The sequence below is a fragment of the Saccharopolyspora rectivirgula DSM 43747 genome (genome assembly GCF_000497205.1).
GTDB lineage: Bacteria > Actinomycetota > Actinomycetes > Mycobacteriales > Pseudonocardiaceae > Saccharopolyspora > Saccharopolyspora rectivirgula.
The window spans coordinates 1-57053 of sequence record NZ_AYJW01000013.1 but is presented as its reverse complement, the minus strand read 5'-3'; the positions used below and the strand labels follow the sequence as shown (position 1 = coordinate 57053).

Sequence of the window (57053 nt, the reverse complement as noted above, 5' to 3'; positions counted from 1 at the left end):
GGCCTATTTCGCCCTCTACAACCAGCTCTACATGACGCTTCCGCTGGAAGCGCAGCGGGTCTTCGGCCACAGTTCGGCCATCTCGGCCGTTTTCGTCATCTCCACGGTGATCGGAATCGCCGGTCAGGTGCGGATCACCCGCTGGTGCCGCGCGCGGTGGGAGCCGGGCCGGTGCGTGGGGATCGGGCTGGCGGCCATGGGCGCGTCATTCGTGCCAGTGATGATCACTGGCCCGTTGCTGCCCACCTCCCACCAGCCGGGGATCACCACCGCGCTGGCCTGCCTGCCGGTGGTGCTGAGCACGATCCTGTTCACCGTGGGGATGGCGATCACCAACCCGTTCGCCATGGAACTGCTCCCGGTGGTCGGCGACGAGAAGCTGACCGGAACCTACTACGGCTTCTACTACCTGGTGTCGAGCTTGGCGGCCGCCGGGGTGAGCTGGCTGGTCGGTGCGCTGCTCGACCACGCCCAGCACCCAGCGCTGCGGTGGTTGCCGTGGTCGGCGCTGCTGGCGGTGGGGCTGCTCGGCGCACTGGGCTGCGCGCTGCTGCACCGCCGCGGAGTGCTCACCAGCCGATCCGAGGACGACGCGAAGAGCGGAGTGGAGGCAGCGCGATGACGACCCACCGCGGACTGAGCCGTCGGAGCCTGCTCGCCGCGGTGGGCGGCCTGGCGGCTCTTCCGATGCTGTCCTCGTGCGGCTCCGCCACCGGCAGCACCGCACGATTGCGCACCGCTTTCCCGGTGTCGGGCGCCCGCGAATCCCTCGATCCGCACACCAGCTCGCTGTTCGTGGACCAAGCCCGGGCCAAAGCGCTGTTCGACACGCTCGTGGCCTACGCCGACGACATGAGCGTCGTCCCGCGCCTGGCCGAGTCGTGGGAAGCGGACCCGACCGGAACCCGCTGGAGGGTGCGGTTGCGCACCGCCCGGTTCCACGACGGCAGTCCGGTGACCGCCGAGGACGTGCTGTACAGCTACCGGCGGATCGCCGACCCCGCCACCGCCTCCCCGGCGCGCTGGCAGTTCACCGACATCGACTTCGCCGCCAGTCGGGCGCGTTCGGAACGGGAACTGGAGCTGGTGCTGCACCGGCCCAACTTCGAGTTCCCGGTGGCGTGGGGAGCGCCGGCCACCGAGATCGTGCCTGCGGGGACCACCGACTTCAGCGCCCCGGTGGGCAGCGGACCGTTCCGCTTCGTCTCCTTCTCGCCCGGGGCTCCAGCGGTGCTGCGGCGGTTCGACGACTACTGGGGCGGGCCCGCCGGGATCGAAGAGCTGGAGTTCGTCCCCATCAACGACGAATCCGCCCGGGTGGCGGCGTTGCTCTCCGGGCAGGTGCACTACGCCCACGACGTGAGCGCGAACTCGGCGCAGACGTTGCAGCGGGAGAGCCGCGTCCGGGTGTTGACCGCCGAAGGCGGAACCATGCAGGCGCTGGCGCTCAAAGTGGACCGTCCGCCGTTCCGCGACCCCCGAGTGCTGCGCGCTGTGCAGCTCGGGATCGACCGCGAGCAGCTGGTCGAGGTGGTGCTGGCAGGACAGGGCGTGGTCGGGAACGACCTGTTCGGCAACGGGCTGGAGCACTACCCGCGGGACCTCCCGCCCCGCCGGCGGGACCCCGAGCAGGCCAGGGACCTGCTGCGGCAAGCCGGTGTCGAGGGGCTTTTCTTCGAACTGCTGACGTCCGCCGCGGACCCGTACTTCGAACCGGCCTCCGGTCTGCTCGCCCAGCAGCTGAGCGACATCGGCCTGCGCGTGTCACCGCGGGTGCGTTCCGCGGAGACCTACTTCTCCGACATCAACGACGTGGGAGTGGCCGCGCACACCCGCACGGCGGCTTTGCCCGTGGTGTCCTTCCTGCGGCAGCGGCTGCGCAGCGACACGGCCAGCGGCAACTACACCCACTACCGCTCCGCGGAGTTCGACGCGCTGCTGGACAAGGCCCTGGCCACGGCCGATCCGCAGCAGCGGGGCAGGTTGCTGGCGGAAGCGCAGCTGTTGGCGCGCGATCGCAGCGGCCTGGTGGTGTGGGGGTTCAGCGATTGGAACGTGGCGGTCAGCAGCGAACTGACCGGGCTGCGCGCAGCACCACCGAACTCGCTGGACTGGGCGCGGTTCGACGGAGTGGGGTTCGCATGACCGCGCGCGCCGTCGTCCTGCGGGTCGGCGCCGCCCTCGTGCAAGTCGCAGTCGCCGCGATCGCCGTGTTCGTCCTGACCGCGCTGCTCCCCGGTGACACCGCCGTGGTGGTGCTCGGCGAACACGCCGATCAGCAGCAACTGGCCGCCCTGCGCGCGCAGTTGGGGCTGGACGACCCGCTCGAACAGCGCTTCCTGAACTGGGTCACCGGGTTGCTGCGCGGTGACCTGGGGGTTTCCCTGCTCACCGGGGCACCGGTCGCCGAGGAGATCGGGCGCGGGTTGGCGACCACCGTCCTGCTCGCTGGCGCCACGCTGCTGGTGCTGCTCCCGGTCGCGTTCGCCACCGGGGTGTACTGCGGTCTGCGGGAGGACTCCCGGGTGGCCTGGGCGGTCAATTCCCTGCTCCTGCTGCTCAACGCGATCCCCGAGTTCGTGCTGGGGCTGCTGCTGATCGGTGCTGTTTCGGTGCGGGCGGGTTGGCTGCCGGCCACCGCGGCGGGCCTGTCCGGCTGGTCGCTGCTGTCCGAGCCGGCCGTCCTGGTGCTCCCGGTGGTCGTGCTGGCGGCGAAGCAGGTGTGCGGATTGGCCCGGCAGGTGCGGATCGGCGTGATCGAGGCGAATTCCGCCGAGTACGCCGACCACGTGCGCCTGCTGGGGCTGTCCGAGCCGGTGGTGGTGTTGCGGCACGTGCTGCCCGGCGGGATCCGCCCGGCGCTGCAGCAGTTGGCGCGCACCGTCGACGGACTGCTGGGCGGGGTGGTCGTGGTCGAGGCGTTGTTCGCCTTCCCCGGGATGGGGAGCGGATTCGTGGAGGCGGTCAAAGCCCGCGACCTCCCCCTGGTGCAGGGGTATGCCCTGTTGTTCGCGGTCACCACGGTGGTGCTCAGCCTGGTCGCCGATCTGCTCACGGCGCGGCTCGTTCCCCAAGCGGAGGCGGCGCGGTGAACTCCCGGTCAGGTGTTGCCCTGGGATCGGTGCTGCTCGGGGGCCCGCTGCTGGTGGCGCTGATCGGGCCGCTCGTCGCCGGATCCACCCGTTCCAGCTATCCGCCGTTGCTCCCACCTTCGGCGCAGCACCCGTTGGGAACCGACGTGCTCGGCCGGGACGTGCTGGCCCTGGTGCTGACCGGGGGTACCTCGGTGGTGGTGCTGGCGGTGGCCGCACTGGTGCTGTCCTACTCGGTGGGGGTGCTGCTGGCGCTCGCCGTGGTGGGGCAGCGGCGGCGCTGGGTGGACGAAGGGTTGCTCCGACTGCTCGACGTGGTGCTGGCGTTGCCGGGACTGCTGGTGCTGCTGGTGCTCGCTGCGGCGGACCGCAACGGCCCGGTTCCCCTCGTGCTGGCCGTTGCCGTGCTGCAGGTCCCGCCGGTGGTGCGGTTGACCCGGAGCGCGGCGCTGGAACCGGCCTGCCGGACCGTGGTGGAGGCGATGCTGCAGCAGGGGGAGCCGTGGTGGCGGGTGCACATCGTGCACACCGGACGCTCGGTGCTCGGGCCGGTCCTGGTGGACGCCGGGCACCGGCTCAACGTGGTGCTGGGGCTGCTGGCTTCGGCGAACTTCCTCGGCATCGGTCTCGCCCCGGACACCAGTGATTGGGCGGTGCACATCGAGCGCAATCGGGAGGCGCTGTTCCTGCAGCCCGCCGCGGTGCTGGTGCCTTGCGCCCTGCTGGCTTCGCTGTGCGTGGGCATCAACCTGGTCGTCGACTCGGCGTTGGCCGGGCGGGAGGTGAAGTGAGCGAACCGGTGCTGGCCGCTCGGGGGCTCAGCGCCCGTGTCGGTGATCGAATCCTGTTGGACCGGGTGGACCTGGCGCTGGCCGCCGGTGAAGTGCTCGCCGTCGTCGGCGCTTCGGGCAGCGGGAAGACGACTCTCGGGCTCGCGCTGCAGGGGGAGCGCCGGGGAAGGGTCCAGCTCGACGGGAGCGTGCGGCTGTTCGGCGAGGAACTGCTGGATTGCCGGGAGGCCCGTCGTCGGGCGGTTCGCGCGGGGCGGATCGCATCCCTGCCGCAGCACCCGGCGGCGGTGCTCAACCCGGCGCGGCGCGTTGGCCGGGTGCTGGGCGAACTGGCCGCGCTGCGGCATCCGCGCGCGGAGCGGAAGGCGGCGGTGCGGCGTGCGCTGCACCGGGCGCGGCTGGACGCGGACCCGGCGCTGTTGAACCGGTACCCGCACCAGCTCTCCGGTGGGCAGCAGCAGCGGTTGGCCCTGGCGCAGGCGCTGGTGACCGAGCCGCGGGTGGTGGTGCTGGACGAGCCGAGCACCGGATTGGACACCGTGACGAAGGAGCAGATCGCGGTCATGCTCGGTGAGCTCGCCGAGTCGGGCACCGGTTTGCTGCTGCTGACCCACGACGCCGCGCTGGTCCGGATGCTGGCGCACGACGTGCGGGTGTTGCGGGACGGGAAGCTGTGCGGGCGCGGAGGCTCCCCGGTGCCCACCGGGGGAGGAGGCCCACCGGTGCCGCCGGCGGAGAGCCGCCGGAACTCAGCGGCGGTGCTGCAGGTGTCCGGGCTCGGTCGGCGCACCCGCACCGGTGCCGTGCTGCTGGACGGCGTTGACCTGCAGCTCCAGCGCGGTCGGTGCCTGGCGGTGGTGGGACCCTCCGGGGCGGGCAAGACCACGCTCGCCCGTTGCGTGGCCGGGCTGTGCCGGCCGACCGCCGGCCGCATCGTGATCGGTGGTGAGCTCATGCCGCCGACGATCGGGCAGCGCAGTCGCCAGCAGCGGAGCAGGGTGCAGTACGTGCACCAGGACGCCCGCTCCTCCTTCGACCCGCGTCGGAAGTTGTTGCGCCAGGTGGCCAGGACGGCGGAGTTGCTGCGGTCGGTGGGCCGGCACCGCGCGGAGGGCGAAGCGAGGGAGGTGCTGGCTCGACTCGGAATACCACCGGGCCAGGTGGAGCTGCGCGCTGGAGAGCTTTCCGGTGGTCAGTTGCAGCGGGCTGCGCTGGCCAGGGCGCTGTTGGCGGAGCCCGAAGTGCTCGTGCTGGACGAGGTCACTTCTTCGCTCGACGCTGCCAGTCGAGCAGAGCTGCTCGCACTGCTGCGGGATTGGAAGTCCTCCGGCGCCGCCGGTGTGGTGTTCATCAGCCACGATCTCGCCTCGGTCACCGAGCTGGCGGATGAAGTGGCGGTGATCGCCAACGGTCGTTGCGTTGAGACGGGTTCGCTGGAGCAACTGCTCACCCGGCCGGTGTCGGCGGTGGGGCGGGAATTGGTCGTCGCGGCACGCGCGTCGGGAGAGCTCGGGCCGAGTCCGGTGGAGCGGAAAGGCGTGGTGAGTCGGTAGGACAATGGTGCTTCCTTTCCGGAACAACCCCGGCAGAAAATGGAGGAATTGCGCATTTCCCCCAATCCGTTCGGTGTGCTCGAACGCTGCTTGCCCGCTGGGCTCGCGCGGCACGAAAATGACCTTCGCGCAGTTCAGCAGGAATTTTCGCGGCGATGACCTGTTCTTTGGCTGAATTTTAAACTGCTCCTGCGGAATCCGCGCCAATCGACTGCAGGTGCGCGCGTGATGAGCGCAATCAATTCAGTTAGCATGACTAACTGCTGGGGATTGTGCTGTCTACATTCCAAGGAGGGGCGTTGACTGAAGCCCGGCCGGATTCGCTGGTGCGAATTCTGGCGTCGTCGCTGTGGTTCCCGGCGTTGTTCCTCGCCGGTTTCCTGTTCTGCTACCTGCTGCCCATGCACGCGCCAACCCCGCACCACGTGCCGGTGGTGGTAGTGGGGGAGCAGGCGGCGGACCAGCTCGATGCTGCTCTGCGCGAGACTTCGCCGAATTCCTTCGAAGTGGATCCCGTCGCCGATGAGCAAGCTGCTCGGGACGCGATCTTGCAGCGTGACGCGGTAGCCGGATACGTGCCCGCCACCGGCGAACTGTTCTACGCGAAAGCCAACGGCATGATGCTGCTGCAAACCTTGCAGCAGACGTTCGCGCCGATCGCCGCCGCCGCGGGAAACCAGCTCGTGCTCACCGACTTGGCTCCCACCGCGCCGGGGGACCCGATGGTCACCGGGCTCTTCTACTGCCTGCTGCCGATGAACATCGCCCCCTACATCGCGGTGATGATGTTGCTGCGCACCGAGCTGAGCAGGCGCCAGAAGCTCCTCACCATCGTCGGTGTCGGGATCGTCGCCGCGGTGGTCTCCTTCCTCGTGGCCTTCGCGCTGGACGTCATCCCCGGCAAGCCGATGTTCATCCTCCTCGGTTTCCTGCTCACCCAGGCGGTGGCGTGGACGACGTTCGGGTTGGTGCCGCTGGTCAAGCAGTTCATCCCCGGGGTGGCCATCGCGGTGTTCGTGATGCTCAGCGTCCCCTCCTCGGGCGGAGCGGTGCCGAAAGAACTGGTGCACCCGTTCTTCCAAAGCCTGCACTGGGTCCTGCCGCTGGGACAGGCGGTGGAGGCCATCCGCGGCGTGCTGTACTTCGACAACGTCCACACCGTGCCCGGTGCGTTGGGGCTGCTGGCCTGGTGGGCCCTCGGCGTGCTCCTGGTGGTGGTCGACCACCTGCGCAAGCAGCGTTCCTCCACCCAGGACGAAGCCGGCTCCGGCGAATACGAGGACGTCCCGGAGGAGGACGTGGTCGTCGACCCGTCCCTGCAGGCGCCGGAACAGGATCCGGACCGGACGCTGACCGGCAAAGTGGTGGACTCCCAGGGGAATCCGGTGCGGGGTGCGATCGTCACCGTCACCGACGCCCGCGGCGTCCAGCTCGCCCGGATCATCACGTCGAGAACGGGGGAGTACCGGGTGCACCACCTGCCTCGCCAGTTCGTCACGGTCGTGGCCTCGGCTTCCGGGATGAACCCCGAGGTGAACCGGATAGCTCCGCAGTCCGGAAACAACGACTGCGACTTCGTGCTGCAGCCGGCCGGCCGCACCGGTGCCGCCGTGGCCGGCAGTTGACCGGGTTCGCCGCTGAAGGACCGGTTCTCGGGACGACCCGGCCGCCGGGTCGTCCCGTCACCCGCCGTAGAACAGGTGGCGGAAGAACATCGTCAGCGACTGCACCACCGTGGTGATCGCATCGACCACCAGGCGCCAGCCGGCCCGCACCGTGTCAGCTGCCGCGATCGGGTCGCGGACCAGGAAGAACCCCGCGACGAGGACGACCAGGACTCCTAGCACCACCAGCAGCTTGCGATCCACAGTTCTGCCTCCCACCTCCGAGCTGTGTCGGTGCCGAGGTGACCTTATCCAGCGGTGCCGGCGAAGCACGGCGCGGCACGAGGAAAGCAACGGAAAAGTTCTCGATGTCCATCGGACGGTGCCGAAATGGCGCACCAGCGGTCCGAACGACTACCAAAACCGCGTCGCCTGTGCCAAGCTGCTGCGTCTGAGCGGAATCCGTGGGGAGGCCGTATGACGAGCGCGCAGTTCAACAACATCCTGGTGGACCAGGACGGCCCGATCGTGCGGATCACCATGAACCGCCCGGATCGGCGCAACGCGTTGTCGACGCAGCACCTCGGCGAACTCCGGGAAGCTTTCGAGCTGACCGCCACCACCAAGGCCACCGGGGTCGTCCTGGCCGGTGCGGGACCGGTCTTCTCCGCCGGGCACGATTTCGCGGAGGTCGCGGCCCGGGACCACGCAGAGGTCCGGGAGCTGCTGCAGTCCTGCATCTCCCTCATGCGGTTGATCCAACAAGTGCCGCAAGTGGTCATCGCCCGGGTGCACGGACTGGCCACCGCAGCGGGGTGCCAGCTGGTCGCCTCCTGCGATCTCGCGGTGGCGGCCGAGTCGGCGGCCTTCGCGCTCCCCGGTGGAAAAGGCGGGTGGTTCTGCCACACCCCGGCGGTCCCGGTGGCCCGAGCGATCGGGCGCAAGCGGTTGATGGAAATGGCGCTGACCGGGGATCCGGTGGACGCCCGGACCGCGGAGCACTGGGGCTTGGTCAACCGGGTGGTGCCCGACGACCAGTTGGACACCGCGGTGACCGAGCTGCTGCACCGGGCGACCCGCGGCAGCCGGCAGTCCAAGGCTCTCGGCAAGCAAGTGCTGTACGCCCAGCTCGACCGTCCGGAATCGGACGCCTACACCATTGCGGCGGAGGCCATGGCGGCCGCCTCGCAAACACCGCAGGCGCGGGAGGGGATGGCGGCGTTCCTGGAGAAGCGCCCACCGGTCTGGCCGGAATGACCACCGGGTCCGGTGGGGTCAAGCCCGCACCTCCGACCGGTCGCCCGCCCACAGCGTGTGGAAGACCCCTTCTTGGTCGGTGCGCCGGTAGGTGTGGGCTCCGAAGTAGTCCCGCTGCCCTTGGATCAGTGCCGCGGGGAGGCGATCGGCTCGCAGCGAGTCGTAGTAGGCCAGCGCGGTGGCGAACCCGGGGGCGGGAACACCGTGCTGGATCGCGCTGGTGACCACCGCCCGCCAGTCGTCCTGGGCCGCGGCCAGCTCCTGGGCGAAAGTGGAATCGGCCAGCAGGCTCGGCAGTTCGGGACGAGCCGTGTAGGCCTCCCGAATCCGGTCGAGGAAGGCCGCGCGGATGATGCAACCGCCGCGCCAGATGGCGGCCACCGCGGCCAGGTCGATGTTCCACTCGTATTCCGCACTTCCCGCGGCGATCTCGTGGAAGCCCTGCGTGTAGGAAACCACTTTGGAGGCGTAGAGCGCCTGTTCGACCTGATCGGCGAAGGACTGCGCGGCGGCGCTGTCCAGCGGCCGACTCCGAGGACCGGCCAGTTCCCGGGCCGATTCCCGCAGCCGGGAGTGACCGGACAGGGAGCGGGCGAACACCGCTTCGGCGATGCCCGGGACCGGAACTCCGAGGTCCAGCGCCAGCTGCACGGTCCACCGGCCGGTCCCCTTCTGCTCGGCCTGGTCCAGCACGACGTCCACGAACGGTCGACCGCTGTGGGCGTCGGTGTGCGCCAGCACCTCGGCGGTGATCTCGATGAGGTAGGAGTCCAAGCGTCCGGTGTTCCAGGTGCGGAAGATCTCGGCGATCTCAGCGGGGGAGTACCCGGCGACCTCGCGCAGCAGCTGGTAGGCCTCCCCGATCAGCTGCATGTCGGCGTATTCGATCCCGTTGTGCACCATCTTCACGAAGTGGCCGGCGCCGTCCGGGCCGACGTGGGTGACGCAGGGGGCGCCGTCGGGCGCCTTGGCCGCGATCTTCTCCAACATCGGACCGAGCGCGGCATAGGCCTCCGATGAACCGCCCGGCATGATGCTCGGCCCGTGCAGCGCACCTTCCTCACCACCGGAGATCCCGGTCCCGACGTAGTGGATCCCCTGTTGGCGCAACTGCTCCTCCCGGCGCCGGGTGTCGGCGAAGTGCGCGTTCCCACCGTCGATGAGCATGTCACCCGGTTCCAGCAGCGGCGCGAACTGCTCGATGACCGCATCGGTCGGATCGCCCGCTTTGACCATCATGACCAGCCGCCGCGGTCTTTCCAGGGAAGCGACGAACTCCTCGGGGGTCTCGGCGAAGACGAACTCCCCCTCGGCCTCGAACTCCTCCCGGAAGGCGCGGGTTTTGGCGGGTGTCCGGTTGTGCACCGCAACCGAGTAACCGTTGCGGGCGAAGTTCCGGGCGAGGTTGCTGCCCATGACTGCTAGTCCGGTAACTCCGATCTGGGCGGTGGCCATCTGCTGATCCCTCGTTCTGCTGCGGTGGTGCGCTGACGGACTCGCTGTCCGCACCTCTCCATACTCGCCACCTGCCGTACCGGATGCACTTCGGTCGCACAGGTGAGCGGAACGTCCATCAGCCGAACGAACGGCATGTTTGTGCTCTTGGTGTTGCGGGCACGCTCCGTGTTGAGTTCCCAAGCGAAGGGGCGGGCGATGACCGAAGACATGCAGGGCCGCAAGGTCGCATTCCTGGTAGCGCCCGAGGGAGTGGAACAGGTGGAGTTGACCGACCCGTGGAAGGCGGTCAAGAACTCCGGTGGCTGGTCGGAGCTGGTGTCGATCCGGCCCGGGACCGTCCAAGCGTTCCACCGCTTGGACAAAGCGGACAACTTCGATGTGGACAAAACAGTCCCGCCAACGCGGGCCGCCGACTACGACGCCTTGGTCCTGCCCGGAGGTGTGGTCAACCCCGACCACCTGCGCCAGGTTCCCGAAGCGGTCCAATTCGTGCGGGACTTCTTCCAACAGCGCAAACCCGTTGCCGCGATATGCCATGCCCCGTGGCTCCTGGTGGAAGCCGACGTGGTCAGCGGTCGAACGGTGACGTCGTACCCGAGTCTGGTCACGGATCTCCGCAACGCCGGTGCCATCTGGGCGGATCAGGAAGTCGTGGTGGACCGCGGACTGATCACCAGTCGCGGTCCCGAGGACCTGCCGGCTTTCTGCAGCAAGCTCGTCGCCGAGATGTCCCAGCATCAGCCGGCGTGACAGCGCACTGCTCGCGACAGCCGTCCGGGGCCAGCGGAGCAAGGGAATCGAGGTAGGAGGAGCTATGGAACTTTCGCTGCTGCGCCACGTCTACGACCAGGAAGGTCCATTTGCCACGGTCTACCTCGAAGGACGCTCTCCCTCGGAGGACGCCGGGACCCAGACGAGGCTGCGCTGGCAGGCGCTTCGGGAGCAGTTGCTGTCCGACGGGGCCCCGGAGGACATCGTCCAGGCGATCGAGAACGAGCTCGGGCAGGCGACAGCGGGCGAGGAGCAGGGCAACGGTCGAGTGCTGGTGGCCAACAGCAGCGGAGTGCTGCTCAACGAACCCTTCGACGCGGCGCAAGGCGCCGGGGACAGCGTGCACTACACCGCGCTCCCCGAACTCGGTCCGCACGCCCGGGAACGGGCCAGGGAGATCCGCGAGCTGGTCGTGGTGGCCAGCCAGGAGGGGGCCACCGTGCGCCAGGAGATCGTTCTGCAGCAGCACGAACCGCGCAAGGTGGCTGCCGGTGACGTGCACGGGAGCGCGGTCGAGGGCGTGCACAAACCGCGCGGGCAGGCCCTGTCCCACAAGCAGATCCAACGCCGTGCCGACGAAGCGGTGCTCCGCAACGCCAAGGACGTCGTGCAGCACGTGAGCGAGGCCGTTGACCGCTTCCACCCCGACGTGATCGTGCTGGCCGGCGAGGTGCAAGCCAGATCGGCCGTGCGCGGTCAGCTGCCGCTGGAACTCGCCGACATCACCGTCGAAACCGAGCGCGGAGGTCGGGACAGCAACGCCTCCGACGACTCCCTGACCGAGCAGCTGCTGCAGATAGCGGAGGAGAAGAGCGCCGCGCGAGCCGAGCAAGCGGTCGACAAGTTCAAGAGCGGACTGGCCCACGGCCTGGCGGTGACCGGGAGCCAGTCGGTGCGGCACGCCGCCGAACGCGGTGCGGTCGAGACGCTGCTGCTGGAAGAGGACGCTCCCGCCAGCACCGAGTCCCAGCTGTTGAAGGCCTGCGCCGACACCGACGCGGAGGTCACCCTGGTGCCGAGCGGCACCGAGCTCACCGACGGTGTGGGAGCTCTGCTGCGCTTCCCGATCACGTGAGGGCGCCGGTGCTGGCCGCCGGGCGGCAACTGGTACCCGATCTGATCGGCTGGAAAGCTTGGGGCTGTGAGCAACGGCAGTCAGAAGTCGGAGCGCCGGTCTGCTCGAGCAGTGCGCAAGTGGCGGCGCAGGCTCGCGGACGAGCGGGAGGAAGCGAGGGTCTACCGGGAACTGGCCGCCAAGCGTTCCGGGGAGGAGCGCGAGATCCTGCTCGGGCTGGCCGAAGCGGAGGAACGGCACGCCGCGCACTGGGAGAGCTTGCTCGGGGACCAGGCGGGACCCCACCGCAGAGGGCGGCCGAGGATGCGGGTCCTGTCGTTCCTCGCCCGCCGCTTCGGCTCGGTGTTCGTCCTCGCACTGGCGCAGCGAGCGGAAAGCCGCTCCCCCTACGGCGCGGACACCGATGCCACCCCGGCGATGGCCGCCGACGAGCAGATCCACGAAGAGGTCGTGCGAGCGCTGGCGGCCCGGGGGCGGGCGCGCGTCTCCGGCTCCTTCCGGGCCGCGGTGTTCGGCATCAACGACGGCCTGGTGAGCAACCTCGCGCTCGTGCTCGGGGTGGCAGCTGGCGGTCTGTCTTCCTCGACCGTGCTGCTCACCGGACTGGCGGGGTTGCTCTCCGGAGCGTTGTCGATGGGGGCGGGGGAGTACATCTCCGTCCGGTCCCAGCGGGAGCTGCTCGACGCGTCCACGCCACGCGCGGACGCCAGCAGCGTGGTGCCGCAGCTGGACGTGGACACCAACGAACTGGCCCTGGTCTACCGGGCACGGGGAATGTCCCCGGAACAGGCGAGGGAACGAGCCGCCGCGGTGCTCGCCAACCCGCAGCCGACCGCTCAGCCGGCGCCGGAGAACAATCAGCACGAGGTCGTCGGAACCGGGATGCGGGCTGCGGTGTCGAGCTTCCTGTTCTTCGCGTGCGGTGCGGCCATGCCGGTGCTTCCGTTCGCCGTCGGGCTCACCGGGGTGACCGCGGTCGTCGCGGCCGCGGTGATCGTGGGAGCAGCGCTGCTGTTGACCGGCGCCACCGTCGGGGTGCTCTCCGGAGCGCCACCGCTGGCGCGAGCCCTCCGGCAGCTGGGCATAGGTTATGGTGCGGCGCTGGCCACCTACCTGTTGGGCACGGTTTTCGGTGCGACGGTGGTCTGAACTGCCGCTGCTGCCGGTGAGCAGCTCGGCCGAACGGCGCCGCGAGACCACCGCGCCGCGCGCTGTCAATGGACGAGCTGACCGCGATCAGCTGCTTCGGCCGACAGGTTGTTGCTTCCGCCAGCCGGTCGGGGTGGGGCAGACTCTCTCCGCAACGGCTGGAGGGAAGCGGTATGAGCGAACTTGCCGACCGCACCGCCACCGATTTGGTGGCCGGGTACCGGGCGGGGGAGTTCTCCCCGGTGGAAGTGCTGGATTCGGTTCTGGAACGGGTCGAGTCGTGCGAGCCGAAGCTGTGCGCGACGTACGCGTTGGACCCCGAGGCAGCTCGAACAGCAGCGCGGGACTCGGCGCAGCGCTGGCGGAACGGCACCCCGGCCGGTCCCCTGGACGGTGTTCCGGTGACTCTCAAGGAGAACATCGCGACCCGGGGAGTGCCGGTGCCGCTGGGCACCGCGGCCAGCGAGCTGGTGCCCGCCGAGCAGGACGCTCCGGCAGCAGCCCGGTTGCGGGAGAGCGGGGCGGTGATCTTCGCCAAGACGACCATGCCCGACTACGGGATGCTCTCCTCCGGGGTGTCCAGCTTCCACCCGCTCACCCGCAACCCCTGGGACTTGACCCGAACCCCGGGCGGATCCAGTTCCGGAGCGGGAGCGGCCGCCGCGGCCGGGTACGGGCCGCTGCACTTGGGCAGTGACATCGGGGGATCAATCCGCCTGCCGGCCGGGTGGTGCGGTGTTGTCGGGTTCAAACCCAGCTATGGCCGAATCCCGGTGGATCCGCCGTACTACGGGCGCACCCTCGGCCCGCTGACCCGCGCCGTCGCCGATGCGGCGCTGCTCACCTCCGTGGTGAGCGTGCCGGACGACCGGGACCACACCGCTCTGCCGGCGATCGAATCCGAGTGGCTCGACCTGGACGGGCAACTGCGCGGGAAGCGGTTCGGCCTGCTGCTGGACCAGCAGGTGGGGCTGCCGGTGGACGAGACGGTCAGCGCGGCGGTCAGCGCTGCCGCGAGAACGCTGGAGGCCGCGGGGGCGGTGGTCGAACCGATTCCTCCTTTCCTCACCCGGGACATGTTGGACGGGCTGGACCGGTTCTGGCGCTTCCGGTTCTGGACCGAGATCTCCGCGCTCCCGCCGCAGCGCCGGAGCAAGGTGCTGCCCGAGATCGCCGAGTGGGCCAGCAGCGCGCGCGACATCAGCGCTGCCGAGCTCTACACGGGGTTCAGCCAGATGGACGCGATAGCCAAAGCGGCTGTCGCCGCTGTCCGGGACATCGACTACGTCCTCTCGCCGACGGCTCCCATCCCCGCGTTCCGGGCCGAGCTCGCCTACCCCACGGAGGACCCGCTGCGGCCGCTGGAGCACATCGCCTTCACCCTGCCGTACAACATGTCGGGCCAGCCGGCGCTCTCGATCAACTGCGGCTGGACTCCCGACGGGTTGCCGATCGGGCTGCAGATAGCCGGCAAGCGGTTCGACGACCTCGGAGTGCTGCGGGTCGCTGGCGCCTACGAACGGTTGCGGCTTGCGCAGCGGCCGTGGCCGCAGCCGTGAGCACCGGTGGGTCGGTCAGTTCCCGCAGAGAGCGGCCAGTTGGTCGAGCCCGACGTTCCCGCCGGAGATGACCACTCCGGTGCGGCCGGCGCCGGCCCGGCCGGTCAGGACGGCGGCAAGGCCGGCCGCGCCGCTGGGTTCGACGACGATCTTCAGCCGCTCGAAGGCCAACCGCATCGCCGAGCGGATCTCGTCGTCGGAGACGGTGACGATCTCGTCGACCTGCTCCCGGTTGATCGCAAAGGTCAGCTCACCGGGAACGGGGGCGGTGAGCCCGTCGGCTATGGTCCGGGCGGTCGGGATCCGCACCCGTTCGCCGGCGGCGAACGACCTCCGGGTGTCGTCGGCTGCTTCCGGCTCCACGCCGATCACCCGGGTGGTGGGGCTGAGCGCGGCCACGACGGTGGAGCAGCCGGCGAGCAGTCCGCCTCCGCTGACCGGCACGACCAAGGTGTCCAGCTGGTCGACCTGCTCCAGCAGTTCCAGGGCAGCGGTCCCCTGGCCGGCCATCACCTGGGGGTGGTCGTAGGGCGGGATCAGCGCCATCCCCCGTTGGGTGGCGATTTCCTTTCCGATGGCTTCCCGGTCCTCGGTGTAGCGGTCGTAGGTGACGACCTCCGCCCCGTACCCCGCGGTCGCTTCCCGCTTGGCGACCGGGGTGTCCTCGGGCATGACGATCACCGCGCTGGTCCCCAGCGTCCGGGCGGCGAGGGCGACCGCTTGCGCGTGGTTCCCGGAGGAGTAGGCCACCACTCCGCGGTTGAGCTGGTCGGGCGGCAGCTGCACGATCGCGTTGTAGGCGCCGCGGAACTTGAACGCCCCCACCCGTTGGAAGTTCTCGCACTTGAGCAGCACCTGGCACCCGGCCATCCGGTCCAGGGTGCGGGAAGTCAGCACCGGGGTGCGGTGGGCCACCCCGCTCAAGCGGTCGGCGGCGGCGCGAATGTCGTCGATGGAGAGCACCCGTTGGGTCACTGCGGCCTCGTTCTTCGTCCGGTCGTGGCGCGCTCATGCTAGACGATCGGCTGCGCTAGCAGCTTCCGCCGCGCTTCCTCCACTGCTCCGGGATGCCGCCGGTGGCCAGGTCGATGGCCCGCTGCACCGCGGTGATCATGCGGTTGACGTCCCGCTGCGGGTCGGCGCAGGTGACTTCCAGGCCGATCCGCAGGCCGGTGTACACGACCCCGACCAGAACGCGGGGACGCATGTCCCGTTCGGGATCGATGCCCTCGCGGCGGGCGATCTCGTCGGTGAGGCGCTTCTCGGTGTCGGCTGATCGGCGCAGGTTGCCGGCCATCAGCGCGGGCGTTTTGGTGATCAGGTGCTGGACGTGCAGGAATCGGGTGACTCCGTCGCTCTCGGCGGCTCGGCGCACCATGTCCAGCACGGCGTTGCGCAGCGCCGGGAGCGGTGGTTCATCCTGCGGGCGCTCGATCAACGCCTGGACCACGAGGTCGTCGAGCTCGGCGCCCTTGGCCAGGGCCACGTCTTCCTTGCTGGCGAAGTAGCGGAAGAAGGTGCGCGGGGATACCTCTACTTGGGCGGCGATTTCGTCGATGGTGGTGGAGTCGTAGCCCTTGTCCAGGAACAGGTCCAGGCCAGCTTCGACCAGGGCGGCTCTGGTGCGTTGTTTCTTGCGGGCGCGGAGGCTGCCTTGGTCGGTCTGGACGGGCATGAGCACCATTGTGCACCAGTCGAAGCAAATGACATACAGTGACAACTGTCAGTGACTGACATATTTCATCGTGGTCGGGTGGTGGACCACCCGGTTCGGAAAGGAATGCACATGGCCGAGAGCGGTTTGGAGATCAGGCTCGCCTCCCGCCCGAAGGGGTGGCCCGAGCTGGACAACTTCGAGGTTGCCGAGGTCCCGGTGCCGGAGCCGGCCGAAGGGCAACTGCTGGTTCGCAACCTGGTCATGAGCGTCGACCCCTACATGCGCGGGCGGATGAACGAGGGCAAGTCGTACGTGCCCCCGTTCGAGCTCGGCAAGCCGCTGGACGGCGGGGCGGTCGGCCAGGTCGTCGAGTCGCGCACCCCGGAGTTCAAAGCCGGCGACTACGTCCTGCACGGGGCCGGGTGGCGCGACTACGCGGTGCTCGACCCGAAGGCGGCGAGCAAGGTGGATCCCGAACTGGCCCCGCTGAACGCCTACCTGTACGTGCTCGGCATGCCGGGCATGACGGCCTACGTGGGCCTGGTGGACGTCGCCCAGCAGAAGGAAGGCGACACCGTTTTCATCTCCGGTGCCGCCGGCGCGGTCGGTTCCCTGGCCGGCCAGCTCGCCAAGCTGCGCGGTGCCAGCCGGGTCATCGGTAGCGCCGGATCCGCTGAGAAGGTCCGGTACCTCACCGAGGAAGTCGGTTTCGACGCCGCCTTCAACTACCGGGAAGCGCCGGTCCACCAGCAGCTGAAGGAAGCTGCTCCGAACGGGATCGACGTCTACTTCGACAACGTCGGCGGCGATCACCTGGAAGCCGCGATCAGCTCGATGAACGACTTCGGGCGCATCGCCGAGTGCGGCATGGTCTCCCAGTACAACAACGCCGAGCCGGAGCCCGGCCCCCGGAACATGTTCATGATCGTCACCAAGCGGCTGCGGCTGCAGGGGTTCATCGTGAGCGACCACGCGGAATCCAAGGAGAAGTTCTTCGCCGAGGTCGGCGGCTACCTGCGGGAAGGCAAGATCAAGTACCGCGAGACGGTCGTCGACGGCCTGGCGAACGCCCCGCAGGCGTTCCTGGGCATGCTGCGCGGCGAGAACACCGGGAAGATGCTGGTGAAGATCGCTGACCAGGCGTGAGCGCACCACCGGTGAGCGGGCAACCCCCTCTCACCGGTGCGCGCGACCACGGCTGCTGATCAGCACGGCGATGCCGTCCAGAATGCGCTCCAAACCGAAGCTGAACGCCTGCTCCGGGGAGAGCGCCGAGTCGAACATCCGCCCCGCGGCCGCTGCCACCCGGCTGGCGGTGGGATAACGGCGCTGCACCGGCAAGCCGGAGAGCGCTGCCGGCTTGCCGGTCCGGTCGCCGTCCGGCTCGGCCGCCCGCATCGCCACGGAGTGCCGCGCCGTGACCTCGACGTGCCCCAGCACCAGGGCCAGCACCGAGTCCATCTCGGCTTCGCTGAGGCCGAGTCCGGACACGACGCTGAGCTCGTAGTCGTACTTGGCCAGCGCATTCGGTCCCGGTACGGAGCGGTGCGACGCGACCTGCAACAGCCAGGGGTGCCGGTGGTACAGCGCCCAGTTGTCCTCGGCGATCCGCACCAACTGCGACCGCCAGTCCGCGGCCTGCTGCTCCGGGTAGCCGAGCTCGCCGTAGACGGTGTCCACCATGACGTCGATCAACTCGGCCTTGCCCGGGACGTAGGTGTACAGCGACATGGTCCCGACCCCGAGCTGGTCGGCGATCCGGCGCATGGACAGAGCCGACAACCCCCGGGCGTCAGCGATCTCCAACGCTGCCTGCACGATCTGGCGCACGTCGAGGGAGGACTGGCCACGTCTGCCGCCGGTCCTCTCCGGCTCCCACAGCAGAGCCAGGCTGCGGGGCGGAACTTGACCACCACTGCTCTCAGCCACCACGGTCAACCCACTCCACGTCGAAGTCCCGATGATCGTACGAGACGGGCGGAAGGGGAGCGGGCTAGCCGGTTGACCGCTGCAGCCACTGCTGCCAGGTGGTCGTACCCCGGCGACCGTCCGGGCTGGTCAGCACCGCGGAGACGGCATTCCGCACGCGGTCTGGAACCGGTACTTGCACGAGCCGGCACTTCTTGCCGCGCACGTGCGACCAAGCCCGCACGAGCTCGGTGAAACTGAGCACTTCGGGCCCGGCGAAGTCGGCTCGTCGCCCGCCCGGCCCGGCTTCGACGCATTCCGCGATGTAGTCGGCGAAGTCCTCAGCCGCCCCCGGTTGGGCGGGCAGCGTCCCGGGGAAGGGCAGGACGGCGATCTTGCTCATCTGGTCGAACATCCGGTCCAGCAGCCAGTAGAACTGCGTCGCGCGCAAGATCGACCAGGGGCAGTCGGACACGCTGACCAATTCCTCCGCGCTGTGCTTGAGCCGCAGGTAGGGCAGCTTCGGATTGTCCACCCCGGTGATGGAGACGTAGAGGAAGTGCTGCACGCGCTGCTGCGTGGCCGCTTCCAGCAGTCTGCTGGTGCCGTCGACATCCACGTCCGGCGGGCTGTACCAGAAATCCCTCGGGATCGGATAGCCCCGCTGGGCCATCGGGGACCAGGTGGCGGTGTGCACAACGGTGTGCGCACCCGCCACCGCTTCCCGGATCCCGTCCCCGGTCGCGAGATCACCGGGAACCCATTCCACGTCCGGGTCCTGGCCAGGCCGCCGGGCCAGCACTCGGACCCGGTGGTTCTTCTTGAGCAGCCGGACCACCTGCTGTCCGAGGTGGCCGGTGCCGCCAGCGATCGTGACTACCTCCATAGCGGCAACCCCCTGCGGTAACTGTCGCACCAGCAGGTGGTTGCCGCGAGCTCCTGCTTCAGCCGCCCAGCAGAGGGCCGGTCAAGCGCTTGAGGAGGTCGCCCAGCCGCGGCTTCTCGTCTTCCGCCGGGGGTTCTTCGGCCGGCGGCTCTTCGGTTTCCGACGGCGGTTCGGTTTCCGGCGGCGGTTCGGGCTCGCTGGGAGGTGCGGTGCTCGGCGGCTCGGTGGGCACGGGCGTGCTCGGCGCCGGTGCTGCCGGTTCCGGGGTTGGCGAAGTGGTGGTGGGTGCGGGTGGTTCGGTTCGCTCCGTGGTGGTCGGCTCGCCAGTCCGCTGGACCAGGGGTGCCGGCTCGATCTCGGTGGTCTTCCGGATCGGGGACGGTGTTTGCGGTGCCCGGGTGGTCACCGGCGCCGGCACTCGCGGAGAGGCCGTGCTCAGGTCCGGGCTGACCGGGCCGATCTCAGGGGCCAGCAGGCGCGGCCCGGGTTCGGCGTGGGCCTGCGGCTGTTCCTGCGCTCGCGGAGCTTTGGTCTCACCACCGGGAGCGGCGCTGCTGACGGCCACGATCGCCACGAAAACCGCGACCGTGTAGCCGATCCAGCGCGGAGGGGTGGCATTGCTGGGCTGGGGCGGAGGTGCTTTGCGGTGACGTCCGCGCGTGCGGTAACGCGCTAACGATGATCGACCCACGTTCGCCACTCCAACGGATGCGAGAGGTAACGGCCTGACTGCAGCAAACCGCCATCGCCCATATGGGCGACGGCGGGGCCACACGATACGTCAGCGATCTGCTTTCAGCCACCCCGTGTGATCCAGACTGGTTGATCGTTTGCGCTGCTCAGCAATGAGCGAGGACGTGCCGCTGCCCTATGCTCCACGGCCTGGCGGCTCTCGAGCGGAGTTCGGCGCCCCGCTCCGGTCCGCAGGCGGAGCGGGGCAGTGGTGTCAGTGCTGACCGCGAGCGCGCAATCCGGACAGCAGTTGCAGCAGCGAGGTCCGCAGGCCGCGCATGTCCAGTGATCCGTTGTCGTCCACCACGTCGGTGAAAACGACCATGCTGGTGATCAGCACGAACAACAAGGCCACTACGACAACGAACACGTCACCTCACCCCTTCTGCCCGTTCCATCGGTGAAAACCGTGATTTGTTACGGGCGCGATGTGACCTGCGTTGCTCGGGTAGGATTGCCGCGAACGCGCTTTTCCAGGATATCTGGCGGAACTTTCGAGACCAGGCGGATCAGTCCGCCGTTGACGGATTAGTCTAGGTAGATGGCGACCGAACGGCCCAATGCGATCCAATGGGTTTGGTACGCCTACGGCGGCAGGCTTCCAGACCGTTTCGCCGAGTGGGTGCTGCACGACTTGACCTGCCGCACCTGGGTGCTGCGGCACGCTTTTCGCGCGTTGGTCCAGCTTTCGCCGTTCTGCTTGCTGGTGCTGCTGCCCGGCCCGCTCTCCATCCGGATCGGCGCGGTCGTCATGGGCCTCGGCGTCGGGCTGTTCTGCTCCCTGTGCTTCGCGGCCGAGAGCACCGAGTACCGGTCGGTCAAACACGGTCATCCGCCGGGGACGGCGCGGGAAACCCGCCGGCTGCGGCGGGACGTGCGCCGGGCTGCCAAGCACGGCATCGGTTACCAACCGTGGTGGGAGTAGCGGGCGCTCGGCGCAGGCCCGCACTCCGCGTCCCGTGCGGAATTCTTCGCGATCTGGTGCCGCTTTCCGGCGGCCGGGATTCGCGCAGCGGGGCTCACTAATCTTTTCGGGTCATTTCTGTTCCAACGCGGTTTCTCGTAGCGGCGGAAAAATCTCTGATCAAGGCTGATTTGCCCGAAAAAAATCGATCGAAGCGAAACATCTCGTAATCAATTGATCATTGCGGGTGTTCGGAAGCGGTTCTAGGTTCGGGGTGCGATCGAAGTCACACCCCACTCAGCAAGCCGCCGCCGCCCGGCGGTCCGACCGAAGAGGTGCCGCTCATGGCGAACATCGTCCGTGCCGCGTTGTTGCAGGCGAAGTGGACCGGTGACACCGAGTCCATGCTCGCCCTGCACGAGAAGTACACGCGAATGGCAGCCGAACAGGGCGCGAAGGTCATCGGATTCCAGGAAGTGTTCAACGCGCCCTACTTCTGCCAGGTCCAGGAACCGGAGCACTACCGGTGGGCCGAACCGGTGCCGGACGGTCCGACCACCCAGCGGATGTGCGCGTTGGCCCGCGAGCTGGGCATCGTGATCGTCGCGCCCATCTTCGAGATCGACGGGCCGGGTTTCTACTACAACACCGCTGCCGTGATCGACGCCGACGGCACCTATCTGGGCAAGTACCGCAAGCACCACCTCCCGCACCTGCCCGGGTTCTGGGAGAAGTACTACTTCCGGCCCGGCAACGCCGGCTGGCCCGTCTTCGACACCGCGGCGGGCAAGATAGGCGTCTACATCTGCTACGACAGGCACTTCCCGGAGGGCTGGCGAGCGCTCGGCCTCGCCGGCGCGCAACTGGTCTACAACCCGTCGGCGACCAGTCGCGGCCTGTCTTCCTACCTGTGGAAACTGGAGCAGCCGGCAGCGGCCGTGGCCAACGAGTACTTCGTCGCCGCCATCAACCGCGTCGGAGTGGAGAAGTACGGGGACAACGACTTCTACGGAACCAGCTACTTCGTCGATCCCTACGGCCAGTTCGTCGGGGACGTCGCCAGCGACACCGAGGAAGAGCTCCTCGTCCGGGACCTCGACTTCGACCTCATCGACGAAGTCCGCCAGAAGTGGGCCTTCTACCGGGACCGCCGCCCCGACGCGTACCACCCGCTCACCCAGCCGTGACCCGGTGCGGGTTCCGTTCCTCGGCAACTGCGCGGGGGAGCGGAACCCGAGCAGCGCACCAGCAGCTCCAGAGGCAAGCAGCCAGGGCAGGGAGACATGACGAGAACGCTCATCCGCGGCGGGCTGGTGATCACCGCCACCGAAGAACTCCGAGCCGATGTGCTCGTGGAAGGCGAAGAAGTGGCCGCTCTGCTCAGTCCGCAGGCGTCGGACGAGCTGGCCGCCAGCGCTGAAACGGTGATCGACGCGTCCGGGCACTACGTGATCCCCGGCGGGGTGGACGCGCACACCCACATGGAAATGCCGTTCGGCGGAACTTTCGCCAGCGACACCTTCGAGACCGGGACCCGAGCCGCGGCCTGGGGAGGCACCACCACCATCATCGACTTCGCCATCCAATCGGTGGGCAAGTCAGCGCGGGAAGGGCTGGACACCTGGCACGCCAAGGCCGATGGCCGGTGCGCCATCGACTACGGCTTCCACATGATCCTGTCCGACATCAACGATCAAACCCTCAAGGAAATGGACGCGCTGGTGGCCGAGGGGGTCACCAGCTTCAAGATGTTCATGGCCTACCCGGGGGTCTTCTACAGCGACGACGGCCGGATCCTGCGGGCGATGCAGCAGGCCGCGGACAACGGCTCGCTGATGATGATGCACGCGGAGAACGGGATAGCCATCGACGTCCTCGTGCAGCAGGCGTTGGCCGCCGGGAACACCGATCCCCGGTTCCACGGCCAGGTCCGGCACCCCCTGCTGGAGGCCGAAGCCACCCACCGCGCCATCCAGCTGTCCAGAGTGGCCGGTTGTCCGCTGTACATCGTGCACGTTTCGGCGTCCGAAGCGATCGACGAGATCGTGCGAGCGCGGGACGGTGGTTCCAACGTCTTCGGTGAAACCTGTCCGCAGTACCTCTTCCTCAGCGCCGACGACCTGGCTCGTCCGGACTTCGAAGGGGCCAAGTACGTCTGCTCCACGCCGTTGCGCCCGATCGAGCACCAGGCAGCGCTGTGGCGGGCGCTGCGCACCAACGACCTTTCCGTGGTGTCCACCGACCACTGCCCGTTCTGCTTCAACGACCAGAAAGAGCTCGGCCGCAACGACTTCTCGAAGATCCCGAACGGTCTTCCCGGGGTGGAGAACCGGATGGACCTGCTGCACCAGGCGGTCGTCGACGGGCACATCAGCCGCCGCAGGTGGGTGGAGATCGCGTGCACCACGCCGGCGCGGATGTTCGGGCTGCACCCCCGGAAGGGCACGATCGCCCCTGGTTCGGACGCCGACATCGTCATCTACGACCCGCAGGCCCAGCAGGTGCTGTCCGCCCGGACGCACCACATGAACGTCGACTACAACGCCTACGAGGGGAAGCAGATCACCGGAAAGGTCCGCACCGTGCTCTCCCGCGGCGAAGTGGTCCTGGACCGCGGGGAGTTCACCGGCCGCGCGGGTCGAGGCCGCTTCCAGCAGCGCGGGACGTGCGAATACCTCGTTTGACGGGAGGGAACATGGATTTCGGTCTTGTCCTGCAGACGGACCCGCCGGCCTGGAGCGTGGTGGACCGGATGCGACGTGCCGAGCAGCTCGGTTTCACCCACGGCTGGACGTTCGACTCGTGCGTGTTGTGGCAAGAGCCCTTCGTGATCCACAGTCAAATCCTCGCCGCCACCGAGCGCCTGAGGGTGGGCACCATGGTGACCAACCCGATCACGAGGGACTGGACGGTCACCGCTTCGGCGTTCGCCACGCTCAACGACATGTTCGGCAACCGCACGGTGTGCGGAATCGGGCGTGGCGACTCGGCGGTCCGCGTGACCGGTGGCAAGCCCACCACGCTCGCCGCGCTGGAACAGGCCATGCACGTGATCAAAGGGCTCGCCGAAGGGCAGGAGGTGCTCCTGCACGGCACCAAGGTGAAGCTGCCGTGGGTTCGAGACGGCAGTCTGCCGATGTGGATGGGCGCCTACGGGCCGAAGGCGCTGGACCTGGTCGGCAGGCAGGCCGACGGGTTCATCCTGCAACTCGCCGACCCCTACCTGACGCGGTGGATGGTCGACCACGTGCGGCAGGCCGCTCGCGAGGCGGGGCGGGACCCGAGCTCGATCACCGTGTGCGTGGCGGCCCCCGCCTACGTCGGCGACGACCTGGCGCACGCCCGCGAGCAGTGCCGCTGGTTCGGCGGCATGGTCGGCAACCACGTCGCCGATCTGGTGGCCCGCTACGGCAGCGACACCGACGCGGTGCCGTCCGAGCTCACCGAGTACATCAAGGACCGGCAGGACTACGACTACTCGCACCACGGGCGCGCGGGGAACCGCAGCACGGAGTTCGTGCCCGACGAGATCGTCGACCGCTTCTGCCTGCTGGGGTCGGCGCAGGCCCACGTGGACAAGCTGCAGGAGCTGCGGGACGCCGGTGTCGACCAGTTCGCGCTCTACGCCATGCACGACGCGATCGACTCCACTGTGGAGGCCTACGGCGAGTCGGTGATCCCCGCGTTGTCCTGAGCTGCGCCCGCCGGGGCCGCGCGCAGCACGTCCCGAGTGATCTCGAGGTGGCCGAGGTGCTGGTACAGCTCCTCGAGCACGTGCAGCAGCACGGTTTCGTGCGTCATGGGGACGTCGGCGGGTATCCAGGAGCGGCGCTCGGGGTGGACCACCCGCCCCGGGACCCACTTCTCCAGGTCCGAGCGCAGGGTGCGCTTGACCTCCGCGACGCGGGCGACGAGGTCGTCGACCGGCCCCGCGGCGGTGAACTCGGCGGCGCGGTCGCGGGGGACGGTGCGCTCGGCGATGACGTGCCCGATCCACCACTCGACGACGCCCAGGCAGTGGGTGAGGATCTGGTAAGGCGAGTTGGCGCCCGGCAGCTCGGGGCTGCGGTTGGCGATCTCGTCACCGAGGTCGGCGACGATGCGCGCGAGCGCGTCGAGGGCGCGGTCGGCGTAGCGGAGGAACTCGGTGCGGTCCACGTCGGTCATTCCTCCCGGGAGGCGGTGCCCAGCATCCGCTTCAGGTCCTCGACCGTGACCGGGCTGCCCGGCAGTGGGGTGCCGGGGTGCGCTTGCAGGCCGTCGAGCATCAGCGTCAGGTAGCGGGCCGTCGCCGTGCGCCGCACGTCCTCGGGTGCGCCGTTGACCCCCTGCAGCACCAGGGAGAGCGCCATCGCCAGGTCGCCCGCGCCGACGTCGTCGCGCAGCGAACCGTTCTCCTGGGCCGCGCTGACCAGGCGGTCCAGCAGTGCCAGGAGATCGTTCCGGGCCGCTTCGACGTCCGGGTCGGAGGCCAGGACGGTGCTCGCGTTCGGCGAGAGCATCGACAGCCGCACGGCGATGCGCAGGTCCGCCGCTGTGTGCAGGAATCCGGTCAGCGCCCGCCACGGGTCCGGTTCGGCGTCGGCGGCGCGGTGGGCGTCGTCGCGCACCCGTTGGAAGGCGTCGCGGGCGACCGCGAGGATCAGCGAGTCGCGGTCGGGGAAGCGGCGGTAGAGCGTGCCCACGCCGACTCCGGCGGCGCGGGCGATCTCCTCCATGGGCACGTCGGTGCCCTGCTCGGCGAACGCGGTGCGCGCGGCCGCGATGATCCGGTCCCGGTTGCGCCGCGCGTCCGCCCGCAGGCGTGGGGTGTTCTCCGTCGACGTCATCGTTCTCGTTCCGGCTCGGGTGTGGGTGGATTGTCGCATGCCAGCACAAGTGGACGGAGATCTTCCGGATGTGGTTAAGTGGAAGGAGATCGTCCGCTTGATTTCGAGGGAGCCCCATGACCGAGACCGTCGAGCTGTCCTTCCCGATGAGCCGGTCCTGCCCGCTCAGCCCGCCGCCGGACTACGAGCGCCTGCGCCAGGAGCAACCGGTGGCCCGCGTGCGCACTCCCGGGGGCTGGGCCTGGCTGGTCACCCGCCACGCCGACGTCCGGGCGGTGCTGACCGACCCGCGTTTCAGCTCCGACCGGCGCCACCCCGGCTTCCCGCGCCTGGTGCCCGGCCAGGGGATGAACAAGCAGCTGGGGCCGGTGCTGGTCGGCATGAACCCGCCCGAGCACACCGCCGCGCGGCGAGCGGTCCTGGGGGAGTTCACCGTCAAGCGCATCCAGGCGCTCGCGCCGCGGATCCAGGAGATCGTCGACGACCACGTCACGGCCATGCTCGCCGGTCCCCGGCCGGTCGACCTGGTGCAGGCGCTGTCGCTGCCGGTGCCCTCGCTGGTGATCTGCGAGCTGCTCGGCGTCCCGTACGACGACCACGAGTTCTTCCAAGAGCGCGCCAGCAGGATGATCCGCCGCACGACTCCGCCCGAGCAACGGGCGCAGGCGGTCGAGGAGCTGCGCTCCTACCTCGACCGGCTCGTCGCGCGCAAGGAGCAGGAGGTCACCGACGACCTGATCGGACGGCAGATCACCAAGCAGCGCGAAACCGGCGAGGTGGACCGCGGAGGACTGGTGAGCCTGGCGTTCCTGCTGCTGATCGCCGGGCACGAAACCACCGCCAACATGATCTCGCTGGGCACCCTGGCGCTGCTGGAGAACCCCGACCAGCTCGCCGCGATCACCGCCGACCCGTCGCGGACCCCGGCGGCGGTGGAGGAGCTGCTGCGCTACTTCTCCATCGCGGATGCGGTGACCGCGCGGGTCGCCACCGAGGACGTCGAGGTCGGCGGGGTGCTGATCCGGTCGGGCGAAGGGGTGATCGCCCTCAGCGCGGCCGCCAACCACGACCCCGAGGTCTTCGAGCGGCCCGGCGACCTCGACCTCACCCGCAACGCCCGCGGGCACGTGGCGTTCGGGTTCGGCCCGCACCAGTGCCTCGGGCAGAACTTGGCGCGCCTGGAGCTGCAGATCGTGTTCGACACGCTGTTCCGGCGGATCCCCGGGCTGCGGCCCGCCGTGCCCGTCGCCGAGCTGCCGTTCAAGGACGACGCGGCGGTCTACGGCCTCTACGAGTTCCCCGTGACCTGGTGAGAGGGGACGACCATGCGCATCGGAGCGGACCTGGAGCGGTGCGTGGGCGCGGGGCAGTGCGTGCTCGCCGATCCGTCGCTGTTCGACCAGAACGACGAGGACGGCACGGTCGTGCTGCTGTCCGACGAGGTCGCCGACGACCACGTCGAGGCCGCGCGGGAAGCCGTGCGGGTGTGCCCGTCGGGCGCGCTGTCGCTGGTGGACGACGAGTAGTGCCCGAGGTCGCGCGGTCCTTCCCCACCGCTCCTGCGCCGCGCGGCCGCCTTCCTCGTCGGGCGCCACCCGGTCCCTCGACTCGGGGGCGACGAGGCGCACGAGATCGCGCAGTGCAGGAGGCCGTCGGAGGGCGGCACGTGGTCTCGAGCAGGAGCAGCTGTTCACGCCGGGGCACCGCGGGCCGGGCGACGCCAGCACGCCCACGTCGACAAGTCATCCTTCCGCAGGAGGTGCCTTCCCCCAGCGGGTGTTGTTGATGTTTGAGCACGGGGGCGAGGGGTACTCGGCGGTGTGTGGCTGTTGAGGTTGCCGGGTGTGTACAAACCGCAGGAAGACACCAGGTTGCTCCTCCAGGCGCTGCGGCAGGCAATGCCTCGCAAAGCTCGGGTGCTGGACGTGGGCACCGGCACCGGTGTCCTTGCGGTGACCGCAGCCCAACTTGGGGCCGAGGAAGTCGTGGCCGTTGACATCACCGCCCCCGCGGTGTGGTCGGCGCGGGTGAACTCCCGGCTGCGGTTGCTGTCCTCGGTGCGGGTGGTGCGCGGCGGCATCCCCGATGCCGTGCTGGGGGAGCGCTTCGACCTGGTGGTGTCGAACCCGCCGTACGTGCCCGCGAACGGGCACCCACCGCGGGGCAGGGACCGGGCGTGGGACGCGGGCCTGAACGGCCGCGACGTGCTGGACCTGCTGTGCGCGAAGGCGCCCGGTCTGCTGGCTCCCGGCGGCACGCTGCTGCTGGTGCAGTCCTCGCTGAGCGGAGTGGAAGACACCGTGTGCAAGCTCGAACAGGCCAACCTGGCCAGCTCGATCGTGGCTCGCAAGGTCGTGCCGTTCGGGCCGGTCATGCAGCAGCGAGCCCCGCTGTGGGAGCAGCGGGGCTGCATCCTGCCGGGGCAGCGGCACGAGGAATTGGTGGTGATCCGTGCCCAGCGCAACGGGACGGAATGAGCCCCGGCCGCGGCGGGTCCGGGTGGTCGAAGGCGGCCCGGTGCTCGTCGAAGGCCCGGTGGAGCTCGAGCTCGACGACGGAACCCTGGTGCGCTCCGAGCGGTTCGTGGTCGCGGTGTGCGCTTGCCGGCGCAGCAAGACGTACCCGATCTGCGACACCAGTCATCGGCGGCGAAGGCAACCGCCCGGGCGGTGAAACCGCGGCGCTCCGCTTCAGGGCAGAGGTGACTGCGGCAGTGGACGTCGCAGCGACGTCCGGTTCTCCCGCCACGCCACCATCAGGTGGTCGGTGAGCCGGTCTTCGAGCACCCCGGTGGCTTCGATGCCGAAGACGACGTCCCGGGCCAACTCGGGTTCCCGGGCGATCAGGTCTCCGACGACGTCGTGGCGCATCACTTGCTCGTGCACCGCGTCGGCTTCCACGTGCTCGGTGTAGAAGAACGCGTGCTCCCCGAACCCGAGGCGCTCCATGGCCTGGGCCATCCGGCGGGCGCTCGGCGCGGTGGTGATCTCCGCGGCCGCGAAATGCCCCACCAGGGCACCGCGCAGGCTGCGGTGCAGCCCCAACATGGACATCAGGTTCACCGTGGCCAGTGCCGGGGCCGGCACGTCGTCCAGGTAGTGCAGGTAACCGGGATCCAGGCCGACCCCGGCCATCATGTCGGCGAAGAGCTTGGAGTGCATCCGGTCGGCGCGGCCACCGCCGAACTCGTCGAACTCCACCGCCACCAACGCGGCCTTGGCCTTGCCCTGCAGCCTCGGGATCACCCAGGCGTGCGGGTCGGCTTCTTTGAGGTGGTAGAGCGAGCGGTGCACGAGGAACTCCAGCAGCTGCCACACGGTTCCTTCGTCCCGCAAGTGGTGGGAGACGCCGTGCTCGTCGGCGGACTCCACGAGCAGTGGCGCGAGGGCGGCGTCCACGTCGGCGCTTCCGGAAGTGGCTTCGCGCAACGCGGCCAGGAACACCTCCTCCAGCGCTGTTCGCAGTCGCAGCAGGTCGAGGTCCCACTCCCAGTCGGGGCTGACGCCGGCGAAGCCCTGGTAGTGCAGTTCGTAGCAGGTGTACAGGGCCAGCTGGACGTCGTCGCCGAGGGGGTCGCAGTCCGCCAGCTGCGGGGCCGGCAGTTGATCGCTCCGGCCGCTCAGCGCTGCCAGCAGCGCGGCTGACACCGGACCGCGGGGTTGCGGCAGTGCTGCGGGAGCCGAGGTGGGAGGTCGTACCGCTGTCATCCGTTCCTGCCTTTCTCGTGGTTGCGGAGACGTCGTGGAGCGTCGCGGGTCAAGGCGATGTCCGCTGCACGTCGGTGGTTGCGTCGGACAGCACCGGCCGGGCTGCCTCGCTCTCTTCCCAACAGGTCTGCTCGGCCAGGTAGTGGGTCAGCGCTGCCAGGCCGTGCCGGGCGCTGCGGCGCTGCCGGTCCGCTCCGGTGCCGTGCTGCAGCAGCCATCGCAGGTTGCTGCGAACCCAGGCCAGTTCGTTGCTGTCCTCCAGCGCGGGAGTGATCTTGCGGATCAGCGCGCGCACCATCTCCGCTGCCGGCACGCGCTTCGCCTGCCACGGGTCGACCGCGAAACCCCGCAGGCCGTACCGGGCCGCTGCCCACAGCGCGGCGGCCGCCACTTGATCGCTGATCACCGGCGCCGGTCGACCTCGTTCGATCTCGGTGATGGCCGCGCGCACCAGGCCTCGGACCAGCGCGGCCTGCAGCACGGCTTCGCCCGCAGTGGGGGGAACGTCGGCGGCCCGCACTTCCACGGTCTGGAACAGTTCGCTGGGTCGGGCCAGCCAGAAGGTCATCCGGGAATCGACCAGGCAGCCGCAGTCCACCAGCTTGCCGAGCTCGGCGTCGTAGTCCTGCACCGACTGGAAGTGCGGCGGCACGCCGGCCCCCGGGAACCTCGTCTGCTGCACCATCCGCCAGCTGGCGTAGCCGGTGTCGGCCCCGTTGCAGAATGGGGAGTTGGCCGAGATCGCCAGCAGGGTCGGCAGCCACGGGCGCAGGTGGTTGATGATCTCCACCGCGGTGCTGCGGTCGGCGGCTCCGACGTGCACGTGGCAGCCGCACGTCTGGTAATCGGCGACGACGCCGCGGTAGAGGTCGGTGATGCGTTCGAACCTGGCGCCGTCACCGGGCAGGAACCGGGTCTGGCCGGGGGGTGTTCCGGACGCTGCCAACAACCCCTGGTGCTCCCGCGCGGCGCGGGCCAGCAGGCGCCGTCCGCTGCGCAGTTGGCCGCGGAGTTCGCTGAGCGTGTCGCAGATTCCGGTGGTGGCTTCGAGTTGGCTGGCCGCCAGTTCCGGCTTCAGCCGGCCCTGCCAGTCCGGGGCTGTGGTGCGCAACTGTTCCAGGATTGTTGCGGCCGCGGGTACTGGAGCCCCTGACTTCGGGTCCAGCAGCAGAAATTCCTCTTCCATCCCCACGCTGGCGTTGGGGCTGGGCGCGCGCGCAGATCCCATCGTGCTACGGCTACCCCGCATTGCCCGTGGTGAAGCCTGCCGCGCGGGAGGCGGCACCGCGTGGCTCGGGATCGACGGATCTTGCGGGGGCGCCGGTGGCGGAGCGGTGGAGTGCGCACGTCCACGAGGTGCCGGGCTGGGCGTGCTGGCGGGCGTTCGGTGGGGCTCGCTGCGATCCGGCACCGCTGCAAACGAAATGAAAATTGCTCACAAAAGACTGTTGCCGGCTGACCGGGGCGAACGGGGTGGGGCGTAGAGTTCCGCGCGGACTTTTCGCGGGGAGGCAACATGCGGCAGGGATTGGGCGAGAAACTCGGAGTGGGGTGGACGTTGCACGGGGACGGGCGAACGCCCCGTCCCGGTGAGGCGGTGGCACCCGGCGAACGGCTGTCGTGGTCGCGCACCGTTGCGCTGGGCGGTCAGCACGTGGTGGCGATGTTCGGGGCCACCTTCGTGTTCCCGGTGCTGATGGGATTGGACCCGAACCTGGCCATCCTGGTCTCCGGAGCGGCCACGATCCTGTTCCTGCTGATCGTCCAGGGGAAGGTGCCCAGCTACCTGGGCAGCAGCGCCTCCTTCGTCGGCGCGGTGGCCATGATCCGAGCCGCAGGCGGGGACAGCTCCACCGTCACCGGCGCCGTTCTGGTGTGCGCGCTCGTGCTCGCTGCGGTCGGCGTGCTGATCCACTACATCGGCGCCGGCGCGGTGCACCGCGTGCTGCCACCGGCCGTCTCCGGGGCGGTGGTGATGCTGATCGGGTTCAACCTGGCCCCGGTGGTGGCGGAGACCTACTGGCCGCAGGACCAGTGGATCGCGCTGATCACCATGCTCGTGGTGCTCGGCTGCAGCGTCCTGCTGCCGGGGTTCTGGGCCCGCATCGCGGTGTTCCTCGGCCTGGTCAGCGGGTACTTGCTGTCCTGGGTGTTCGACCTGGCCTTCGGGCCCATCACCGCGGTGGACGCCAACGGCGCGGTGAACGAGCACCTGCGGGTGGACCTCAGCGGGGTCGCCGAGGCCCCCTGGTTCGGTCTGCCCGCTCTGCACGGCCCCTCGTTCGACGCCTCCGCGATCCTGGTCGTCCTCCCGGCGGTGATCGCCCTGGTCGCCGAGAACACCGGCCACGTCAAGGCGGTGGCGGAGATGACCCGCACCAACCTGGACGCGAGCCTGGGCAGGGCGATCTTCGCCGACGGTTTCGCCAGCGCGCTGTCCAGTTCGATCGGCGGTCCGCCCACCACCACCTACGCGGAGAACATCGGTGTCATGGCAGCCACCCGGGTGTACTCCACGGCGGCGTACTGGGTGGCCGCCGTGGTGGCGGTCGTGCTGGGGCTGTGCCCGAAGTTCGGGGCTCTGGTGGCGGCCATACCGGGTGGGGTGCTCGGTGGCATCACCGTGGTGCTCTACGGGATGATCGGCTTGCTGGGCGCCAAGATCTGGATCGAGAACAAGGTCGACTTCGCCGACCCGGTGAACCTGCTGCCGCTGGCGGCTGGACTGGTGATCGCCATCGGCGGGGTGTCGCTGCAGATCACCGAGCAGTTCAGCCTGGGCGGCATCGCGCTCGGCACCATCGTGGTCCTGCTCGGCCACCACGTGCTGCGCGCCGTCTCCTCCCGGGAGCGGGCGCGGTCGTGAACCGCTCTCGGCCCGCCGGGCCGGTCACCGCGCGGTCTTCTCGAGCATCTTGCGGATCTCGGTCACGGCCCGCCGGCTGGCCCGGTTGGCGCCGATGGTGCTGGCCGACGGCCCGTAGCCGAGCAGGTGGAGTCGGGGTTCTGCGACGGCCCGAGTGCCGTCCACCCGGATCCCGCCGCCGGGTTCGCGCAGGTGCAGCGGTGCCAGGTGAGCGACGGACGGGCGGAAGCCGGTCGCCCACAGCAGCACGTCCACGCGCTTCGTGCGCCCATCCGGCCAGCGCACTCCGTGTTCGGTGATCTGCTCGAACATCGGCGACCGCTGGAGGACGCCCCGCTCCAGGGCAGCTCGCACAGCCGGGGTGGCCGGGATCTTGGTGGCGCTGACGACGCTGCCGGGCGGTTCGCCGTCGCGCACCCGGCGGGCCACTTCGGCCACGGCGGCGCGCCCCTGCTCCGCGGTGAACTCGGTGCCGGTGAACTCCGGCGGGCGTCTGGTGACCCAGCTGACGCTGGTGACCTCCGAGATCTCCAGCAGGTGTTCGACCGCGGAGATCCCGCCGCCGACCACCATGACGTGCTGGCCGCTGAATTCCTGGGGGTCGCGGTAGTCGGCGGTGTGCAGCTGCCGTCCGCGGAACCGGTGCTGGCCCGGGTAGTGGGGCCAGAAGGGGGTTTCCCAGGTTCCCGTGGCGTTGATGACCGCGCGGGCGGCGAAGACGCCCGCAGAGCTCTCCACCGCCAGGTGGTCGATGTCGGGGCGCACCGCGGTGACTTTGACCGGGCGGAGCACCGGGAGCTCGAAAGCCGCTTCGTAGGCGCCGAAGTACTCCGGTACCGCTTCGGCGGCCGGTCGTCCCGGGGTGCTGGGCGGCAACGGCATGCCGGGAAGCGGGTGAATGCCGTGGACGGACTCCAGGCGCAAGCCCGGCCACCGGTGCTGCCACGCCCCGCCCGGGCCGTCGTTGCGGTCCAGCACGACGTGCTCGATCCCGTTGCGGCGCAAGTGGTAAGAGGCGGAGAGCCCGGCCTGGCCGGCACCGATCACCACCACTTCGGTGAACTGCACGCCCAGATCAACCGACCGCCGGCCCCGCTTGTTCCGAAGCGCCTTAGCCCTAACAGGTGCGACGCACGACACACTGCAGCCCAGGTATTAAGTGGGCCGAACATGGTTTTAAGATTGGCGGCGAAATACCCTGTTTCTCCACCAAACCTTCTTCCGACTGGCCTGCTTTTGTGTTCATTGGTGCGCGCATGTTCGGAAGACGGGGCGGCTCGTAGAAAGGAGGCAAGAAGTGGCAACGGTGTGGGCGGCCCTGATGGCCGAAGCGCTGGTGATGTTTGCGGCAGCATTGTGGGCGATCAAGCGTGTCAACCGGTCGTCGGAGAACGCCCCTGGCCAGGTCGCTGAGCAGGTCAACGTGCTGACCGAGAAAGTCGCCTGACATAGCGCGCCACCGGGCTTGTTCTCGAGCCGGGAACAAGCCCGCAGCCCATTGGGGCATTCAAATCGTTTTTCACCCTTCTTTCGTTACAGCTTTTAATAAAAATTTCTCGCCACGGCGGGTGCCGTCCACGACGCCATTTTTCCGCCGCGGCCATTTTCCCTACCCTTTGGTACAAACGGCGCCATGATCGGGCGGGAGTCGCGCCGCGCGGAGCGTTCTGCCGCCCGTGGCCGCTAAGGTGAGCCGGACCGGTTCGACCGATCGGAAGGGTATCCGTGACACCTCCGGAACAATCCCGTAGTTTGCAGTCCTCCGCGGTTCGCGTTGCCGAGCGACCTCGGCCGAACTGGCCCCCGCTGCGCGACTACTGGACGTTTCTGCAGCGTGTGGTGCGCAACCCGGGCCTCGTTGGTGCTGTGGCGCCGAGCTCGCCGGAGCTGGCCGCGGCGATGGCCGCGGTGGTGCCCAGCACGGGAAGCCCAGTGGTGGTGGAACTCGGTCCGGGCACCGGGGCGTTGAGCAGGGCCATCTCGCAGCGCCTGCCCGAGTCCGGGCGGCACATCGCGATCGAGCTGGATTCCGGCATGGTGGAGCACCTGCGAGCCGAGCTGCCCTGGCTGGAAGTGATCCAGGGCGATGCCGCTGAGCTGACCGCGCTGCTGGACAAGGCCGGGGTGAGCAGGGCGGACGTGGTGATCAGCGGTCTTCCGTGGGCGGTCTTCTCCGCGGAGCTGCAGCGGAAGATCCTCACCGAAGTCGGCCTGGCCCTCTCCGCCACGGGTGCCTTCACCACGTTCACCTACCTGCACGCGACCGGCATGAAGAGCGCCCGGAGGTTCCGGCAGCAGCTGGAGTCGAACTTCGACGAGGTGCTGGTCACCCGGACGGTGTGGCGGAACGTGCCGCCGGCGCTGTTCTACGTCTGCCGTCGTCCGTTGACGGCAGGCACCCAGGCCTGAAGCAGCGCCGCGAACGAAAAAGGAGCGGGGCTGGTGCGCTTGTGACGCACCAGCCCCGCTCTGCACTTACCTGCTGGATGAGCAGGAGATCAGGAGCGGACCATCTTGCGCAGCACGTACTGCAGGATGCCGCCGTTGCGGTAGTAGTCCGCCTCGCCGGGGGTGTCGATCCGCACGACCGCGTCGAACTCGACGGTGGAGCCGTCCTCCTTGCGCGCGGTCACCTTGACGGTCCGCGGGGTCTCTCCCTCGTTGAGCTTGGTGATGCCCTCGATGTCGTAGACCTCGGTGCCGTCCAGCCCCAGCGACTCGGCCGACTGGCCCTCCGGGAACTGCAGCGGGATGACGCCCATGCCGATCAGGTTCGAGCGGTGGATGCGCTCGAACGACTCGGCGATGACCGCCCGCACCCCGAGCAGCCGGGTGCCCTTGGCAGCCCAGTCGCGCGAAGAACCGGAGCCGTACTCCTTGCCGCCGAGGACCACCAGCGGGATGTTCTTGGCGGCGTAGTTCTGCGCGGCGTCGTAGATGGTGTTCTGCGGGCCGCCTTCCTGGGTGAAGTCGCGGGTGTAGCCGCCCTGGACGCCGTCCAGCAGCAGGTTGCGCAGCCGGATGTTGGCGAAGGTGCCCCGGATCATCACCTCGTGGTTACCGCGGCGGGACCCGTAGGAGTTGAAGTCCTTGCGGTCGATGCCGCGCTCCTGCAGGTACTTGCCGGCCGGCGAGTCCGGCTTGATGGCACCCGCCGGGGAGATGTGGTCGGTGGTGACCGAGTCGCCGAGCCGAGCCAGCACCCGGGCTCCCTTGATGTCCTCGACCGGCTGCGGCTCCAGGGTCATGCCCTCGAAGTACGGAGGCTTGCGCACGTACGTCGAGTTCGGGTCCCACTCGAAGGTCTCGCCCTCCGGCGTGGGCAGCGACTGCCAGCGCTCGTCGCCCTTGAAGACGTCGGCGTAGTCCTTGGTGAACATCTCCTTGGAGATCGCCGAGTCGATGACCTCCTGGATCTCCTGCGGCGACGGCCAGATGTCGCGCAGGTAGACCGGGTTGCCCTCGGTGTCGGTGCCCAGCGGGTCGTTCTCGAAGTCGAAGTCCATCGACCCGGCCAGCGCGTAGGCGATCACCAGCGGCGGCGAGGCCAGGTAGTTCATCTTGACGTCGGGGTTGATCCGGCCCTCGAAGTTGCGGTTGCCGGACAGCACCGACACCACGGACAGGTCGTTCTCCTGCACGGCCTTGGAGATCTCCTCCGGCAGCGGACCGGAGTTGCCGATGCAGGTGGTGCAGCCGTAGCCGACCAGGTGGAAGCCCAGCTTCTCCAGGTACGGCCACAGACCGGCCTTCTCGTAGTAGTCGGTGACGACCTGCGACCCCGGGGCCATCGAGGTCTTCACCCACGGCTTGGTGGCCAGGCCCTTGTTGACGGCGTTGCGGGCCAGCAGTGCGGCGCCGAGCATCACCGACGGGTTGGAGGTGTTGGTGCAGGAGGTGATGGACGCGATCACCACGGCACCGTGGTCCAGCTCGAACTCGCCGAGCTCGCTCGAGGAGACCTTCACCGGGTTGGACGGACGACCCTGGTCAGCGGCCGCCGCGCTGGCGACGTGCGGCTTGCCGGCGCCGTTCTCGGCGTGGCCGTAGCTGGGGGCGTCGCTGGCCGGGAACGACTCCTCCGAAGCCTCGTCGACCGGGGAGCCGGTGCTGGCGGGGACGTAGTCCTTCAGCGCGGCGCGGAACGCCGGCTTGGCCTCGCTGAGGTTGATCCGGTCCTGCGGGCGCTTCGGGCCGGCGATCGACGGCACGACGGTGGACAGGTCGAGCTCGAGGTACTCGGAGTACTCCGGCTCGATCGACGGGTCGTGCCACAGGCCCTGCTCCTTGGCGTAGGCCTCGACCAGCGCGACCTGCTCGTCGGACCGGCCGGTGAGCTTGAGGTAGCGGATCGTCTCCTCGTCGATCGGGAAGATCGCGCAGGTCGAGCCGAACTCCGGGCTCATGTTGCCGATGGTGGCCCGGTTGGCCAGCGGCACCGAGGCGACACCGGAGCCGTAGAACTCGACGAACTTGCCCACCACGCCGTGCTTGCGCAGCATCTCGGTGATGGTCAGCACCACGTCGGTCGCGGTGGCACCGGCCGGGATCTCACCGGTGAGCTTGAAACCGACCACGCGCGGGATGAGCATCGAGACCGGCTGGCCGAGCATGGCGGCCTCGGCCTCGATACCGCCGACGCCCCAGCCCAGCACACCGAGGCCGTTGACCATGGTGGTGTGCGAGTCGGTGCCGACGCAGCTGTCCGGGTAGGCCTGGCCGTTGCGGGCCATGACGCCGCGGGCCAGGTGCTCGATGTTGACCTGGTGGACGATACCGGTGCCGGGCGGAACGACCTTGAACTCCTTGAAGGCGTTCTGGCCCCAGCGCAGGAACTGGTAGCGCTCCTTGTTGCGGCCGTACTCGAACTCGACGTTGCGCTGGAAGGCGTCCGGCTTGCCGAAGACGTCGATGATGACCGAGTGGTCGATGACCAGCTCGGCCGGCGCCAGCGGGTTGACCTTGCTGGTGTCACCGCCGAGCTCGGCGACGGCCTCCCGCATGGTCGCCAGGTCGACCACGCAGGGAACACCGGTGAAGTCCTGCATGATCACCCGGGCCGGGGTGAACTGGATCTCGGTGCTGGGGTCGGCCTTGGCGTCCCAGTTGCCCAGCGCGCGGACGTGGTCGGCGGTGATGTTCACGCCGTCCTCGTTGCGCAGCAGGTTCTCGAGGAGGATCTTGAGGCTGTAGGGCAGGCGCTGTACACCGTCGACAGCGTTGAGGCGGAAGATCTCGTAGGAGTTGTCTCCCACCTTCAGCGTGTCGCGGGCGCCGAAGCTGTTCTTGCTCGCAGGTGCAGTCACGTTCAACTCCATCTCGCGACGGGCGCAAGTTCGGGAACGGTGGCGAGTCTCGCGCACATTGGCCGGGAGCGCGCGAGACCCGGTCTCACCAGTAACAGTACGCTTGTCCTGTATTTGCCCACAAGCGAGGGTAGGGGAAGCGGTGATCACATGTATCAGCAGGTTTAAAACCAGCGATTTTCCGATCCCGGACAAAAAGTGGGACGGAAGTACCGGAACGGTTCCCGTGCGGCGCGCCGCTCGTGATTGGATGGTCGGGTGCGCGAGCTGACCAACAACGCCAAGGCCGTTGGCGTGGGCGCAGCGGCCATCTCCGCCTTCTGCTTCGGTGGTTCGGGACCGTTCGCCAAACCGCTGATCGCCGCCGGGCTCAGCTCGGTGGAAGTGGCCTGGCTGCGACTGGCCGGCGGAGCCCTGCTGATGCTTCCCTTCGCGCTGCGCCACACCGCGGTGCTGCGGCAGGCGCCGAAGCTGCTCATCGCCTACGGCTTGTTCGCCATCGCCGGCGTGCAGGCCTTCTACTTCGCAGCGATCGCCAGCGTTCCGGTCGGAGTCGCCCTGCTGATCGAATTCCTGGGGCCGGTCCTCGTGCTCGGCTGGATCCGCCTGGTCCGCCGGCAGCCGGTCAGCCGCACCGCGATGACCGGCATCGTCCTCGCCGTAGCCGGACTGACCTGCGTCGTGGAGCTGTGGAGCGGACTGGGCTTCCACCCGGCCGGGCTGGTGCTGGCGCTCGGCGCGGCCGGCTGCCAAGCGGCGTTCTTCCTGCTGTCCGACAGCAGCGGCGCCGTGCACCCGGCAGCGCTCGCCGCCTACGGGCTGCTGCTCGGAGCAGTGGTGGTGGGGGTGCTGGCCCGGCCGTGGGAGATGCCGTGGGAACTGCTGGCCGGCGACGTCGAGTTGGCCGGCCACGGGTTCCCGACGGTGCTGGCCGTCGGCTGGATCGTGGTGATCAGCACGGTGGCCGCCTACCTCACCGGCATCATCGCGGTGCGCAAGCTGTCCCCACCGGTGGCCGGAGGCGTGGCCTTCCTGGAACCGGTCGTGGCCACCGTGCTGGCCTGGTTGCTGCTGGGGGAGAGCCTGGGCGGGCTCCAGCTGTTCGGTGGGGCGTTGATCCTGCTGGGCGCCTACATCGCCCAGCGCGCTGTGCCGGCCGAGCGGACCAGCCGGCCCCGGGCCGCCGAGCCCGCCGGCTGAGCCGGCGGGTCAGGACGCGGGCTGGAGCACCCGCATGACCAAGTGCCGGACGAGGGACTCGATCAGCGCGACGGCCACACTGGTCACAACGGTGGTGAGGAAGTTCGGCATGGTCTCCGCTCCGTGGTTTCCTGCTGGACACCACCACCGTGCGCGAGCCCGGTTAGTCGGCCCTGGAGCGGAGGTTGCTGGAAATTTAACTCGGGCTGAAAAGACGCGGTGATCGCTTGACAGTCGACCACTTCTGCCACAGCAGCACCACCACGGCAGCGGCCAGGGCCGCGGCGAGGGCGATGCCCCAGTGCTGCGGCCACAGCGGCCGGTTGCCGAAGAAGTGGCTCAGCCCGGGGATCTGGACGAGGGCGGCGAGCAGCAGCAGCGAGCCGAGGCTGGCGGCGAGCACCGTCGAGCTGCGGTAGCGCGCGGCCAACGTCTGCGCCAACTGCGCGGCCACCAGCGCCACCAGTCCCGTGGTGCGCGCCTGCCCCGGAGTGCCGACCACCCGGGCCGCCAGCCAAGCCAGTCCCGCAGCGCCCGCCGTGACCGCAGCGCGCAAGCAGGTGTCGCGGGCCAGTGCTTCGCCCAGCGATGCCTCCGGTCCCTCGGCCAACAGCTGTTCCGGTGTGACGTGCACCGGCGGGCGCACCGCGATCGCGATGGCCGGCAGCACATCGGTGAGCATGTTGACCACCAGCAGCTGGCGGGCGTTCAGCGCTCCGCCGCCGAGCAGGCCCGTGGCCAGCGCGTAGCCGATCTCCCCCAGGTTGCCGCCGAGCAGGAGGGACAGCGCGTCGCGCACCGAGACCCACATGCCGCGACCCTCGATGATGCCGCGGGTGAGCGTTTCGATCCGGTCGTCGCTGACCACGAGATCAGCCGCCTGCCGGGCCGCGGAGGTCGCTCGCGAGCCGAAGGCGATGCCCACGTCGGCCAAGCCGATGGCGGGCACGTCGTTGGCGCCGTCCCCGGTCATCGCCACGGTCCTGCCGGTCTCCTGCAGCAGGCGGACGATGCGCGCCTTCTGCGCCGGGCTCACCCGGGCGAAGACGGCCGCTTTCGGCAGCACCTCGCGCAGCTCGGCGTCGTCCAGGGCTTCCAGCTCGGCCCCGGAGAGCACCCGGCGATCGCCCAGGATGCCCAGTTCGGTGGCGATGGCTTCGGCAGTGGTCGGGTGATCCCCGGTGATCATGACCACTTCGACGCCGGAGCGCTCGAGAGCGGTGACGGCCTCGGCCGCGGCCGGGTGCACCGGATCGGCCAAGGCGATCAGCCCCACCAGCTCCAGCTCGGCAACGCTGCCCTCGTCCAGGGTGAAGTCCTCGGGCACCCGGCGTTCGGCTATCGCCAGCACGCGGAAGCCCCGCAAGGCGAGGTCCTCGACACCGGCCTCCACCTGTTCGCGCCCGGTGGCGTCGAAGTCGCGGAGGCCGTCCGGATGACGCCATCCGCTGCACCGGTCGAGCACCACCTCCGGGGCGCCCTTGACCGAGAGCAGGCCGCCGCTGTGCACGGCGTGGAAACCGCGGGACGGCTCGAACGGGAGCTCGGCCGAAACGGGGTGCGCGGCAGTGGGAACCCCGGCTTCGGCGGCCCCGGAGAGCACCGCCTGATCGGTGGGGTGGGGGAGCGGTTGGCCATCGGGGCGAGGCGTGGCGCGCACCGCCGCCGCCAGGACGTCGCCCACCCAGCTCTCCGGTGAGCGGACGGGACGCTCCGCCACCCCGTTGGACACCGCCCCCAGCGCGATCTTCCCCTGGGTGAGGGTGCCTGTTTTGTCGAAGCAGAGCACATCGACCCGGCCCAAGGCCTCGATCGTGCGGGGGCTGCGCACCAGCACGCCGCGGGCGGCGAGACGACGAGCGGCGGCCAGCTCGGCCAAGGTGGCCACGAAGGGGAGTCCTTCCGGGACGGCGGCCACCGACAGGCCGATCGACCTGGCCACGGCTTGCGCCAGCGGGACCCGGCGCAGCAGGTCCATTCCGAACAGCACCACCCCGGCTCCGGCGGACAGCGGGAGCACTCGGGTGGTCAGCCGGGCCAGGCGGGCTTCCACCCCGTTCGGTTCGACCGCGGGGGCGGCGCCTGCCGAGCTCCTGCCGAGTTCGGTGTTCTCCCCGGTGGCCACGACGACCGCTGTTCCGGATCCACTTGCGACACTGGTGCCCTGGTACAGCATGCAGCGCCGATCAGCAGTCGTCGCGGCCGTCGTGGCCGCGGTGTCCTTGACGACCGGCAAGGACTCTCCAGTCAAAGTGGACTCGTCTGTTTCCAGGCCGTCCACTTCCAACAACCGGCAGTCGGCCGGGACCCAGTCGCCGGCCCGCAGTTCTATGACGTCCCCGACGAGCAGGTCCTCGGCCGGTACCAGTTCGGTCTTCCTCCCACGGCGCCTCCTGGCCAGCACCTGGTTGGTGGCCAGGAGCTGCTTGAGCTCGCGATCGGCGGAGACCCGCTGCGCGGCCTCCACCAGTGCGGAGATGCCGAGCACCGCGCCGATGAAAAGAGCGTCCAGCGGTGAGCCCAGGGCGGCCGACAACACCGCGCCCACGCCGAGCACCGGGGTCATCGGATTGGCCAAGGACTGCAGCACCGTGCCGGCGAAGCCGAGACCGGTCGGGCCGGAGTCGGCGTCCGTCTCTCTCGCTCGGGCCTGAGCTGCGGGCAGGCCCCGTTCAGAAGTGGCCAAGGTGCTCAGGACCGCCGCCACCGGCATGGTGTGCCACGGGATCCGGTCCTGCGGTACCGGCGGTGCCCGGTTGCCTGCTCGCAGGGCCAGCCACACGCCGGTGGCCAGGGAGAACAAGGACGTTCCCGAGCTGGCCACCGAAACTCGGGAGGAAGCTCCGCGAGCCGGGCCCAGCAGGGCGACGACCGCGCTCAGGCATGCCCCGGCGACAGCAGCTGCTGCCGCGTACCGACTCGCCTTCCGCGCCTCCTCCGTGGCGCGCAGCAGCAGGTGCACCAGAGCCGGGGTCGGGCAGAGGAGATCAGCGGCCCACGTCGGGTTGTCCTTTGTGCACAGTCCAATGCCAACATCGGCGGCGGCCAGCGCAGCAGCGGTACCGGAGGAGACGACAACGACGGTGGCCCCTTCGCGCTGCAACTGGCGCACCGAGTCGGCGAGCTGCTCCCCCGCGGGAAGCACCCGGTCCACCGCCAGCCGCTGCGCCAAGTGGTGATCGACGTCCGCGATCGCCACGGTCCCGACCGGTCGCGCCGCGGCGACGAGCTCCTCCGCCAGCGGGGCCAATTCGGCGATGATGCTCACCAGCGCGACCGGGCGATCGTCGTGCAGCAGCCACCACAAGTCAGCTCCCCGCGAGCGGTGCTCCTCGAAGGCAGCGCGCACGTGAGCGGGGAACCGCTGGACCCCTCCGGTGACCGGACGAGCGCTCCACCCGTCCCGGTGCCGGGACCGCCGCGGCCGCTGCGGGTCGATGACTTCGCTGGCGCGGGCGTAGTAGGAGGCCGAGTCGTCGGGGGCCGGGTCCAGCGGTACCACCGCATCGATCATCTTGCGCCCGGTGAGCAGCACCGGGGCGTCGAAGACCACCGCGTCGACCCGGTCGAGCCGGCGAACCGCCTCCGGCATCAGCACCAGCCCACCGCGGGTGGCCACGGTGGTGCTCAACTGGGCGGCGAACCCTTCTCGCCCGGACTTGGCGGCCCGGGGAACGCCGGCGCTGAGCACCGCGGACGCCCGTTGCGGATTCCGCGTGAGGGCCAGCGCGGCGCCGGATCCGGCCAGCGCGAGCATGCCCAGCGCATCGGCGGTGCGCTCCACCGGCCCGGGGCGCAGCGGCCGGGGGCGTGACCGGACCTCGAAGGAGGTGCCGTGGTCGGACGAGTCGGCCCAGTGCGCCCACGAGCGGTGCCGGGCCGCGGTTTCCCGGTACTTGACGAACCGGCTGGCCGTCTGGCTGATCGCCGAAACGGGGTTGCCGCTCACGCTGTGCACCAGGGAGTTGCCCAAGGTCAAGACGGTCTCGGTGGCGCTCGGGCCCAGGCGGCGTTCCAATCGGGCCCGAAACCGCGGAACCGAGTCCAGCAGGGAGAGGGAGCTCACCACCGCCGACGGTGCGGTCCGCACGGGGAGGACCGCGCTGAGCGCGGCGAACCCCACGCCGAAGAATTCGGCGGCGAGCGCGGTGAAGTCCTGCAACAGCACCTCGGCGTTGCCCGGGTGGTTGACGCTCGCCCGGGGGATGCCGGTCAAGTCGTGCTGCGCTTCCAGGTCGTTGATCAGGGGATGGAAGGCGCTGACGTCGACCACGTCGGGGTCGAAGCGGATCACCACCCTGCCCAGGGCAGGGTTCACCGTGGCGTGGTGCACCCCTTCCAGCGAGGTGAGCCGGTCGGCCAGTTCCTGGGCGATGGCTTCGGTTCCCGGTCTGTGCAGTCCTCGGACCTCGAGGTAGCACAACCCGTCGCGGTGCCACACCCGGCGTCCCGGGGAGAGCGAGGTCGTTGCCCGGAGCACGTCGACGACCGGCGCCACCGCCTGCCGGGCTGCCGCGAGCACCCGTCCGAGCATTCAGCTCTCCGGGGCGGTCACGCGCTCTTGCCCGAACCGGCCGGCTCCGCTTGCTGGCGCGCCATGCGCTGGACCAGCGCTCCGCCGACCCCGATGGCCACCGCCACCGGCCACTCGATCAGGCTGAACGCAGCACTGGCGGCCAACCCGCCGTAGAACAGGGCCTGCTCCCGGGAGGGCATGTTGGCGCGCACTGATTCCACAGCCGAGGTCAACTGCTGTCCACCCGGCAGCGCTGGCAGTTCGATTCGGCGGGTGCGCAGCTGCGCTGTCACGTAGGGGACCTGGATGCTCGGGCCGGACGGCCGGCTGCGCTGCTCGCCCGCTGCCCCCCGGGTGTTCGCGGCAGCTGGTTGCCGGGCGGTGGACCTGCGGGATTGCCTCTGCTGGCCACCCCGCGTTGTCCTCGAACTCGTAGTCGCCATGATCGCCCCCCGCTCAACCGTATTGGTCCTACCCAGCCTAAGCCGGATGGCCGTGTTGAGTAACCTGGAAGACCGGTCGGCGACTGGCCCGAACGGTGCATTTGCGGACTTCCGCCGGGGTTTCCCGGTGGTGGCAGGCGGTTCGGCCGCGGTTCGCGGGGCGCTGCGCCGGTGCGAGCGGGCCGAGGAGGCACCGCGAGACGTCCGGGAACGCGTTCGCGGTGAACGCTCCGAGCAGCGGGCTCTGCCCACTGCGGTGGCGTGCCCGGGGCTGGGGAAATCGTGCGCCCCCGTTCGCGTCAGCCGGCACGAGCGGCGTTGTTGACGAGCCGGGAATCCTGCGACGGCGGCAGCGGGGGAGTTCGGCGCAGCGAGCGCCGTCGAGTGCGCACCGCGGTGCGGCGGAAAGCGGGGATTGCCGCTCGAGCCGGAGCGTCCGCCCGCTCTCGGCGCTCGTGGCGGGTGATGGAACACCGCGGTGGAGTCCTGCGGTGCTCCGGGACTGGCTGCGGCCAGCTCGCGCGCCTGAGGAGTCCGTGGTTCTCGCCTCCTGCGGAGCGCAGGTCGTCCCGGGGTGCCCGGATTCACCGCAGGTGGATCGGCATGGCACGGTGAGGAGGTGACACGTGGCATGGACGCAGCAGCCGAGTGGCAGCGGGCGCGAGAACTGTTCAGCAAGGCACGCCGCATCACCGCGCTCACCGGCGCCGGGGTGTCCACTGCCTCGGGCATTCCCGACTTCCGGGGGCCCAACGGGGTGTGGACCCGCAACCCCGCGGCTCAGCGGCTCACCGACATCGACAGCTACCGCTCCGATCCGGAGGTGCGCCGGCAGGCCTGGCGGGACCGCGCGGAACACCCCGCTTGGCGAGCCCAGCCCAACCAGGCGCACCAGGCCTTCGTGCGGCTGGAGCAGGACGGTCGGCTGCGGGCGCTGCTGACGCAGAACATCGACGAACTGCACCAGCGGGCCGGTTCGGATCCGCGGAAGGTGCTGGAGCTGCACGGCACCCTCCACCGCACCGTCTGCTTGGATTGCGGCTCCCCCGGGTCCATGCGGGAGGCGTTGGAGCGGGTCGCCGCGGGTGAAGAGGACCCGGAGTGCGAGAGCTGCGGCGGCATTCTGAAGTCGGCGACGATTTCGTTCGGCCAGGCGCTGGACCCCGAGGTGCTGCGGCAGGCGCAACACGCCGCCCTGGACTGCGACCTGTTCCTCGCCGCGGGTACTTCGCTGACCGTGCACCCGGCGGCCGGGTTGGCCGAGCTGGCGGTGCGGGCCGGAGCGGAGCTGATCATCTGCAACGCGGAGCCGACGCCGTACGACGAATTGGCTTCGGCGGTGTTGCGCGGTCAGTTGACCGAGGTGCTGCCGGAGCTGGCGGAAGTGCCGCTGGTGGAATCGCAGGAGCCGCTGCGCACGTGGGGAGACCCCAGCACCTGGGAGTGATCCGTGATCCGGCCGGGCAGCGGTGTGCCAGCATCGAGGGGTGTCTGAGTTCGCGGCGGTCGTCCTCGCCGGTGGTGCGGCGCGCCGATTCGGCGGGATCGACAAGATGCAGCTGCGGGTCGGCGGTCGCACGCTGGTGGATCGGGTGCTGGAGGCGGTGGCGGACGCCGCTCCTGTTGTCGTGGTGGGACCGTCCAGGCCGGTCTCCGTCCCGGTGCTGTGGACGCGGGAGACCCCGCCGGGGAGCGGGCCGCTGGCCGGGTTGGCGGCAGGGCTGGCGCTGGTGCCGGAGAGCGCGGAGCTGGTCGCCGTGCTGGCGGGGGATCTGCCGCTGTTGAGCCATCGCACCGTGGCTCGGATGCGCGCGGCGCTGCTCGGTTCTCGAGCGGCTGGGGCGGTGCTGGTGGATCCCGCTGGGTACCCGCAGTGGCTGACCGGTGTGTGGCGAGCGGGGGAGTTGCGGCGGGCGCTGCCGGAGGACGTGCGCGACCGGTCGGTCCGCTCGGTGCTGGGGGAGCTCGGTCCGCTGCGCATTCCCGCGAGCCCTCGGGAAGCGGCGGATGTGGACACTCCGCAGGACCTGAGTCGGATCCAGCGCTACGGCTGAGGGCGCGCCGCTCGAGAGCTGGGGGAGGGATCGCCCGCAAAATTATAATTACTTCTATTCTTTCAGTGTTGATTGAAATTAAACCTCCTGGAGGCGCACCGGAACCGCACGGAGGGAAGAGCCCCGGTTTTACAGCAGTCACACCCGGAATGCGATTGGCTGAGAGCGGGAACCGCCCCGCTCGGGTGGACGACCGAGCACGTGCCAGGATCTTGAGTGGCGTGACAGGCCAGCAGAACACCGCCTGCGAACCAGTTCTCGGCGGGTGGGAACAGGAGGTTGGAAAGTGACCGAGGCCGGCAACGGGGAGAACGCCGACACGCGTCCGGCCGGGCAGGTGACGACACCGGCGCAGGACGCCCAGCTGCTGGAGCGCACCGTCTTCGAGGTCAAGCGGGTCATAGTCGGCCAGGACCGGCTCGTCGAACGCATGCTGGTCGGCCTGCTGGCCAAGGGGCACATCCTGCTGGAAGGCGTGCCCGGCGTGGCCAAGACGCTGGCGGTGGAAACCTTTTCCAAAGTGGTCGGCGGTTCCTTCGCCCGCCTGCAGTTCACCCCCGACCTCGTGCCCGCCGACATCCTCGGCACCCGCATCTACCGGCAGGGCAGCGAGAGCTTCGACGTCGAGCTAGGCCCGGTGGTGGCCAACTTCGTGCTGGCCGACGAGATCAACCGCGCGCCGGCCAAAGTCCAGTCCGCGCTGCTGGAGGTGATGGCGGAGCGGCACGTGTCGATCGGCGGCCAGAGCTTCCCCATGCCTTCGCCGTTCTTGGTGCTGGCCACGCAGAACCCGATCGAGAACGAAGGGGTCTACCCGCTGCCGGAGGCCCAGCGCGACCGCTTCCTGTTCAAGCTCCCCGTGGAATACCCCTCGGCGGAGGAAGAGCGGGAGATCATCTACCGGATGGGGACGAGCCAACCGGAGCCGCTGCAGGTGCTCGACCCGCAGGAACTGATCCGGCTGCAGGAAGTCGCCTCGAACGTTTTCGTCCACCACGCGCTGGTGGACTACGTCGTCCGCCTCGTGGTGGCCACCCGCACCCCGGCGGAGCACGGCTTGTCCGACATCGCCGGCTGGATTTCCTACGGGGCGTCGCCGCGGGCCAGTCTGGGAATCGTGGCCGCTGCCCGAGCGCTGGCGCTGGTGCGCGGACGGGACTACGTGCTGCCGCAGGACGTGGTGGACGTGGTGCCGGACGTGCTGCGGCACCGACTGGTGCTGTCCTACGACGCGCTGGCGGACGGCGTTCCGGCCGACCACATCGTGCACCGGGTGCTGCAGACGGTTCCGCTGCCCCAGGTGGCCGCGCGCCCGCAGAGCGGTGCTCCGGTGGCGGCGGGCTTCCGGCAGCCCCCGAGGGGGAACAACCAGCAGTGAAGGGGGAGACGGTGGCGGGATCCACGTCCGGAGACCGTCCCGCGTGGGCACCTCCGGTGCTGGACACCGGGCGGCTGGCGGCTGCGCTGCGCTCTTTGGAGTTGACCGTGCGCGGCCGGCTGGACGGGCTGCTGCAGGGCAACCACCTCGGCCTGGTGCCCGGACCGGGGACCGAGCCCGGAGAGGCGCGGGTCTACCAGCCGGGTGACGACGTGCGGCGGATGGACTGGGCGGTGACGGCCCGGATGGGCGAACCGCACATCCGGGAGACCGTAGCCGACCGGGAACTGGAGACCTGGGCCGCGGTGGACCTCTCGCCCAGTTTGGACTTCGGTTCCGCAGCTTGTCTGAAGAGAGAGCTCGCGATCGCGGGGCTGGCCGCTGTCACGTTCCTGACCAGCGGAGGTGGCAACAGGATCGGCGCGGTGGCGGACAACGGGACCGGTCCGGTGCGCCTGCCGGCTCGCGGTGGTGCGGAGCACGCGCGGGCGTTGCTGCGGCGGGTGGCGGAGATCCCCCGAGCGGAAACAGGGACCCGGGGGGATCTCGGGAAACTGCTGGAAGCACTGCACCGGCCACCGCGGCGCCGCGGTTTGGTCGTGGTCATCTCGGACTTCCTCGGGCCCATCGACTGGCAGCGGCAGCTGCGCAGTCTCGGTGCCCGGCATTCGCTGTTGGCGATCGAGGTGGTGGATCCGCGCGATGTCGAGCTGCCGGACGTCGGCACGGTGCTGCTGGTGGACCCGGAAACCGGCAAGCGCCGCGAGGTGAGCACCACTCCGCTGCTGCGCAAGGAGTTCGCCGCTGCAGCAGCCGCGCACCGCCGGGACGTGGCGACCGCGCTGCGCCGCGCGCGGTGCGCGCACTTGGTTCTGCGCACCGATTCGGACTGGGTCGCCGAGATCGTGCGCTTTGTCGTGGCCCGCAAACGAGGCTGGTCCGGGGGAGCGGCTTGATGTTGAGCCTGTCGGGGTTCGTCGCACCGTGGTGGTTCCTGCTGCTTTTCCTGCTGGCAGCGCTGGTGGTCGGCTACTTGTGGGCGATGCGTCGCCGCCGCCGGGATTCTCTGCGGTTCAGCAACTTCGAAGTGCTGGAGCGGGTTTCGGAGAAACGCCGCAGCTGGTGGCTGCACGTCCCACCGGCGTTGCTGGCGGTGTCGCTGCTGATGTTGGTGATCGCGTTGGCGGGGCCGACTTCCGAGCAGCGCGTGCCGCGCAACCGCGCCACCGTGATGCTGGCCATCGACGTTTCGCTGTCGATGAAGGCCACCGATGTGGAGCCCAGTCGCCTGGAGGCGGCCAAGGCCGCGGCGAAGGAGTTCGCCGACAAGCTCACGCCGGGCATCAACCTCGGGCTGGTTTCCTTCGCCGGGACCGCCACGGTGCTGGTGATGCCGACGACCGACCGGGCAGCGGTCAAGCAGGCCATCGACAGCCTGCAGTTGGCGGAGGCGACGGCGACCGGGGACGGCATCAACGCGGCGATGCAGGCGATCGACTCGTTCGGGAAGATGGTCAGCGGTCCGGCCGGAGCTCCGCCGGCTCGCATCGTGCTGATGGCCGACGGCGGTCAGACGATTCCGCGGGAGCTCGACGCCCCTCGCGGGGCGTTCACCAAGGCCAGGGAAGCCAAGCAAGCCGGCATCCCGATCTCCACGATCTCCTTCGGAACGATGCACGGCAGCGTCGAGATCGAAGGCGAACGGGAGTGGGTCGAGGTCGATGACGAGACGATGCGCGAGATCGCGGAGTTGTCCGGGGGCGAGTTCTACAAGGCTGCCAGCGCCGAACAACTCCGGGATGTCTACGACACGCTCGGCGAGCAGATCGGGTACGAGCTGAAGCGGACCGACGCCAGCAAACCGTGGCTCGTGCTGGGCACGTTGTGCGCGATCGTGGCCAGTGGTGTTTCGCTGGTCCTCGGTCGCCGGTTGCCCTGACGGCTGCATGATCGGCTGGGTTCTGCCCGCTCGGCGGGGTACGTTTCCGGCGTGCCCGATCCTGTCGTCTACGGGATTCGAGAGCTCCCGCTGCTGGTGGAGCTCGGTTCGGCGTTGCTGCTGTCCAGCCTGATCGGGCTGGAGCGGGAGTTCCGGGCCAAGAGCGCCGGGTTGCGCACGCACACCCTCGTCGGGGTGGGGGCGGCCTTGTTCATGCTGGTGTCCAAGTACGCCTTCGGGGATCTGCTGGCGTTCGACCGGGTGTCGCTCGACCCTTCCCGGGTGGCCGCGCAGATCGTGTCCGGGATCGGGTTCATCGGCGGCGGGCTGATCTTCGTCCGGCGGGACACCGTCCGCGGCTTGACCACGGCCGCCACGGTGTGGGTGGTCGCGGCGGTGGGCATGGCCTGCGGTGGTGGGCTCGTGGTGTTGGCGGTGGCCACCACGGCGGTGCACTACTTGGTGACCCTCGGCTATCCGATGTTGTTGCGGCTGCTGCGCAAGCAGTTGCGCGAGCCGCAGGTCATCCGGATCGGGTACCTGGAGGGGCACGGTGTGCTGCGCGAAGTGCTGAAGCTGTGCACCAGCCGCGGCTGGGCGGTGCTGGACATGCAGGTGGAGCGGGAGGACACCGACGACGGTCGGCAGCGCACGGTGGTCGTGGCGCTGTGGTTGCGCGGCAAGACCCCGGTGTCGGCGCTGGCCGCGGACATCGGTTCGCTTCCGGGGGTGCTGCACTTGAGCGTCGGGGACGGCGAGGCCTCGTTCTGAGCTGGTGTTGGCAGGCGGTGCCCGGTCGAGCTCGATACCGTCGGGTGGTGGGCAAGGTGTTGGTGGGCACCGCGTCGTGGACCGACCGGACGCTGATCGAGTCCGGCTGGTACCCGCCGGGCTGCGACACGCCGGCGAAGCGGCTGGAGTACTACGCCTCGCAGTTCCCGCTGGTGGAAGTGGACGCCACCTACTACAACCCGCCTGCGGAGAACACCGCCCGGTTGTGGGGCGAGCGCACCCCTGGGGATTTCACGTTCAACATCAAGGCGTTCGGCTTGTTCACCCACCACCCGGTCAAGCCGCAGTCGCTGCCCAAGGATCTGCGGCCGCGAACGGAGAAGTCGAACGTGTACCTGAGGGACTTGCCACCGGACGTGGTGGAGCAGATGTGGGAGCGGTTCCGCAACGCGCTGACCCCGTTGTGGACGGCGGGCAAGCTCGGAGCGGTCCTGCTGCAGTTCCCGCAGTGGTTCCCGATCAGCCGGGCGAACAAGCAGTACCTGTTGCACTGCCGGGACCGGGCGGCCCCGTACCGGGTGTGCGTCGAATTCCGCAACCACACCTGGATGGACGAACGCAATCGTGCCGAGACCTTGGAGTTCCTGTCCCGGCACGATTTGCCCTACGTGATGGTGGACATGCCCCAGGGCTATCCGAGTTCGATCCCTCCCGTGGTGGCCGCGACCTCGGACCTCGCGGTCGTCCGGTTCCACGGCCGGTCGCAGAACTGGGCCAGCAAGAGCATCCACGAGCGCTTCGGCTACCTGTACACGGAGCAGGAACTGCAGTCGTGGGCGGACGACCTCGGGGAGCTGGCGGAGCAGACCCGGGTCGTGCACGTGCTGATGAACAACTGCTACCGCGATTACGCGCAGGTGAACGCTGCTCAACTGGCCCAGTTGCTGACTGGTTGATCACAACATGGCTCTGGCGTTAGGGGATGGGACGACCAGTGCGTAGATGGTCAGCACGGACATCGCGATCACCAGGACCGACCACAGCGGGAAGGCTGCGAGGAAGGCCAGGTGACCGATCGCGCACAGGGTGGCCAGGGCGATCCCGGTGGTGCGGGCCCAGCTTTGGCCCATCATGGCGCCCGCTCCTGCGGCGAGCTGGACAACTCCCAGGGCCAGCCAGATCCACGCCCACGCCCCGAAGTTGAACACCAGCAGCTCCGAGGAGGTGACCTGGAAGTAGTCTGCCCGGAACAGGGCGGTGAGTCCGGCGATCACGTTGAACGCGCCGACCAGCACAAGCACTGAACCGGCGAAGGTCAGCCACCCGGAAACCGGTCGTTCTGACTCGCTGGGGGCGACCGCCCGGCTTTCTTGCCGCACGGTTTCTCCCCGCGGGGTCTCCTGCCGCGGGACTGTTGGGTGAGTGGTCTGCTGCTCGTTGCCGGTGCGACGGCGTTCGGCAGATGTCATGGTCTTGCCCCCCAATCGCGGTGTTTGCTTCCTCATTCCAGGGCACCTCTGCTGCGGTGGCGGGTGAAGAGACGAAAGTCCCGCGCAGGGGCTAGGCGACCCCCAGCGCCCGGGCCAGGAGCGTGGCCAGGTGGACCGGCTCGGCCGTGCTGGTCTGGCGCAGCTGGGTGCGGCAGCTGAAGCCGTCGGCGACCACGTGGGTGCCGGGTTCTGCGGAGCGGACCGCCGGCAGCAGCGCCTGTTCGGCGCAGGCCACCGAGACGTCGTAGTGACCGCGTTCGAAGCCGAAGTTGCCGGCCAAGCCGCAGCAACCGGAGTCGAGCACGCGAGCTCGCACGCCAGCGGCCTGCAGCACCGCCCGGTCGGCGGTGAAGCCCAGCTCGGCGTACTGGTGGCAGTGCACCTGCACCACCGCTTCGCCTGCTTCGGGCGGCTGTTGTTGACCGAGTTCTGGCTGCACCTGTTCGGCGAACGTGCGCGTGGCCGCGGCCAGGGCTTTCACGTCCGGATCGTCCGGGGCGACCTCGAGCGCGTCGTTGCGCAGGAAAGCGGTGCAGCTGGGTTCGAGCCCGACGACCGGTGTTCCGCGGTCGAGGTGGGGGCGCAGGCGCTGGGCGGTGCGGCGGACGGCTTTGCGAGCCAGGCCGAGCTGCCCGGTGGAGTACATCGTCAGGCCGCAGCACACGGGTGAGTCGGGGAGCGCCACCTGGTGCCCGAGTGCCTCCAGCGCGGCGACCGCGTGTTGGGCGATGAGCGGTTCGAAGTAGTTGGTGAAGGTGTCCGGGAACAGCAGGACCGGGGTGCCGTTGGTGTCGCTGCGCTCCGGGCGGGCTTTCCACCACAGCTGTAGTGGTCGTTCGGCCAGTTGCGGGAACTGGCGTCGCGGATCGATGCCGGCGAGTTGTTTGAGGGCCGGGGCGAAGTTGCTGCTCATCAGCTTGTTGGCGAGCTTGGGGACGCGACCCAGGGCGCGCAACCACAGCGGCAGCAACCCCATCGAGTAGTGCGCTGCGGGCCGCAGCCGTCCCCGGTAGTGCCGGTGCAGGAACTCCGCTTTGTACGCGGCGACATCCACCCCGACCGGGCAGTCGGTTTTGCAGCCCTTGCACGAAAGGCACAGGTCGAGGGCTTCTCGGACGGGTTCGGAGCGCCAGCCTCGATCGATGACCTCGCCCGCGAGCATCTCGAACAGCAGATGCGCTCTACCACGGGTGTTGTGCTTCTCTTCCTTCGTGACCCGGTAACTGGGGCACATCACCCCACCTGTGGTGTTCAGGCACTTGGCCATCCCCACGCACCGCCGAGTGGCAGTGGCCAGGTCACCGTTGTCCGCTGGCAAGGACAGCGTGGTGCGGGCGTCCATGCGTGCCGGAGCGCTCAACAACCGGAGGTCCGACTCCACCGGCTCGGGCCGCACGATGGTTCCCGGGTTGAGCAGGTTATCCGGATCGAAGGCGTCTTTGAACCGTTCGAACGCGCGGATCACCTGGGGGGAGTACATCCGGGACAGCAGAGCCGACCTGGCCCGGCCATCGCCGTGTTCCCCGGACAGCGATCCCCCGTGCGCGACCACGAGGTCCGCGGCGGCCTCCAGGAAGGACCGGTACTTGGCGGCCCCGGAGCGGGAGAGCAGGTCGAAGTCGATCCGCACGTGGATGCACCCGTCGCCGTAGTGCCCGTAGGAGACACCGCGGTAGCCGAACCGCTCCAGCAGGGCGTCGAACTCCCGCAGGTAGGCCCCCAGCCGCTCCGGGGGCACCGCCGCGTCCTCCCAACCGGACCACCGTTCCGAACCGCCCAGCCGGGTCGAGTAGCCGGACCCCTCCTCGCGGATCTTCCACAGGGCCGTCATCCGAGCCGGATCGGTGTGCACCACGCTGTCGGCCAGGCCCTCCATCGCCCGGGTGATCCGGGCTGCTCTTTCCTGCGCCTGCTGCGGGGTCTCCCCCGCGGTTTCGACCAGCAACCAGCTGCGACCGCTCGGGAGCAGCGGCAGGGCCGGCGAGTCCGGGTTGTGCTGCCGCACCACCTCCACCATCTCCGCGCTGAGCCCCTCGATCGCCAGCGCGTGCAAACCCCGCAGCTGGGGAACCTGGTCGGCAGCCGCGTACGCGTCGGCGAAGCCCAACACCGCCAGCGCCCGGGCGGCCGGCCGGGGGACCAGTTCCACGGTCGCGCTCAGCACGGTGGCGCAGGTGCCCTCGCTGCCCACCAGCGCTCGCCCGAGGTGGAAGCCGTTCTCCGGCAGCAGCTGGTCCAGGTTGTACCCGGAGACCCGCCTGGCCAGATCCGGGAAGTCGGAGCGGATCAGCTCGGCGGTGTCGTCCCGCAGCGCCCGCAGCTCCCGGTACAGCTGGCCGGTGCGGTCCTGTCGAGCGCACAGCCGCTGCAGCTCCTCCTCGGAGGTGGCGCCCAGTTCGAGCCTGGTGCCGTCGGCCAGCAGCACCTCCAGGGAACGGATGTTGTCCACGGTCTTGCCCCACGCCACCGAGTGGGTGCCGCAGGAGTTGTTGCCGATCATGCCGCCGAGCGTGCACCGGCTGTGCGTGGACGGGTCCGGGCCGAAGGTCAGCCCGTGCGGGGCGACGGCATCGCGCAGCACGTCCAGCACCACGCCGGGCTCCACCCGGGCGAGCCCGGCCTCGGGGTCGATGTCCAGGATGCGGTTGAGGTGGCGGGCGAAGTCGATGACCAGTCCGGGACCGCAGGCGTTGCCGGCGATGCTGGTGCCGGCCCCTCGACTGGTCACCGGAACCCCGTGCTCTCGGGCCACGGCGAGCGTGGCGGCGACGTCGTCCGCCGAGCGGGGGAACACCACGCCGAGCGGGACCTTCCGGTAGTTGGACGCGTCGGTGGCGTACAGGGCTCGGGTGCCGGGGTCGAACCGGGCCCACCCGGACAGTTCCGCGCGCAGTGCTGCCTGCAGGGGCGAAGGGTCAGTGACCATCACGGTGCTCTCCGTAACTCGGCTGGGTTCTTACCGCAGTCTGCCTTCCCGGCGTTCTGTAGATGAATCACGACACGGGCGCCGAAATTCTGTATGGAAGCCATGAGCGCCAGCGGTGCTGGAGGGGCTAGTGTCGCGCTGGAGCAGATCATTGGTCCGGTGATCGAAAAGGAGAGCCACAGTGGCAGGACGGTCCGTACTGGTGACCGGCGGTAACCGCGGTATCGGGTTGGCGATCGCCAGGGCGTTCCAAACCGCGGGGGACAAGGTCGCGGTCACCCACCGCGGATCGGGCGCACCGGAAGGCCTGTTCGGCGTGCGCTGCGATGTTTCCGATCCGGAGCAGGTGGCCGCGGCTTTCGACGAGGTGGAGGCCGCGCACGGCCGGGTGGAGGTGCTGGTCGCCAACGCGGGCATCACCGACGACGGACTGCTGCTGCGGATGGACGAGGAACAGTTCGGCAAGGTCGTCGACGTCAACCTGGCCGGGGCCTACCGGGTCGCCAAGCGGGCGGCCAGCAGCATGCTGCGCAACCGCAAGGGCAGGATGATCTTCATCTCCTCGGTGGTGGGGCTGTCCGGTGGGGCCGGACAGGTCAACTACGCGGCCAGCAAGGCCGGTCTGGTCGGCATGGCGCGTTCGATCGCCCGGGAGCTCGGGTCGCGCAACATCACCGCCAACGTGGTGGCGCCCGGGTTCGTGACCACCGACATGACCGAATCCCTGCCGGAGAAGCGCAAGCAGGAAATCCTCGGCCAGATCCCGCTGGCCCGGTTCGCCAGCACCGAGGAGGTCGCCGCGACCGTGGAATGGCTGGCCTCGGACGCCGCGGCCTACATCACCGGCGCGGTCATCCCCGTTGACGGCGGCCTGGGGATGGGGCACTGACATCCGGCCGCCGCGCGCACCGGACGGGAGCGTGCGCGAGTTCGACCTCGAGGCGCCGCAGCGCCTTGCGAAAGCACTTGCGGAGGAATTACGTGAGCGGATTGCTCGAAGGCAAAAGGATTCTGGTCACCGGTGTCATCACTGACTCCTCGATCGCCTTCCACGTGGCGAAGGTGGCCCAGGAGCAGGGGGCCGAGGTGGTGGTCACCGGGTTCGGCCGGATGAGGCTGGTGGAGCGGATCGCCAACCGGCTGCCCAAGCCGGCACCGGTGCTGGAACTGGACGTCACCAACGACGAGCACCTGGACAGCTTGGCCGACCGGCTGCGCAACCACGTCAGCGGTCTGGACGGCGTCCTGCACTCCATCGCCTACGCGCCGCCGTCCTGTCTGGGCTCGGAGTTCTTGGGCGCGCCGTGGGAAGACGTGTCCACCGCAATGCAGATCTCGGCCTATTCGCTGAAATCGCTCGCCGCCGCGACGCTGCCGCTGCTGAGCGAGAACGCCTCGATCGTGGGCATGGACTTCGACGCCCGGGTGGCGTGGCCGGCCTACGACTGGATGGGGGTGGCCAAGGCAGCGCTGGAGTCCACCTCGCGGTACTTGGCGCGGGACCTGGGGCCCAAGGGGATCCGGGTGAACCTGGTTTCGGCCGGTCCGGTGCGGACCATGGCGGCCAAGTCGATCCCGGGTTTCAGCGAGCTGGAGAGCAGTTGGGGCGACAAGGCCCCGCTCGGGTGGGACGTCACCGACCCCACTCCGGTGGCCAAGTCGGTGTGCGCGGTGCTGTCGGACTGGCTGCCCAAGACCACCGGATCGATGATCATGGTGGACGGTGGGGTGCACGCGGTGGGGTCGTGAACGCCAACGGGCGGAAAATCGCTGGTTGGCGTAGGCCACCTTGCACACCCCCCGAGGTGACATCGCCCGGCGCGCGCGGCCATCATGGGGTCGTGAGCTTTGATGCGCTGCTGTTGCTGTCGTTTGGGGGCCCGGAAGGGCCGGAGGACGTGCGGCCCTTCCTGGAGAACGTCACCAGAGGACGTGGTGTTCCACCGGAGCGGCTCGACGAGGTCGCCGAGCACTACTACCACTTCGGTGGTGTTTCCCCGATCAACCAATTGAATCGGGAGATGATCGCCGCCATCGAGGCGGAGCTTTCCGAGCAGGGCCGGAACCTGCCGGTCTACTTCGGAAACCGGAACTGGCACCCCATGGTGGAGGACACCGTGGCCAAAATGGCCCAGGACGGGGTGCGGCGTGCTCTGGTGTTCGCCACTTCGGCTTGGGGCGGGGTTTCCGGCTGCCGCCAGTACCACGAGGACATCGCTCGAGCCCGTGCCGCGGTCGGGCCCGATGCCCCGGAACTGGTGAAGATCCGCCAGTTCTTCGACCACCCGCTGTTCGTGGAAGCCAACGTGGACGCGGTGCAGCGGGCCTACGAGGCGCTCGACGAGCAGCACCGGGAGCAGGCCCGGCTGGTCTTCGTCGCGCACTCGGTGCCGATCAAGGCCGACATGCTGGAAGGCCCGGACGGTCGTCCGCAGTGGTACTCCCGGCAGGTGGCGGAGCTGGCGCGGTTGGTCGCCGAGCGGCTGGAGGTCGACGAGTACGACGTGGTGTGGCAGTCCCGCTCCGGGCCGCCGCAGGTCCCGTGGTTGGAGCCGGACATCTGCGACCACATCGAACAGCTGCACGGCAAGGGTGTGCAGGCGGTCGTGGTGGCCCCGATCGGTTTCGTCTCGGACCACCTGGAAGTGATCTGGGACCTGGACAACGAGGCCAAGGAAACCGCCGAGGAGCACGGCATGGGCTTCTCCCGGGCCGCTACCGCCGGTCCTGACCCGCGGTTCGCCAAGATGGTGGTGGAACTGATCGCCGAGCACACCGACGGCGCGGAGATGCGCAAGCTCTCTTCGATGCCGGCGGCGGGGTCTTCGGCCAACGGTCAGACTTGCGCTCCTGGTTGCTGAACCACCGGTGGTGCCGGTAGTGCCCGAGGGGCCACGTCGGCACCACCGCGGCGCGGCCGGTTGTTGACCTTGCTGGTGGGGCGACCTGCCCCCCTTGCTACCCGGTCAGCGACTTCCCGCCCGGCAGCGGAGGTGCCGGGACAGCGCTGCGAGCAGCGCCGGCCACGTTCGAGTGATGTTTCCGGTCACGGGGCGTGCGCGCGGGTGACCGCGGGGCCTCCTCGCAGGCCGGGACCGCTCAGCTCTTGCGGGCTCGGCCGGTCAGCGTCCGCACCATTTCGGCCACGGCCGCGGTTCGTGCGGTGCGGACCGCGTCGAAGAGCGGGCGGAGCGCCTCGGTGCGGGCTCGGATGGCCGAGGCGGCCCGCTGCGGGCCGGCAGCGACATCGCCTTCCTCGGTGGACTGATCA

52 protein-coding genes (1 of these 52 running past the window's edge) are annotated in these 57053 nt (G+C 69.4%); 34 read left to right on the top strand and 18 right to left on the bottom strand.

Going from position 1 to position 57053, the window contains the following annotated elements; translation table 11 throughout:
* The 6 genes from SREC43747_RS0105925 to SREC43747_RS0105900 form a co-directional block, all read left to right on the top strand.
* Positions 1-622, top strand: the 3' portion of a protein-coding gene (locus tag SREC43747_RS0105925) for an MFS transporter (protein WP_051387743.1). It extends 653 nt beyond the left edge of the window; the window shows 622 of its 1275 coding nt (coding positions 654-1275); the start codon falls outside the window, past its left edge; its stop codon occupies positions 620-622.
* A complete protein-coding gene (locus SREC43747_RS0105920; protein WP_029720231.1) occupies positions 619-2145 on the top strand; it encodes an ABC transporter substrate-binding protein in 1527 nt (508 codons plus the stop codon). Before SREC43747_RS0105925 ends, SREC43747_RS0105920 begins: the two co-directional genes overlap by 4 nt.
* A complete protein-coding gene (locus tag SREC43747_RS0105915) occupies positions 2142-3092 on the top strand; it encodes an ABC transporter permease (protein WP_029720230.1) in 951 nt (316 codons plus the stop codon). The genes SREC43747_RS0105920 and SREC43747_RS0105915 overlap by 4 nt, the downstream gene beginning before the upstream one ends.
* Positions 3089-3883, top strand: a complete 795-nt coding sequence (locus SREC43747_RS0105910; RefSeq protein WP_029720229.1) for an ABC transporter permease — start codon at positions 3089-3091, stop codon at positions 3881-3883. Before SREC43747_RS0105915 ends, SREC43747_RS0105910 begins: the two co-directional genes overlap by 4 nt.
* Positions 3880-5436 (top strand): ABC transporter ATP-binding protein, encoded by a 1557-nt coding sequence (locus tag SREC43747_RS0105905; RefSeq protein ID WP_029720228.1) that lies wholly within the window; start codon positions 3880-3882, stop codon positions 5434-5436. The genes SREC43747_RS0105910 and SREC43747_RS0105905 overlap by 4 nt, the downstream gene beginning before the upstream one ends.
* A gap of 299 nt (positions 5437-5735) precedes the next feature.
* Positions 5736-7061 carry a carboxypeptidase regulatory-like domain-containing protein gene (locus tag SREC43747_RS0105900; protein ID WP_029720227.1) on the top strand — a complete coding sequence of 442 codons (1326 nt, stop codon included), beginning with the start codon at positions 5736-5738 and terminating at the stop codon, positions 7059-7061.
* 57 nt (positions 7062-7118) lie between these two features.
* Here the strand turns inward: SREC43747_RS0105900 and SREC43747_RS0105895 are convergent, their stop codons facing one another.
* Positions 7119-7304 (bottom strand): hypothetical protein, encoded by a 186-nt coding sequence (locus tag SREC43747_RS0105895; protein WP_029720226.1) that lies wholly within the window; start codon positions 7302-7304, stop codon positions 7119-7121.
* 213 nt (positions 7305-7517) lie between these two features.
* On the opposite strand from SREC43747_RS0105895, the gene SREC43747_RS0105890 reads away from it, so the two are divergent.
* Positions 7518-8297: an enoyl-CoA hydratase-related protein gene (locus SREC43747_RS0105890; RefSeq protein ID WP_029720225.1), complete on the top strand. Its 780-nt coding sequence runs from the start codon at positions 7518-7520 to the stop codon at positions 8295-8297.
* Between the two features lie 18 nt (positions 8298-8315).
* Here the strand turns inward: SREC43747_RS0105890 and gnd are convergent, their stop codons facing one another.
* Positions 8316-9752, bottom strand: coding sequence for an NADP-dependent phosphogluconate dehydrogenase (gnd, locus tag SREC43747_RS0105885; RefSeq protein ID WP_029720224.1), 1437 nt, complete (start codon positions 9750-9752; stop codon positions 8316-8318).
* A gap of 198 nt (positions 9753-9950) precedes the next feature.
* Between gnd and SREC43747_RS0105880 the strand changes: the two genes are divergently transcribed.
* The 4 genes from SREC43747_RS0105880 to SREC43747_RS0105865 all read left to right on the top strand — a co-directional run bounded on the left by SREC43747_RS0105880 (position 9951) and on the right by SREC43747_RS0105865 (position 14309).
* Positions 9951-10505 (top strand): type 1 glutamine amidotransferase domain-containing protein, encoded by a 555-nt coding sequence (locus tag SREC43747_RS0105880; RefSeq protein ID WP_029720223.1) that lies wholly within the window; start codon positions 9951-9953, stop codon positions 10503-10505.
* 64 nt (positions 10506-10569) lie between these two features.
* Positions 10570-11601: a baeRF2 domain-containing protein gene (locus SREC43747_RS0105875; RefSeq protein ID WP_029720222.1), complete on the top strand. Its 1032-nt coding sequence runs from the start codon at positions 10570-10572 to the stop codon at positions 11599-11601.
* A 66-nt stretch (positions 11602-11667) separates the two neighbouring features.
* On the top strand, positions 11668-12750 hold the full coding sequence (locus SREC43747_RS0105870; protein ID WP_029720221.1) for a VIT1/CCC1 transporter family protein: 1083 nt from the start codon (positions 11668-11670) through the stop codon (positions 12748-12750).
* Between the two features lie 173 nt (positions 12751-12923).
* A complete protein-coding gene (locus tag SREC43747_RS0105865) occupies positions 12924-14309 on the top strand; it encodes an amidase (protein WP_029720220.1) in 1386 nt (461 codons plus the stop codon).
* 15 nt (positions 14310-14324) lie between these two features.
* Here SREC43747_RS0105865 and SREC43747_RS0105860 read toward each other — a convergent pair whose 3' ends face one another.
* Both SREC43747_RS0105860 and SREC43747_RS0105855 read right to left on the bottom strand, forming a co-directional pair.
* Positions 14325-15272: a threo-3-hydroxy-L-aspartate ammonia-lyase gene (locus SREC43747_RS0105860; protein ID WP_201768637.1), complete on the bottom strand. Its 948-nt coding sequence runs from the start codon at positions 15270-15272 to the stop codon at positions 14325-14327.
* A gap of 67 nt (positions 15273-15339) precedes the next feature.
* Positions 15340-15984: a TetR/AcrR family transcriptional regulator gene (locus SREC43747_RS0105855; protein WP_037331439.1), complete on the bottom strand. Its 645-nt coding sequence runs from the start codon at positions 15982-15984 to the stop codon at positions 15340-15342.
* A 105-nt stretch (positions 15985-16089) separates the two neighbouring features.
* On the opposite strand from SREC43747_RS0105855, the gene SREC43747_RS0105850 reads away from it, so the two are divergent.
* On the top strand, positions 16090-17112 hold the full coding sequence (locus SREC43747_RS0105850; protein ID WP_408005219.1) for an NADP-dependent oxidoreductase: 1023 nt from the start codon (positions 16090-16092) through the stop codon (positions 17110-17112).
* Positions 17113-17142: 30 nt separating this feature from the next.
* Here the strand turns inward: SREC43747_RS0105850 and SREC43747_RS0105845 are convergent, their stop codons facing one another.
* The 4 genes from SREC43747_RS0105845 to SREC43747_RS21525 all read right to left on the bottom strand — a co-directional run bounded on the left by SREC43747_RS0105845 (position 17143) and on the right by SREC43747_RS21525 (position 19862).
* Positions 17143-17895 carry a TetR/AcrR family transcriptional regulator gene (locus SREC43747_RS0105845; protein ID WP_037331437.1) on the bottom strand — a complete coding sequence of 251 codons (753 nt, stop codon included), beginning with the start codon at positions 17893-17895 and terminating at the stop codon, positions 17143-17145.
* Positions 17896-17959: 64 nt separating this feature from the next.
* A complete protein-coding gene (locus tag SREC43747_RS0105840) occupies positions 17960-18760 on the bottom strand; it encodes an SDR family oxidoreductase (protein ID WP_029720215.1) in 801 nt (266 codons plus the stop codon).
* A 58-nt stretch (positions 18761-18818) separates the two neighbouring features.
* Positions 18819-19325, bottom strand: coding sequence for a hypothetical protein (locus tag SREC43747_RS0105835; protein WP_152528325.1), 507 nt, complete (start codon positions 19323-19325; stop codon positions 18819-18821).
* Positions 19326-19706: 381 nt separating this feature from the next.
* Positions 19707-19862 (bottom strand): hypothetical protein, encoded by a 156-nt coding sequence (locus SREC43747_RS21525; protein ID WP_160173033.1) that lies wholly within the window; start codon positions 19860-19862, stop codon positions 19707-19709.
* A gap of 171 nt (positions 19863-20033) precedes the next feature.
* Between SREC43747_RS21525 and SREC43747_RS0105825 the strand changes: the two genes are divergently transcribed.
* The 4 genes from SREC43747_RS0105825 (at position 20034) to SREC43747_RS0105810 (ending at position 24090) form a co-directional block, all read left to right on the top strand.
* Positions 20034-20417: a DUF5313 family protein gene (locus SREC43747_RS0105825; protein WP_029720213.1), complete on the top strand. Its 384-nt coding sequence runs from the start codon at positions 20034-20036 to the stop codon at positions 20415-20417.
* Between the two features lie 323 nt (positions 20418-20740).
* Positions 20741-21583, top strand: a complete 843-nt coding sequence (locus SREC43747_RS0105820; protein ID WP_029720212.1) for a nitrilase-related carbon-nitrogen hydrolase — start codon at positions 20741-20743, stop codon at positions 21581-21583.
* A 96-nt stretch (positions 21584-21679) separates the two neighbouring features.
* The gene (hydA, locus tag SREC43747_RS0105815) at positions 21680-23080 is read left to right on the top strand and encodes a dihydropyrimidinase (RefSeq protein WP_029720211.1); all 1401 of its coding nucleotides are present in this window, start codon (positions 21680-21682) and stop codon (positions 23078-23080) included.
* Positions 23081-23091: 11 nt separating this feature from the next.
* The gene (locus tag SREC43747_RS0105810; protein WP_029720210.1) at positions 23092-24090 is read left to right on the top strand and encodes a TIGR03842 family LLM class F420-dependent oxidoreductase; all 999 of its coding nucleotides are present in this window, start codon (positions 23092-23094) and stop codon (positions 24088-24090) included.
* Here SREC43747_RS0105810 and SREC43747_RS0105805 read toward each other — a convergent pair.
* A complete protein-coding gene (locus tag SREC43747_RS0105805; protein ID WP_051387741.1) occupies positions 24057-24563 on the bottom strand; it encodes a mycothiol transferase in 507 nt (168 codons plus the stop codon). The two genes, SREC43747_RS0105810 and SREC43747_RS0105805, sit on opposite strands and share 34 nt — an antisense overlap.
* On the bottom strand, positions 24560-25225 hold the full coding sequence (locus SREC43747_RS0105800; RefSeq protein ID WP_029720208.1) for a TetR/AcrR family transcriptional regulator: 666 nt from the start codon (positions 25223-25225) through the stop codon (positions 24560-24562). The genes SREC43747_RS0105805 and SREC43747_RS0105800 overlap by 4 nt, the downstream gene beginning before the upstream one ends.
* Positions 25226-25341: 116 nt before the next feature.
* Here SREC43747_RS0105800 and SREC43747_RS0105795 point away from each other — a divergent pair, with 116 nt between their 5' ends.
* The 4 genes from SREC43747_RS0105795 (at position 25342) to SREC43747_RS0105780 (ending at position 27898) form a co-directional block, all read left to right on the top strand.
* Positions 25342-26538, top strand: a complete 1197-nt coding sequence (locus tag SREC43747_RS0105795) for a cytochrome P450 (RefSeq protein ID WP_029720207.1) — start codon at positions 25342-25344, stop codon at positions 26536-26538.
* A 12-nt stretch (positions 26539-26550) separates the two neighbouring features.
* The gene (locus SREC43747_RS0105790; RefSeq protein ID WP_029720206.1) at positions 26551-26751 is read left to right on the top strand and encodes a ferredoxin; all 201 of its coding nucleotides are present in this window, start codon (positions 26551-26553) and stop codon (positions 26749-26751) included.
* Positions 26752-27045: 294 nt separating this feature from the next.
* A complete protein-coding gene (locus SREC43747_RS0105785) occupies positions 27046-27702 on the top strand; it encodes a HemK2/MTQ2 family protein methyltransferase (RefSeq protein WP_029720205.1) in 657 nt (218 codons plus the stop codon).
* Positions 27677-27898, top strand: a complete 222-nt coding sequence (locus SREC43747_RS0105780) for a CDGSH iron-sulfur domain-containing protein (RefSeq protein WP_029720204.1) — start codon at positions 27677-27679, stop codon at positions 27896-27898. The genes SREC43747_RS0105785 and SREC43747_RS0105780 overlap by 26 nt, the downstream gene beginning before the upstream one ends.
* A 17-nt stretch (positions 27899-27915) precedes the next feature.
* Here SREC43747_RS0105780 and SREC43747_RS0105775 read toward each other — a convergent pair whose 3' ends face one another.
* Complete coding sequence (locus SREC43747_RS0105775; RefSeq protein WP_029720203.1) at positions 27916-28932, bottom strand: iron-containing redox enzyme family protein; 1017 nt, start codon at positions 28930-28932, stop codon at positions 27916-27918.
* Positions 28933-28981: 49 nt separating this feature from the next.
* Entirely contained in the window at positions 28982-30118 is a 1137-nt protein-coding gene (locus SREC43747_RS0105770) for a carboxylate-amine ligase (protein WP_236623049.1), read from the bottom strand.
* 330 nt (positions 30119-30448) lie between these two features.
* Here SREC43747_RS0105770 and SREC43747_RS0105765 point away from each other — a divergent pair, with 330 nt between their 5' ends.
* Positions 30449-31798 carry a uracil-xanthine permease family protein gene (locus SREC43747_RS0105765; protein WP_029720201.1) on the top strand — a complete coding sequence of 450 codons (1350 nt, stop codon included), beginning with the start codon at positions 30449-30451 and terminating at the stop codon, positions 31796-31798.
* A 24-nt stretch (positions 31799-31822) separates the two neighbouring features.
* Here the strand turns inward: SREC43747_RS0105765 and SREC43747_RS0105760 are convergent, their stop codons facing one another.
* Positions 31823-32866, bottom strand: coding sequence for an FAD-dependent oxidoreductase (locus tag SREC43747_RS0105760; RefSeq protein WP_029720200.1), 1044 nt, complete (start codon positions 32864-32866; stop codon positions 31823-31825).
* Positions 32867-33095: 229 nt separating this feature from the next.
* On the opposite strand from SREC43747_RS0105760, the gene SREC43747_RS21265 reads away from it, so the two are divergent.
* Positions 33096-33245, top strand: coding sequence for a hypothetical protein (locus SREC43747_RS21265; protein WP_160173032.1), 150 nt, complete (start codon positions 33096-33098; stop codon positions 33243-33245).
* Between the two features lie 419 nt (positions 33246-33664).
* On the top strand, positions 33665-34207 hold the full coding sequence (locus SREC43747_RS0105750; RefSeq protein WP_236623045.1) for a class I SAM-dependent methyltransferase: 543 nt from the start codon (positions 33665-33667) through the stop codon (positions 34205-34207).
* A gap of 89 nt (positions 34208-34296) precedes the next feature.
* On the opposite strand, the gene SREC43747_RS0105745 is transcribed toward SREC43747_RS0105750, so the two are convergent.
* Complete coding sequence (locus SREC43747_RS0105745) at positions 34297-37116, bottom strand: aconitate hydratase (protein ID WP_162832382.1); 2820 nt, start codon at positions 37114-37116, stop codon at positions 34297-34299.
* A gap of 246 nt (positions 37117-37362) precedes the next feature.
* On the opposite strand from SREC43747_RS0105745, the gene SREC43747_RS0105740 reads away from it, so the two are divergent.
* Entirely contained in the window at positions 37363-38304 is a 942-nt protein-coding gene (locus SREC43747_RS0105740; protein ID WP_037331432.1) for an EamA family transporter, read from the top strand.
* Positions 38305-38500: 196 nt separating this feature from the next.
* Here the strand turns inward: SREC43747_RS0105740 and SREC43747_RS0105730 are convergent, their stop codons facing one another.
* Positions 38501-42838 (bottom strand): HAD-IC family P-type ATPase, encoded by a 4338-nt coding sequence (locus SREC43747_RS0105730; protein WP_051387739.1) that lies wholly within the window; start codon positions 42836-42838, stop codon positions 38501-38503.
* Between the two features lie 17 nt (positions 42839-42855).
* Positions 42856-43113, bottom strand: a complete 258-nt coding sequence (locus SREC43747_RS21520; RefSeq protein ID WP_051387737.1) for a hypothetical protein — start codon at positions 43111-43113, stop codon at positions 42856-42858.
* 781 nt (positions 43114-43894) lie between these two features.
* Between SREC43747_RS21520 and SREC43747_RS0105720 the strand changes: the two genes are divergently transcribed.
* The 7 genes from SREC43747_RS0105720 to SREC43747_RS0105690 all read left to right on the top strand — a co-directional run bounded on the left by SREC43747_RS0105720 (position 43895) and on the right by SREC43747_RS0105690 (position 50322).
* Positions 43895-44710: an SIR2 family NAD-dependent protein deacylase gene (locus tag SREC43747_RS0105720; RefSeq protein ID WP_201768635.1), complete on the top strand. Its 816-nt coding sequence runs from the start codon at positions 43895-43897 to the stop codon at positions 44708-44710.
* A 40-nt stretch (positions 44711-44750) separates the two neighbouring features.
* Positions 44751-45317: a molybdenum cofactor guanylyltransferase gene (gene mobA / locus SREC43747_RS0105715; RefSeq protein WP_029720193.1), complete on the top strand. Its 567-nt coding sequence runs from the start codon at positions 44751-44753 to the stop codon at positions 45315-45317.
* A 286-nt stretch (positions 45318-45603) separates the two neighbouring features.
* Positions 45604-46695, top strand: coding sequence for an AAA family ATPase (locus tag SREC43747_RS0105710; protein ID WP_051387735.1), 1092 nt, complete (start codon positions 45604-45606; stop codon positions 46693-46695).
* 11 nt (positions 46696-46706) lie between these two features.
* Positions 46707-47651 (top strand): DUF58 domain-containing protein, encoded by a 945-nt coding sequence (locus tag SREC43747_RS0105705; protein WP_029720191.1) that lies wholly within the window; start codon positions 46707-46709, stop codon positions 47649-47651.
* A gap of 2 nt (positions 47652-47653) precedes the next feature.
* Complete coding sequence (locus SREC43747_RS0105700) at positions 47654-48634, top strand: VWA domain-containing protein (RefSeq protein ID WP_029720190.1); 981 nt, start codon at positions 47654-47656, stop codon at positions 48632-48634.
* A gap of 51 nt (positions 48635-48685) precedes the next feature.
* A complete protein-coding gene (locus SREC43747_RS0105695; RefSeq protein ID WP_029720189.1) occupies positions 48686-49405 on the top strand; it encodes an MgtC/SapB family protein in 720 nt (239 codons plus the stop codon).
* Between the two features lie 47 nt (positions 49406-49452).
* Positions 49453-50322 (top strand): DUF72 domain-containing protein, encoded by an 870-nt coding sequence (locus SREC43747_RS0105690; RefSeq protein WP_029720188.1) that lies wholly within the window; start codon positions 49453-49455, stop codon positions 50320-50322.
* Here the strand turns inward: SREC43747_RS0105690 and SREC43747_RS0105685 are convergent, their stop codons facing one another.
* Both SREC43747_RS0105685 and SREC43747_RS0105680 read right to left on the bottom strand, forming a co-directional pair.
* Positions 50323-50871: a DUF7144 family membrane protein gene (locus SREC43747_RS0105685; RefSeq protein ID WP_201768634.1), complete on the bottom strand. Its 549-nt coding sequence runs from the start codon at positions 50869-50871 to the stop codon at positions 50323-50325.
* Positions 50872-50926: 55 nt separating this feature from the next.
* The gene (locus SREC43747_RS0105680) at positions 50927-53782 is read right to left on the bottom strand and encodes an FAD-binding and (Fe-S)-binding domain-containing protein (RefSeq protein ID WP_029720186.1); all 2856 of its coding nucleotides are present in this window, start codon (positions 53780-53782) and stop codon (positions 50927-50929) included.
* A gap of 181 nt (positions 53783-53963) precedes the next feature.
* Between SREC43747_RS0105680 and fabG the strand changes: the two genes are divergently transcribed.
* From fabG to SREC43747_RS0105665, 3 genes are all read left to right on the top strand, one after another.
* Positions 53964-54671 carry a 3-oxoacyl-ACP reductase FabG gene (gene fabG / locus SREC43747_RS0105675; RefSeq protein WP_029720185.1) on the top strand — a complete coding sequence of 236 codons (708 nt, stop codon included), beginning with the start codon at positions 53964-53966 and terminating at the stop codon, positions 54669-54671.
* A 92-nt stretch (positions 54672-54763) separates the two neighbouring features.
* Complete coding sequence (fabI, locus tag SREC43747_RS0105670) at positions 54764-55531, top strand: enoyl-ACP reductase FabI (protein WP_029720184.1); 768 nt, start codon at positions 54764-54766, stop codon at positions 55529-55531.
* Between the two features lie 92 nt (positions 55532-55623).
* Positions 55624-56643: a ferrochelatase gene (locus SREC43747_RS0105665; RefSeq protein WP_029720183.1), complete on the top strand. Its 1020-nt coding sequence runs from the start codon at positions 55624-55626 to the stop codon at positions 56641-56643.
* The last annotated feature ends 410 nt before the right edge of the window (positions 56644-57053 follow it).

What these genes read in the sequence shown, in the direction of transcription:
- SREC43747_RS0105920 (WP_029720231.1), top strand. Translation starts at nt 619, where the DNA reads ATGACGACCCACCGCGGACTGAGCCGTCGGAGCCTGCTCGCCGCGGTG.
- SREC43747_RS0105915 (WP_029720230.1), top strand. Translation starts at nt 2,142, where the DNA reads ATGACCGCGCGCGCCGTCGTCCTGCGGGTCGGCGCCGCCCTCGTGCAA.
- SREC43747_RS0105890 (WP_029720225.1), top strand. Translation starts at nt 7,518, where the DNA reads ATGACGAGCGCGCAGTTCAACAACATCCTGGTGGACCAGGACGGCCCG.
- gnd (WP_029720224.1), bottom strand. Translation starts at nt 9,752, where the DNA reads ATGGCCACCGCCCAGATCGGAGTTACCGGACTAGCAGTCATGGGCAGC.
- SREC43747_RS0105880 (WP_029720223.1), top strand. Translation starts at nt 9,951, where the DNA reads ATGACCGAAGACATGCAGGGCCGCAAGGTCGCATTCCTGGTAGCGCCC.
- SREC43747_RS0105875 (WP_029720222.1), top strand. Translation starts at nt 10,570, where the DNA reads ATGGAACTTTCGCTGCTGCGCCACGTCTACGACCAGGAAGGTCCATTT.
- SREC43747_RS0105865 (WP_029720220.1), top strand. Translation starts at nt 12,924, where the DNA reads ATGAGCGAACTTGCCGACCGCACCGCCACCGATTTGGTGGCCGGGTAC.
- SREC43747_RS0105855 (WP_037331439.1), bottom strand. Translation starts at nt 15,984, where the DNA reads ATGCCCGTCCAGACCGACCAAGGCAGCCTCCGCGCCCGCAAGAAACAA.
- SREC43747_RS0105850 (WP_408005219.1), top strand. Translation starts at nt 16,090, where the DNA reads ATGCACATGGCCGAGAGCGGTTTGGAGATCAGGCTCGCCTCCCGCCCG.
- SREC43747_RS0105840 (WP_029720215.1), bottom strand. Translation starts at nt 18,760, where the DNA reads ATGGAGGTAGTCACGATCGCTGGCGGCACCGGCCACCTCGGACAGCAG.
- SREC43747_RS0105825 (WP_029720213.1), top strand. Translation starts at nt 20,034, where the DNA reads ATGGCGACCGAACGGCCCAATGCGATCCAATGGGTTTGGTACGCCTAC.
- SREC43747_RS0105820 (WP_029720212.1), top strand. Translation starts at nt 20,741, where the DNA reads ATGGCGAACATCGTCCGTGCCGCGTTGTTGCAGGCGAAGTGGACCGGT.
- hydA (WP_029720211.1), top strand. Translation starts at nt 21,680, where the DNA reads ATGACGAGAACGCTCATCCGCGGCGGGCTGGTGATCACCGCCACCGAA.
- SREC43747_RS0105810 (WP_029720210.1), top strand. Translation starts at nt 23,092, where the DNA reads ATGGATTTCGGTCTTGTCCTGCAGACGGACCCGCCGGCCTGGAGCGTG.
- SREC43747_RS0105805 (WP_051387741.1), bottom strand. Translation starts at nt 24,563, where the DNA reads ATGACCGACGTGGACCGCACCGAGTTCCTCCGCTACGCCGACCGCGCC.
- SREC43747_RS0105800 (WP_029720208.1), bottom strand. Translation starts at nt 25,225, where the DNA reads ATGACGTCGACGGAGAACACCCCACGCCTGCGGGCGGACGCGCGGCGC.
- SREC43747_RS0105795 (WP_029720207.1), top strand. Translation starts at nt 25,342, where the DNA reads ATGACCGAGACCGTCGAGCTGTCCTTCCCGATGAGCCGGTCCTGCCCG.
- SREC43747_RS0105790 (WP_029720206.1), top strand. Translation starts at nt 26,551, where the DNA reads ATGCGCATCGGAGCGGACCTGGAGCGGTGCGTGGGCGCGGGGCAGTGC.
- SREC43747_RS0105775 (WP_029720203.1), bottom strand. Translation starts at nt 28,932, where the DNA reads ATGACAGCGGTACGACCTCCCACCTCGGCTCCCGCAGCACTGCCGCAA.
- SREC43747_RS0105770 (WP_236623049.1), bottom strand. Translation starts at nt 30,118, where the DNA reads ATGGAAGAGGAATTTCTGCTGCTGGACCCGAAGTCAGGGGCTCCAGTA.
- SREC43747_RS0105765 (WP_029720201.1), top strand. Translation starts at nt 30,449, where the DNA reads ATGCGGCAGGGATTGGGCGAGAAACTCGGAGTGGGGTGGACGTTGCAC.
- SREC43747_RS0105745 (WP_162832382.1), bottom strand. Translation starts at nt 37,116, where the DNA reads ATGGAGTTGAACGTGACTGCACCTGCGAGCAAGAACAGCTTCGGCGCC.
- SREC43747_RS0105730 (WP_051387739.1), bottom strand. Translation starts at nt 42,838, where the DNA reads ATGCTCGGACGGGTGCTCGCGGCAGCCCGGCAGGCGGTGGCGCCGGTC.
- SREC43747_RS0105720 (WP_201768635.1), top strand. Translation starts at nt 43,895, where the DNA reads ATGGACGCAGCAGCCGAGTGGCAGCGGGCGCGAGAACTGTTCAGCAAG.
- SREC43747_RS0105685 (WP_201768634.1), bottom strand. Translation starts at nt 50,871, where the DNA reads ATGAGGAAGCAAACACCGCGATTGGGGGGCAAGACCATGACATCTGCC.
- SREC43747_RS0105680 (WP_029720186.1), bottom strand. Translation starts at nt 53,782, where the DNA reads ATGGTCACTGACCCTTCGCCCCTGCAGGCAGCACTGCGCGCGGAACTG.